Source organism: Vibrio sp. TRT 29B02 (assembly GCF_050113655.1).
In the GTDB taxonomy this organism is placed as follows: Bacteria; Pseudomonadota; Gammaproteobacteria; order Enterobacterales; family Vibrionaceae; genus Vibrio.
The window spans coordinates 173,015-230,563 of record NZ_JBNJOJ010000002.1 but is presented as its reverse complement, the minus strand read 5'-3'; the positions used below and the strand labels follow the sequence as shown (position 1 = coordinate 230,563).

Below are 57,549 nucleotides of genomic sequence, written 5' to 3'. Positions count from 1 at the left end.
GAACAATAACGTTGCTTTCCTGGTGGATTAGGAAAGGTGCCGCGTTTGCATCTGAAGCTTGCTTAATTGCGCCCCAGTGGTTCAAAAGCACGTTTAAATCCCACTCAAGTTCTTCTGCACTCTTACCAACACCCGCAGTACGAACAATTAGGCCCATACCTTGCGGTAGTTCTAATGTGCTAAGTGCTGATTTGAGTTGAGTACGCTCATCACCTTCGATACGGCGAGAAATACCACCGGCACGAGGGTTATTTGGCATAAGAACTAGGTAGCTACCCGCAAGCGAGATGAACGTAGTAAGAGCTGCGCCCTTGCTACCGCGTTCTTCTTTTTCAACTTGTACGATTACTTCTTGTCCTTCAGTAAGCACTTCTTTAATGCTTGGACGACCTTGGTAGGTGTAACCTTCAGGGAAATATTCGCGGGCAATTTCTTTAAGAGGGAGGAAGCCGTGTCTTTCTGCACCATAGTCAACGAAAGCCGCTTCAAGGCTAGGTTCGATGCGAGTGATACGTCCTTTGTAGATATTTGCTTTTTTTGATTCATGTCCAGGGCTTTCGATATCCAAATCGTACAGGCGCTGACCATCAACCAAAGCAACACGCAACTCTTCTTTTTGAGTTGCGTTAATTAACATTCTTTTCATTGATAAATCTCGTTGTCATTCTTTGTTTTATTACTTGTCATTGCTATCGCTTTCATGGTGCCAGATCCCATGGCTTAATCTTTGCAGCCTCCCGGCTGGAGGGATGCGCTCGGGCACTTCAGTCTCACAAGCTTTCTCGTTTAGCTTGTGAGCCGCATTATTGGCGGTAAACACTCAACATGATCGGCGACGAGTAGGGTGACAAGATTGTTAATTTCAAAAATGTCTTACGCCGTGTGCTGCATTTTGGTAAATTAACGGGCTACTCAAATTATTGCTCAAAAATGAGTTGGTTTGTTTAAAAGGCAACCAAATCACTTATTGCAGGGGTGAACTATAGCAGTACCCATTAAAGTCAGCAATCTGCTTTATAATAATTCGCTAAAAAAGCCGATTTTATTTTCCTTAAGTATCTGTTTTATAGGTTTTATTGAGCCTAATTTATGAAATTGTAATAAAGTCGATGAATTTTTATTCGTAGCGGATCTTGCATCCATTATTAGTTGAGCCATTTTCCAATATGTTGCGAAGAAAATGTGATTTTGCGCAACTTTGAATGATAGAATAATCAGATGAGTGAAATAAGAACAAAAGTCCAGTTTGTCGACATAGACGAAGATATGGCGGGTCAGCGTATTGATAACTTCTTGCGCAACCAGTTGAAAAGTATCCCTAAAAGCATGGTTTATCGAATCTTGCGTAAGGGAGAGGTACGAGTAAACAAAAAACGTGTCAAAGCGGAATATAAGCTGAAAGCTGGGGATCTGATCCGAATTCCACCAGTCACCGTTGAAGAAAAAGCCGATGAAGTCGCCCCTAGTACAAAGTTAAATAAGGTGGCTGAGCTTGAGCACATGATTATCTATGAAGATGATCATATGTTGGTTTTAAATAAACCTTCAGGTACAGCAGTGCATGGCGGAAGTGGTCTAAAGTTTGGAGCCATTGAAGCGTTAAGGGCGTTACGTCCAGAAGCACGTTTTCTTGAACTGGTGCATCGCATTGACCGAGATACGTCGGGAATCTTGTTGGTGGCGAAAAAACGTTCAGCGCTACGTCACTTACAAGCGCAATTTCGTGAAAAGACCGTTCAGAAGTATTACTTCGCTTTAGTCATGGGTGAGTGGAAAAGCAGTTGTAAGGTTGTCAGCGCCCCTTTGCTTAAAAATGAAGTTAACAGCATTGTGCGAGTGAACCCTAACGGTAAACCATCAGAAACTCGATTTAAGATTATCGAGAAGTTTGCCGATGCAACACTGATACAAGCAAGCCCTATTACGGGTCGTACCCATCAAATTCGCGTGCATACTCAGTACACGGGTCATCCGATAGCGTGGGACGACAGATACGGTGACCGACGTTTTGATGCATACACGGCGAAAGTAGGGCTAGATCGTCTTTTCCTTCATGCGGCGAATATTAAATTTCAGCACCCTTCTAATGATGAATGGATGGAAATTAATGCGCCGATGGAACCGAAGTTAGAAAAGACACTGGCAGGTCTAAGAGCAAGTACTGCTCGTTAGAGCACCTCAAACCCTTGGTTGCGTAACATATCGATCAAGTCGATCAATGGTAATCCGACCAAGGTGTTTGGATCTTTGCCTTCGAGTCGCTCGAATAGCGCGATACCCAAACCTTCACTCTTGAAGCTGCCAGCACAGTATAGTGGTTGCTCTTTAGCCACGTAACTTTCTATTTGCTGTTGGCTTAGTGAGCGAAAATGGACCGTAAAGGTGTCGACCTTAACCTCTGTCTGCTTGGTGAGGTTGTTGTGCACAGCCAGACCCGTGAAAAACTGAATCGATTGACCACTTTGTTGTGTCAGTTGCTCAATCGCTTTTTGCTCGGTAAGTGGTTTACCAATGATTTGACCGTCAATCACACACACTTGGTCGCTACCAATGATCAAAGCCGTTTCTTCAACCTGACATGACTCTGCTTTTCCTTTGGCTAAGCGTGAAACTAGCTCAATAGGTGTTTCGTGCTCTAAGGGTGTTTCATCAAATTGTGGAGAGGCAGTAATAAATGAAACTGCCAATTTATTGAGCAGTTGTTGGCGGTATGGTGATGTTGAGGCTAAAACTAGTTGGTAATTCTGCATTTTAATTTACAATCTAACAGCGGGTTAGTGTGAGCTTAATCTATATTATGGTTGTGATACTAGCTCTCTTGAGGAGAAGGAAAAAAAGTACAACTTTTTGCCCTTTTTCTTTGACTCTAAACGATTTGGAAGATAAAATTCGCGCCCTATGCAAAAGGTAAAAATACCGCGTACGATTGATCCGTCACGCGCTGCTCAAAAGCGACTAGATGTTGAAGGTATTATTCAAGTTAGTCTCTTTAAGCGCTTAGAGGAATCAGTTGAAGGCGTTAAACGCGACGCCCAAGTGTCAATGTCATTTGACTTAGATGAGCAGCGACTCGTTGTTATCTCTGGTAAAGCTAACATCGTGGTCGACTTAGAGTGTCAACGCTGTAATGAGGTTTTCGCACATGAGTGCGACGTCCAATTCACTTATACACCGTATTACGGTGAAAAGACTGAAGAGGAAGCACCGGAAGAGTACGATTTGGTAGATCTGAACGAGTACGGTGAAATAGACCTAATACAGTTAGTTGAAGACGAGTTCATTCTAAACTTGCCTCAAATAGCAATGCACGATGAAGCGGACTGTAGCGTTGATTCAGATAATATGGTGTTTGGTAAACTTCCAGAAGAAATTGTGGAAGAAAAGAAACCGAATCCATTTGACGTTTTAAAAAGCTTAAAGAAGTAATTCTTTAAGAACTTACATAGGAGTAGGGTCAATGGCCGTACAAAAGAGCAAGAAATCACGTTCAATGCGTGGCATGCGTCGTTCACACGATGCACTAACTACAGCAGCACTTTCTGTAGACGCAACTTCAGGTGAAACTCACCTACGCCACAACGTAACTGCTGAAGGTTACTACCGTGGCAAAAAGGTTATCAACAAGTAAGGTTGACCTTTGCAAAATATAACCGTTGCACTTGATGCAATGGGCGGGGATTTCGGTCCTCGCGTCACAGTGCCTGCCGCCGTGCAGGCACTGTCGCATTTCCCAGAGCTAAAAGTGATCCTTATTGGTGATCAAACCGCGATCACGTCTCAATTATCTTCTCTTGGTTATAAACAGGATACGCGTTTGAGTATCCAGCATACTGACCGAGTGATCTCCAACTCAGAAAAACCTTCTCTTGCACTTAGAAATAGCCACGGCACGTCGATGGCCACTGCAATTGAATTGGTCGCTGAAAATCAAGCAGACGCTTGCGTAAGTTGTGGTAACACGGGCGCTTTGATGGCACTGTCTCGTTTCAAGTTGAAATTGTTACCTGGAATCGAAAGGCCTGCTCTTATCTCTGCGTTACCTACCGCCTCCGGGGGACGAACCTGGATGCTCGATTTAGGGGCGAATGTATCAAGTGATGCCGATTCACTGTTTCAATTCGCTGTCATGGGTAGCGCTCTGGCCGAGCAATATTTGCAGCGAGCGCCTCGTGTCGCGATTCTCAATATCGGCGCCGAGGAAATTAAAGGTAATGACCTTGTAAAGCGTTGCGCGGAGATGCTCGCTCAGACTCATTCGGTTAATTTTGTTGGTTACATTGAAGGTAACCAGCTACTACACGATGCCGCAGATGTTGTTGTTTGTGATGGTTTCGTGGGCAATGTTTGTCTTAAAGCCTGTGAAGGCACAGCTCAGCTATTTATTGATAAGTTAAAATCGAGCATGATGACCTCATCTCTAAAGGGTTGGATTGCAAGAAAATTATTTTCTGGCTTATTTAATGAGCTAAAAACATTGAACCCCGACCAGTATAACGGCGCAAGTTTGCTAGGATTGCGCGGCATTGTCATAAAAAGCCACGGAAGTGCTGACGTAGACGCAGTCATCAACGCGATTGGTGAAGCACTGCATGAGGTCAAACGACAAGTACCCAGCCGTATTAGCGATCGTTTGGAAGCGGTTTTACTCGAGAGGCATTATTAGTCTTCATGTATAGCAAAATTTTAGGTACTGGCAGCTACCTGCCATCTCAGGTGCGTACTAACGCAGACCTAGAGAAAATGGTAGATACTAGTGATGAGTGGATTGTTACTCGCACGGGTATTAAAGAACGTCGCATTGCTGCTGAGAACGAGACAGTTGCCGACATGGGTTATATCGCTGCGAAAAATGCGATTGAAATGGCAGGTATCGATAAAAACGATATTGACCTTATTATTGTCGCGACAACGAGTGGCAGCCATACCTTCCCATCGTCTGCATGTCAGGTTCAAGCCAAGCTTGAGATAAAAGGTTGTCCAGCATTTGACTTAGCAGCGGCATGTTCAGGTTTTGTATATGCTCTGTCTGTTGCGGATCAACATATCAAATCGGGCATGTGCAAAAATGTGCTGGTGATTGGTTCTGACGCACTTTCTAAAACTTGTGACCCGACAGACCGCTCGACCATTATTTTGTTTGGTGACGGTGCGGGTGCAGTCGTAGTAGGGCAGAGCGAAGAACCAGGCATTCTTTCGACTCACATTTATTCAGATGGTCGCTTTGGTGAGCTACTCAGCCTTGCAGTACCTGAACGTGGTAAAGACGCTGACAAGTGGTTACACATGGCAGGTAATGAAGTGTTCAAGGTTGCGGTGACTCAGCTTTCTAAGCTGGTTAAAGATACGCTTGCCGCGAATGACATGCACAAGTCTGAATTAGACTGGTTAGTTCCACATCAGGCGAACTATCGCATTATTTCTGCTACGGCCAAAAAGTTATCAATGTCACTGGATCAAGTGGTCATTACCCTAGATAGACACGGCAACACGTCGGCGGCGACGGTACCAACTGCGCTAGATGAAGCCGTACGTGATGGGCGTATCAAGCGTGGCCAGACACTGTTGCTTGAAGCATTCGGTGGCGGCTTCACATGGGGCTCGGCTTTAGTCAAATTCTAAGCCAGACGAAATTTATGATTAAGGTGCTTAGTCGCATCTTTCTTACTTTGTTTTAAGGAAAAGAAAATGAGCAAGTTTGCTATCGTATTTCCAGGTCAGGGTTCTCAAGCTGTAGGTATGCTCGCTGAACTTGGCGAACAGTATGACGTAGTTAAACAAACATTTGCTGAAGCGTCTGACGCTCTTGGCTACGACCTATGGGCATTGGTCCAAAATGGTCCTGCTGAAGATCTCAATCAAACGCACCGTACTCAGCCAGCATTGCTAGCTTCTTCTGTTGCTATCTGGCGTGTGTGGCAAGAGCTTGGCCTTGAGCAACCAGCTAACCTAGCGGGTCACAGCCTAGGTGAATACTCTGCGCTAGTTTGTGCGGGTGTTATTGACTTTAAACAAGCGATTAAGCTTGTTCAGCTTCGTGGTCAGCTAATGCAAGAAGCGGTGCCAGCTGGCACAGGTGCAATGTACGCAATCATTGGTTTAGACGATGATGCAATTGCGAAAGCGTGTGAAGAAGCAGCACAAGGTGACGTTGTATCACCAGTTAACTTTAACTCTCCAGGTCAGGTAGTCATCGCTGGTAGTAAAGATGCGGTAGAACGTGCAGGCGCACTTTGTAAAGAAGCGGGCGCTAAGCGTGCACTTCCTCTACCTGTATCAGTGCCTTCACACTGTGCATTAATGAAGCCTGCGGCTGACAAGCTAGCGGTTGCTCTTGAAGAGATCGAATTTAACGCACCTCAGTTCCCAGTGATTAACAACGTTGATGTCGCAGCAGAAACGGACCCAGCGAAAATCAAAGACGCACTGGTACGCCAGCTATACAGCCCAGTTCGTTGGACCGAAAGCGTGCAACTGATGAGTGAGCAAGGTGTTGAGACGCTATTGGAACTTGGCCCTGGTAAAGTTCTCACTGGCCTGACAAAACGCATTGTTAAGACGCTAGGCGGCGCAGCTGTGAATGATGTTGCATCTCTAGAAGCTGCTAAGTAATAAAGAATTTAAGGAATAACGAACATGATGAACCTAGAAGGCAAGATTGCTCTAGTAACTGGTGCTAGTCGTGGTATTGGTCGCGCTATCGCTGAACTGCTTGTTGAGCGCGGTGCAACCGTTATTGGTACAGCAACGTCTGAAAGTGGTGCTGCGGCGATCAGCGAGTACCTTGGTGAAAATGGTAAAGGTCTCGCACTAAACGTAACTGACGTTGAGTCAATTGAAGCAACGCTTAAGACTATTAACGACGAGTTCGGTGCAATCGACATTCTAGTGAACAACGCTGGTATCACTCGTGATAACCTACTAATGCGTATGAAAGACTCTGAGTGGGATGACATCATCGACACTAACCTAACGCCAATCTTCCGTATGTCTAAAGCGGTACTGCGCGGTATGATGAAGAAGCGTTCAGGTCGCATTATCAACGTAGGTTCTGTTGTTGGCACTATGGGTAATGCAGGTCAAGCAAACTACGCAGCGGCAAAGGCGGGTGTTATCGGTTTCACTAAATCGATGGCTCGTGAAGTGGCTTCACGCGGTGTAACGGTGAATACGGTTGCTCCAGGTTTCATTGAAACTGATATGACGAAAGCGCTAAACGATGAACAACGCGCAACCACACTGGCGAACGTTCCAGCTGGTCGTCTAGGTGATCCACGTGAGATTGCTTCAGCAGTAGTATTCCTTGCTTCTCCAGAAGCAGCTTACATTACTGGCGAAACTTTGCATGTAAATGGCGGCATGTACATGGTGTAAAACGCTTTCCTGGCAGAAAAGATGAACTTTTTCATTAATTTTCACTCAAATTTCTGCCAGCTAAGTGAATTTGCACGATTTGTCGTCAACTAGGCTACTTATTGTCATAAAAATAGCCTATAGTTTGTGGTTGATGACGAGAACATGCGCAAGATTTGTGCATGATTTAAGTCAAAAATGTATTGAATTTCGGTTAAAATCGCTAAAATTGTGGTTTGACCAGCAAGGTCCCTCTTGCAACTTTCAGTAGTTCGAATAAACTACGGAATCATCGCATTAGGCGAAATCTGTAAAGGAAAAGAAAAAATGAGCAACATCGAAGAACGCGTAAAGAAAATCATTGTTGAGCAGCTAGGTGTAGACGAAGCTGAAGTTAAAAACGAAGCTTCATTCGTTGACGATCTAGGTGCTGATTCTCTAGACACTGTTGAACTAGTAATGGCTCTAGAAGAAGAATTCGACACTGAGATTCCAGACGAAGAAGCTGAGAAAATCACTACTGTTCAAGCTGCAATCGACTACGTAAACAGCGCTCAGTAATATCTCTCCCAGGCGGCCTTCTGGCCGCCTGTGTTCTTTTTAACACTTCTATCCTTCCATAGAATCATTTCAATTCCGGAGAATAAAATCGTGTCCAAGCGTCGTGTTGTTGTCACTGGCATGGGTATGTTGTCACCGGTAGGCAACACCGTAGAATCATCTTGGAAAGCCTTGCTAGCTGGTCAAAGTGGTATTGTAAATATTGAACACTTTGATACCGAAAATTTCTCAACTCGCTTTGCGGGCCTAGTGAAAGACTTTGACTGTACTGAATACATGTCTAAGAAAGATGCGCGTAAAATGGATTTATTCATCCAGTACGGCATTGCAGCTGGTATCCAAGCTTTAGATGACTCTGGTTTACAAATCAACGAAGAAAATGCACCTCGTGTAGGCGTAGCGATTGGTTCAGGCATCGGTGGTCTAGATCTCATCGAAGCAGGCCATACTGCTCTTGTTGAAAAAGGCCCACGTAAAGTTAGCCCATTCTTCGTTCCATCAACCATCGTTAACATGGTTGCAGGTAACTTATCTATTATGCGTGGTCTTCGCGGTCCTAACATCGCGATCTCGACGGCGTGTACTACTGGCCTTCACAACATTGGTCATGCAGCTCGTATGATTGCATACGGTGATGCTGATGCAATGGTTGCTGGCGGTGCTGAAAAGGCGTCTACGCCACTCGGCATGGCAGGCTTTGGTGCAGCGAAAGCACTGTCAACTCGTAACGATGAGCCACAAAAAGCTTCTCGTCCTTGGGATAAAGACCGTGATGGTTTCGTTCTCGGTGACGGTGCAGGCATGATGGTGCTTGAAGAGTACGAACACGCCAAAGCGCGTGGTGCGAAGATTTATGCTGAGCTTGTTGGCTTTGGTATGTCTGGTGACGCTTACCACATGACTTCACCTAGTGAAGACGGTTCAGGTGGTGCGCTAGCAATGGAAGCCGCGATGCGTGATGCTGGTATTACTGGTGTTCAGGTAGGCTACGTTAACGCTCACGGTACATCAACTCCAGCAGGTGATGTGGCAGAAATCAAAGGCGTTAAGCGCGCTCTAGGTGAAGAGGGTGCTAAACAAGTTAAGGTGTCTTCAACGAAATCGATGACTGGTCACCTACTTGGTGCTGCGGGTTCGGTTGAAGCTATCATTACTGTAATGTCGCTTGTTGACCAGATTGTTCCACCAACAATCAACCTAGACAATCCAGAGGAAGGCCTAGATATCGATCTTGTTCCTCATACAGCTAAAGAAGTATCGATGGAGTATGCAATTTGTAACTCGTTCGGCTTTGGCGGTACTAACGGTTCGTTAGTCTTTAAGAAGATCTAATTAGACTTTTTCTGGTTTAAAACGGCTTAATGCTTTGGCATTAAGCCGTTTTGTTATTTAATAAGCCAAGATTTTCACGCGCTTCGATGCCAGACAAATATAAGGAAGTGACATGTTCTTGGTTAACGGCAGTCCCTCTGATTTTATCTCTTTAACCGATCGATCATTCCAATACGGCGATGGCTGTTTTACCACTATGCTGACAAGACATGGCACCATTCAATACTGGTCATATCATAGAGATCGCATGAACGCTTGCTTGGACTTGTTACAAATCCCTCATCCTGATTGGCAGCAGGTAGAGCAGTGGTTGGACAGAGTGGTGAGATCAGATCATAGGGCTGGTATCAAACTCCATATTAGTCGTGGCGAAGGGGGCAGGGGATATAGCCCTACTCAAGTGGACTCACCAAATGTTACTATTAGCGACTTTATTTATCCGCCTCATTATGAACAATGGCTAGAGCAAGGATTGTCGCTCGGTATATGCACTACGCGGCTTGGACACAACCCACTATTGGCTGGGCATAAGCACAACAATCGTCTTGAACAGGTGCTACTGAAAGCCGAAATGGATGGCGCTCATTTACCTGATGGTATTGCACTCAATATCGATGATCATGTCATAGAAACTACCATGGCAAACGTGTTTTGGCTTCGCGGTAACCAGTTATGTACTCCTGATCTCTCTAAGTCGGGGGTTTCGGGTGTGATGAGACGGGTCATCTTGGAGTGGGCCAAGGCGAATGGCATCGCAATCGAAGTCGGCAACTTCGCTTTGACAGATCTGCTAGACGCCGACGAAGTATTTATCACCAACTCAATTCTTGGTGTTGCACCGGTAAACCAGATAGGTGAAAAGACGTTTGCAATAGGAACAATAACTAAACGAATTCAGGAGATGGTTAACTCGTGATTAAAAAAATCACTCTTTTTCTGCTATTGGTAGTCGCACTCGCTGCGGCTGGCTACTTCTATGTTGCCAAGCAGGTTCAACACTATGTGGATCAACCTATAAAGATCGAACAAGCCGAAATTTTCACGATTGAATCAGGAACGAGTTTTAATCGTGTTTTGGCTAATCTAACCAAAGCTGATTTGATAGAAACGAGCGATATGGTTCAGTTCGTACGCCGTTTTCATCCCGAACTCACCCAGCTTAGGGCAGGAACCTACCTTCTTGAGCCTGGCCTTGATCTTAAGCAAGCCTTGATGCAATTTAAACAAGGTAAAGAGCATCAGTTTGCGATCACTTTTGTCGAAGGTTCTACATTCAAAGAGTGGCGAGAAATTTTAGAAGTATCGCCATACTTAGAACACGAGTTAATGGGACTCAGTGAGGCCGAAATCGCCGAGTTAGTGGGTTTACCACATCAAAAGCTTGAGGGTTTGCTACTCGCAGAAACATACCACTACACATTTGGTGCGTCCGATCTTGATATTATAAAGCGAGCTGCGGCTAAGCTTCAGGCAGTGCTTGATGAGCACTGGGAAAAACGTCAGGCGAATTTACCCCTTAAATCATCGTACGAGGCTCTAATTCTTGCCTCTATTATAGAGAAAGAGACGGCTGTTGAATCGGAGCGTGAACGTGTTGCCGCAGTGTTTATAAATCGCCTCAATAAACGTATGCGACTACAAACGGATCCTACGGTTATCTATGGCATGGGAGACAAGTACGACGGCAATATTCGCAAAAAAGATCTGCGTACTCCGACACCTTATAACACCTATACCATTTTTGGATTGCCGCCAACACCGATCGCTATGCCTGGTGAGGCCTCCATCGCCGCAGCGTTGAATCCTGAAGATAGCAACTATCTTTATTTTGTCGCAAGCGGTAAGGGTGGTCACGTTTTCTCTAAAACATTGGCTGAACATAACCGCGCTGTTCAAGCGTATCTAAAACAATTAAGAAGTAACAAATGAAAAACGCAAAATTCATCGTTATCGAAGGCCTAGAAGGGGCTGGTAAAAGCACGGCGATTCAAGCTGTTCTAGAAACTCTCAAACAGGCGGGGATTGAGCGTATTCAGCAGACACGTGAGCCTGGTGGTACCGCATTGGCGGAAAAACTTCGTACCCTTGTGAAACAAGAGCACCAAGGTGAAGAGTTGCAGGACATGACGGAACTGCTATTGATGTATGCTGCCAGAGTTCAATTGGTTGAGAATGTGATAAAGCCAGCCCTTGCTGATGGTGTCTGGGTGGTTGGTGACCGTCATGATATGTCTTCTCAAGCTTATCAAGGTGGTGGCCGTCAGATTCCTCATGAAACCATGCAGGCCCTCAAAAAAACTACCTTGGGAGATTTCAAACCCGACTTAACGCTTTATCTTGACCTCGATCCTCGTGTCGGCTTAGAGCGTGCTCGAGGGCGTGGTGAGCTTGACCGCATTGAAAAAATGGACATGAGCTTTTTTGACAGAACACGCGCACGCTATTTGGAAATTGCTGATCAAGATGATTCTGTTGTGATTATCAATGCAGAGCAAGCTATTGCAAAGGTTGCTGCGGATATCTCTGCCGTGTTAAGTGATTGGGTGAACGCGTAGCCTATGAACCAACTTTATCCTTGGCTGGCTGACTTATGGCAGGAGTGGCAGGCAAATCTACAAACTGACCGTTTTTCTAACGCGTCTCTTGTCGTCGCGCAACAAGGGATGGGTATCGAGCAACTAATCGAGCAGTTCAGTCGGGCTGTGATGTGTCAAAACTATCCCGCTGAGGCTTGTGGGTTTTGCCACTCATGTCAGTTGATGGAGTCTAAAAGCCACCCTGACTATCACATCATCCAGCCTGAAAAAGAGGGCAAGACGATCACTGTCGAGCAGATTCGCCAATGTAATCGACTCGCGCAGGAATCGTCACAGCTATCTGGGGCAAGGTTGTTTGTTATTTATCCTGTCGAAGCGATGAATGAGTCGGCGGCGAATGCCCTGCTTAAAACGTTAGAAGAGCCTTCTTCGAGCTGTATGTTCTTACTGGTAACACATCGTTCACATTCACTATTACCAACAATTACTAGCCGTTGTCAGCAGTGGCACTTGGCCGCTCCTGAATCTCAATCGGTTGCCAAATGGTTAAGCGAACAGTCGATTGGTGAAGTGCCTGCTTACGCTGCCCATATTAATGGTAATGCGCCTCTCGCGACATTGACGTTTGTTCAACGGGGTAAAGTGAGTCACTATCTTGAGCTCGAATCGCAGTTTCTTGCCCTATGCCGACAGCAAGGGGATGTTGTCAAATTGGCTAAAGATCTTGCTCAAGAGCCTAGCGAATCACTGAATTGGGTATGGTATCTGCTTGCAGATGCACAAAAGGTTCACTACGGTTTGCATACCTCGTCTTTTACACCTGGGGCTGCTCAAGTAGCACAGCTAGTGGACTATCAGAAGTTGTATATACAGACTGAGGAATTAATCAAACTCATAGAGCAGCTTAGACTACACTCTGGGTTAAATGCTGAGTTGCTTATTCTTGATTGGCTGTTCAAATTTAATGGGGACATATGTTCGTAGATTCTCACTGTCACTTAGACAAATTAGATTATCAAGAGCTACACAATGGCATAGAGGATGTGGTTGCTAAGGCGAAAGCGGCCAATGTGACTGATCTACTGTCTGTTGGTGTTACGCTTGACTCTTTTCCTAATATGATTGAGTTGATTGAACCATACGATAATGTCTATGCATCTTGTGGTGTTCATCCTCTCGATGTTGAAAGCGATTTCGCACTCGATCAACTTCATGAATATGCCTCTCACCCCAAAGTTGTGGCTATTGGTGAAACGGGTCTTGATTACCACTACCAGCCTGAGACCGCAGAACTTCAAAAGCTGCGCTTTGAGCAGCAAGTTGAGTTGGCGGTAAAGCTGAACAAGCCGCTCATTATCCACACTCGCAATGCACGTCAGGATACATTGAATATTTTGGCGAATGGCCATGCGGAAAAATGTGGTGGGGTTATTCATTGTTTCACTGAGGATCTTCCTTTCGCTCAAGCCGCAATGGAAATGGGTTTTTATATATCAATTTCTGGGATCGTGACCTTTCGCCAAGCCACCGAGCTGAAAGAAGTTGTGAAAGCTTTACCACTTGAAAGGCTGCTTATTGAGACCGACTCACCTTATTTAGCTCCCGTTCCTCATCGAGGTAAACAGAACCAACCAGCGTATGTAGTGGAGGTGGCTTCCTACATTGCACAGCTTAAAGGGTGTTCACTCGGTGAGGTTGGGCAAAAAACCAGCGAAAACTTCAGGAATCTTTTTTTGAGATAGAAAATGAGATTTGTACGAAAAAGGAGCGCAAGCTCCTTTTTTTTGTGTCCAAGATCACGTGCTACCGTTTTTTTAGCCTTGTTTACTAAATATGTTGAAGATGAGAACTAAAAATGTACGGGTTGTAATTTTGTTACATGAAATAACAACCGTGTCTATTTTATTTACCCATCGAAATTAATAAGTGGTATTAATTTTATCAATAAAAACAAGGTGTTATTAAGATGAAATCCATTTCAAATCAGCTTTTGGATTGTGATCTATATATTAGTTTGAAACTAAATTTCGTAACTCGCTAGAAAGTTTGATTACCAACAATATATATTTAGAGGCAGAAAATATACTGTCATATGTGGTTACATTTTCTTTGGGTGCTAACATTTAAGGCTACGGGGGTGTGCCGTTAGAGCCCAATAATTCTTATAATTTTTCAGGAGCATAAACATGTTTAAGAACCTTTTTGCTAACCTGCAAAAAGTTGGTAAAGCTCTGATGCTACCAGTATCGGTGTTACCAGTTGCAGGTATTTTATTAGGTGTAGGCGCTGCCGACCTAGGCTTTATTCCAGATATCGTATCGAATTTGATGGAACAAGCGGGCGGTTCAGTATTTGGTCAAATGGCACTACTGTTTGCAGTAGGTGTGGCACTTGGCTTTACTAACAACGACGGTGTTGCAGGTCTTGCTGCAATCGTTGGTTACGGCATCATGACTGCAACACTAGGCGTAATGGCTGGTGTTATGGGTGTTGAGAAAATCGATACTGGTGTTCTTGGTGGTATCCTAGTAGGTGGTGTTGCTGCATGGGCATTCAACCGCTTCTTCAAGATCCAACTTCCAGAATACTTGGGTTTCTTCGCTGGTAAACGTGCTGTGCCAATCATCACTGGTTTTACTGCGATCGGTCTTGGTATCGTTCTTTCAGTTGTTTGGCCTCCAATCGGTGGTGCTATCGCATCATTCTCTGACTGGGCTGCTCACCAAAACCCACAAGTTGCATTCGGTATCTACGGTATCGTTGAGCGTTCACTAATCCCATTCGGTCTTCACCACGTATGGAACGTACCATTCTTCTTCGAAGCAGGTACTTGTGTTAACGCTGCTGGCGAAACTCAAAACGGCGTACTTACTTGTTACCTAGTGGCTGATGAGGCTTCTCGTGCTGCGGGCAATGGCTTCGGTCAGCTAGCGGGTGGTTACATGTTCAAGATGTTCGGTCTACCAGCTGCTGCTATCGCTATCGCTCACTCTGCTAAACCAGAGAACCGTGCGAAAGTAATGGGTATCATGGCTTCTGCTGCACTGACTTCATTCCTAACAGGTATCACTGAGCCAATCGAGTTCTCATTCCTATTCGTTGCTCCTGTGCTTTACGGAATTCACGCTCTACTAGCTGGTTCTGCGTACGTTGTTGCTAACACTCTAGGTTTTGTACACGGTACTTCATTCTCACACGGTCTAATCGACTTCCTAGTTCTTTCTGGTAACTCTCAGAAGATGGGTCTGATGGTTGCTGTAGGTCTAGTTTACGCTGCAATCTACTACGTGGTATTCCGCGCAGTTATCAAAGCGATGGATCTTAAGACTCCTGGTCGTGAAGATGAAACAGAAGAGACTTCAGTTGCTACTGGTTCTGACCTAGCTGGTGAACTTGTTGCTGCATTCGGCGGTAAAGCTAACATCACTGGTCTTGACGCATGTATCACTCGCCTACGTGTTGCCGTTGCAGACACAGCAGCTGTTGACCAAGACAAACTAAAACAGCTAGGCGCTGCAGGTGTTGTCGTTGTAGCAGGTGGTGTTCAGGCTATCTTCGGTACTAAGTCTGACAACCTGAAAACAGAAATGGATGAGTGGATTCGTAACCACGGTTAATCCATCCCCATACTGATTAAAAGGAGGCATTAGCCTCCTTTCTTATTTTCATGCTCTGAAGATGTATCGGTGTACGACTAAAAGCGCCAGCTAATCCCAAGATTTGCGGAGAATTGGTTCATCCAATCTGTTTGGAATTTAATCACGCAGGAGTCATTGCTACTGTTGTTGAATTGGCATATTCCAGTGGTTTCGTTATCCACGACCGTTCCTAGCCAACGAATATGAGTGTTAAGCGCAAGTGAGTCTGACACTCGGTATTCAATTCCCGTAAAGATACTCGCTGAAAACCCTACTTCGTCTTTAACCCAATCTGCATTGATATACGATGCTCCAAGCCCGATACCCAAGTAAGCTGAGATTTTGTCCTCGACCGGATAGTAGATGCTGCTTTGCAGATGCAAGTAGTGGATGGATGAGTTGAGGTTGATGTTTTCCACTTCACTATTTTGCTGGCTGTAAAATAGCCCAATGCGACCGTTGTCAATATCACTTTCAATGGACAGGGCAAAGCTTGGTGAGCTGGTTAAGTCGAGCTTGTTCTGAGCTTGGTCTTCAACACTCCCTCCCGCGGTGTAGCCAATCCAAGGTGAAATGTGTATCTCAGCAAAGGCCACCGGACTGGTCACAAGTAACAGTATTGGCATGGTATGTTTGAGTTTCATTTATAGCCTCTTTCCTGATCAGTAATGCGTTAATTGTGACGCTAACATCATAATGCCACACAAAAAATACGTATTAATTGAAGATGGCTCACATAGATGTTATTACTTTGTTACACAATAAAGGAGGTGTCTATGCAACACGATCTGAAGTTTGCCCTAATCATTACAGTGACAGTATTTGCTGTTCTTCTCGGATTTGCTGTTACTGCTGTTATGACGGCGTAGCCATTCGATGAAAAACTGCGGTGTTATCACCAACGCTGCTGTACAACTCGATACTGAAAGGCTCAAAAAGTACACTGGCGGTAACAATGCCTTGGTTGCTCAGGGAGGCGGCCAAAGGGGGATTTTTACCTCTGGTGTTCTTGATGCATTTCTCCTTTCCAATTTTGATCCCTTCCACTCCTTTTATGGCACATCGGCTGGTGCATTAAACTTGTGCGCTTTCCTATGCCGCCAAAGAGGTATTGGCCGCTCGTTTATTCTCGACCTGACGACTGACTCTGAGTTTTTTCACCTGTTTCGTTATATTCGTCGTAAGCAGTATCTTGGTTTAGATTGGGCTTTGGATAAGATTAGCGACTATCCATACCGGCTAGATATAGATTTAGGCCGAAGGGTACTCGCAAATCGGCATGCCTACGCCGCTGTAACCGATACTGAGCGTTTGTTTGACCACTACCTACCAATGTTGCAAGAAGATTGGAAAAAGGTGCTCATAGCCACGTGTGCGATTCCTCGCTTGTATCATCAACCAGTACAGTTTCCTCACGGCGAGTATGTCGATGGGGGTGTTTCTGCTTCGATACCCGTCCAGGAGGCGTGGCGCAGAGAGGCGCGTTGCATCGTTGTCATTCGGACTGAAGGTGATGATCTATTAGATAAGCCTCCTGTTGAGACTCAGCAATTGGAAAATATGTGGTTACGTGATTCGTTTAATCTCATTCATGGTCATTTTCAGGAAAGGCTTGGACGCTGGAAACACGATTGGCACCTGTTTTTCGCCGCGCAGGTTGAGCGTGCTAAGCGGGAAAAAATAGAGCATAAACATCTTGAATCACTAAATGGTGGACGTTGGCTATTTGGGGCGGATGATGTTTATCGACTGAGCCATTTGTTAGGGGACAAGTTTGATTCAGGCTTAGCGGATATGCTGATGGTACACTATCAAACCTATTCGTTGACCCAAGAGTTTTTGCATTCGCCACCTGATGACTGTTTTGTTATCCAAATTAGGCCCGAACAAGCGCTGAAATCGAGTTCACTAATGAGTGAGAGAGAAGATCTGCTGCATGACTACCAGACGGGTTTAGACGCTGGATTTCGTTTTGTAGAAGCGTTTTCTCAGTGTACTGACAAACTTGCCGTCGTATGTAAATAAGGGAGCTGATACGCTCCCTTAACGGTTGCAGAGTGCTGACTTGTTATGCAGCTAAGATACGCATACAGTTGGTTGAACCAACTACGTCCATCACATCCCCCTGAGTAATAATCACTAGGTCACCATCGTCTAATAATCCACGTTGCTTCAAGGTGGCGACAGCGGCTTCGGCCGTGGCGAGCCCCGTCGCTGACTTATCATCAAAGAAGACAGGGAATACGCCGCGATAAAGCGCCGATAAATTAAGCGTACTTTCATTGCGTGAGAGAGCGAAGATTGGTAGCCCCGAGCTCAAGCGAGACATCATAAGCGCGGTACGACCGGATTCAGTCAGTGTCACAATGCCTTTGATTCCACGCATGTGGTTTGCTGCAAACATTGTTGACATTGCAATCGTCTCTTCACCTGTCTCAAATACGGACTCCATTCGGTAGCTAGAACGGTTTACAGCGGACATTTTCTCTGCCCCTAAACAGACTTCTGCCATCGAGCGAACGGTTTCTAGTGGGTATTTGCCCGCAGCGGTTTCACCTGACAACATGACGGCATCGGTGCCGTCTAAGACCGCATTGGCTACGTCCATTACTTCGGCACGAGTCGGCATTGGGTTTTCCATCATCGACTCCATCATCTGCGTCGCCGTGATAACGGTTCGGTTGAGTGCTCGAGCTCTGCGGATAAGTTGTTTTTGAACACCCACAAGCTCTGGGTCACCAATTTCGACCCCTAAATCACCACGCGCAACCATCACCGCATCCGAAGCAATGATGATGTCGTCAATGTTAGCTTCACTCTCTACTGTTTCGGCACGTTCCACTTTGGCGACGAGACGGGTCTGTAGCCCTGCATCGGTCGCGAGTCTGCGGGCATACTTCATATCTTCCCCGTTGCGAGGAAATGAAACCGCAAGGTAGTCAACGTTAATTTCGGCTGCGAGCTTGATATCTTTCTTGTCCTTCTCTGTGAGCGCTTCAGCAGAGAGACCACCGCCTTTTTTGTTTATCCCTTTGTTGTTTGATAGCGGGCCACCAATAATAACTTTGGTACGGACTTCTGTACCGTTAACAGCAATGACCTGTAGCTGAACACGGCCATCGTCAAGCAGCAGAATATCGCCAGTCGAGACATCGTTTGGTAGTTCTTTATAGTCAAGACCGACTGCATCCTTATTGCCTTCACCCGGAGGTAAGGCGCTGTCGAGAGTGAAAATATCGCCGATAGAGAGGGTGATTTTGCCTTCTTTAAATGTGGATACACGAATTTTTGGGCCTTGAAGGTCTCCCAGAATTGCGACATGAGTGCCCAGTTTTGCAGCGATGTTACGAACTCGTGTTGCTCGCTCACGATGATCGTCTGCGGTTCCGTGCGAGAAGTTCATCCGTACTACATTGACCCCAGCTTCGATAATTGCTTCCAGCATGCCGGGTTGATCGGTAGAAGGTCCTAGAGTAGAGACAATTTTTGTTCTTCTTTGGATTGCAGTCATTCGGATCTCCTTGGTTTGACTTTGCCGCGTACTCGTTAACGTGCGGCACCTGTGCTTTTTTCCGTACTTACGTCAGGTTAGCTATAAGTATATACCTGAGTAAAATCTGTGCTAATAAATCACATTACAATTCGATGTCGGTCTGTGAAAAGGTGATTGAAGAGATATTTATTAACGCAAAAAAATGCGAATCGATTTGTGATAAATCCTTCGCTATTTGATTAGGAACACAAAGAATCATGTTTATACGTGACACTTGTCACGGCAATCTATCAAAGCTCTTCACAATTACTTCGCAAAGTAAAAAAATTGTCGAGTTGTTGATATTTGGAGCACTCTATGTACATGGCTCAACCCGGCCATATTGATCATATCAAGCAGGTCAATGCTGGCCGCGTATATAAACTTATTGATCAAAAAGGACCTATTTCGCGGATTGACCTCTCCAAACAGAGTGAGCTGGCGCCAGCTAGCATTACCAAAATCACCCGAGAGCTCATCGAAGCGCATCTTATTCATGAAACCACGGTTCAAGAAGCGACCAGTCGTGGACGTCCTGCTGTTGGTTTGCAAGTCAACAATGAAGGTTGGCAGTTCCTATCTATGCGTCTTGGACGTGGCTACTTAACGATCGCTTTGCATGAGCTGGGTGGGGACGTTCTAATCGACACCAAAATCGATATCCATGAAGTGGACCAAGATGATGTTCTCGCTCGCTTACTTCATGAAATTGATGAGTTTTTTCAAACCTACTCAGAGCAGTTAGATCGCGTAACCAGTATCGCGATTACTTTGCCAGGTCTCGTTAACTCTGAGCAGGGGATAGTGTTGCAGATGCCGCACTACAATGTTGAGAATCTGCCGTTAGGGCCAGAAATATACAAGGCGACGGGGTTGCCAGTATTTATTGCCAACGATACGCGCGCATGGGCTTTAGCTGAAAAGCTGTTCGGTCATTCGCAAGATAATGAGAATTCGGTTCTGATCTCTATTCACCACGGCTTAGGTGCGGGGATTGTGCTGGATGGACGCGTACTGCAAGGGCGTCATGGCAATATTGGTGAACTCGGTCATATCCAAATCGATCCCAATGGCAAGTTATGTCATTGTGGAAACCGTGGGTGTCTAGAAACGGTTGCCAGTTCTCAGGCAATTAGGGGGGAGGTGACCCAGCGTATCGCTCAGGGCGAAGCTTCTTCCCTGTCGGAAATAGAAGAGATCACCGTAGAAGATATCTGTGAAGCGGCTGAAAATGGCGACCCGCTCGCTGTTGATGTGATTGAAAAACTTGGCCGTTACCTTGGCTCTGCGATTGCAATTGTGATTAACCTCTTCAACCCAGAAAAGGTGTTGATTGGTGGGGTGATTAACCAAGCGAAAGAAGTACTTTACCCTGCGATTCAAACTTGTATTGAAGAGCAAAGCTTACCCGTGTATCACCAAGACTTAGAGCTGGTAGAGTCACGTTTCTATAAGCAGGCGACGATGCCTGGAGCGGCATTAATCAAGCAAGCTCTTTATGATGGTCTATTGTTGATGAAGGTTATCGAAGGATAGTAGTTTCTGAGCTGTAGTTCCTTTATCTTTCTAGTAAACCCATATAATCTTGAATGATATATGGGTTTATTTTTATGTTAGTCTTGCTATAGACTACTTTTGTTATATACACATCGGTCGAGAAGTAGTATGTCTGGAGTTTTAAATACCGTTGATCAGCGAACTAATCTAGTGGGTGAAAACCGCCTAGAGCTTCTGTTGTTTAGCTTGAATAGCAGGCAGGTTTTCGCCATCAACGTATTCAAAGTACGTGAAGTGATCAAGGTTCCACCGTTGACCAAAATGCCCGGTTCGCATCATCATATCACCGGCGTTGCTTCTCTTCGTGGTGTATCCGTTCCTGTTATTGATTTGCGTGCCGCAATTGGTTTTCCTCCATCTCGTCTAGAGAATCAAGAAGAGAATCTGATCATCACGGAATATAACCGAACCATACAAGGGTTTCTGGTTGGTCAGGTGCGCAATATCGTTAATACCGCATGGACGGAAATTCAGCCTCCGCCAAAAACCGCAGGACGAGCAAACTACTTAACGGCGATCACGCATGTTAAAGGTGGTGACAATCTAGATATCGTTGAAATCATCGATGTCGAGAAGGTGCTGGCTGAGATTATTGACTATGACATTTCTATCTCGGAAGGGGTTCTTGATCACGATTTGGTGACTGAGATGGTTGGTCGTAACGTTCTGATTGTTGATGATTCTTCGACAGCACGTACTCAAGTGCGTGGTACTTTGTCACAGCTTGGCCTGAATATTATTGAATGTCGCGATGGCTTAGAAGCGCTCAATTTACTTAAGTCGTGGTGCGACGAAGGTAAGAACGTCGTTGAAGACCTGTTGTTGATGATCACAGATGCCGAAATGCCAGAAATGGATGGCTACAAACTGACTCATGAAGTTCGTAGTGATCCCCGAATGAAAGATCTTTTTGTCACACTCAATACTTCTCTCAGTGGCAGTTTTAATGATGCCATGGTGAAAAAGGTAGGCTGTGACCGTTTTATTTCTAAGTTCCAGCCAGACTTATTGGTTCAAGTGGCGCAAGATCGTCTGCGCGATGTATTGAATAAATAGAGATTATCGATATCTGTATTGATTAAAGGGAGCATTGCTCCCTTTTTGCTTAATTTATAATGGGCTTACATCGTTGAATTTAGTGAAAGTCCCGCGATTTACTGCGTAAATCTTGCAGCTTATCGGTCATATCGATCAAACGGCCGGCAATAACATGATGAACATCCCCTTCTTTCTCTAGAATCCCTTTCACCTGCAAGATCTTTGCGGTCAAATAGGCGGCTTTTTGGGCCCGTGAGGTTGCTTTCCAAACCACGACATTGATGTTGCCTGTATCATCTTCGAGCGTGAAAAACGTCACTCCTGCGGCGGTGCCAGGTGACTGTTTCCCCGTTACGACACCTGTCACCGTGACTAAAGACTGATGCGCTTTCTGTGCCAAATCACGCATACGAGTAAAGCGACCGAGAACACCGCTTTCATCCAATAGAGTGATAGGATGCTTGGCAAGAGATAGCCCAGTCGCGGCATAATCTTCAAGGATAGTTTGACTTTCGGAAGGTACATTCACAGTGGGGAGTTCAGCTTCTTGCATATGCTGAAATAGAGGGAGATCAGAGAGAGTGTCCATCATTGCCCAGCGGGTCTGATAGCGATTATTACTTAGACTATGCATGGCGTTGGCGGATGCTAGCAGCTCAAGATCACGTTGGTTGAGACCAATATGTTTAAGTTGATTGATATGAGTAAATCTCGTTTCGGCTCTGGCATGGAGCAATTGTTTAGCACTCTGAGTGCTGAAGCCTTTGATTTGTCTGAGTCCAAGCCGAATCGCCCACTTCCCCTGTTCACAAACGACGTGGTGATCGTATTGTGAGGCATTCACACAGACTGGCAAAATATGAACACCATGGCGACGAGCGTCTTGTACGAGTTGTGAGGCACTATAAAAACCCATCGGCAGGCTATTGAGAAGCGATGTATAAAAAGCCTCAGGGTAGTAATGCTTGAGCCATGCCGAGCAATAAGCAAGTACTGCAAAAGAGGCTGAGTGACTTTCTGGAAAGCCGTATTCACCAAATCCAAGTATCTGGGCGAAGATGCGTTCAGCAAACTCAATCTCATAGCCTCTGGCGAGCATGCCTTCTATCAGCTTGGTTTTGAATTTGACTAAGTCACCACTCTTTTTCCACGCGGCCATAGCACGGCGAAGTTGATCCGCTTCACCCCCACTGAAGCCCGCAGCCACCATGGCAATTTTAATCACTTGTTCCTGAAAAATAGGCACACCGAGAGTCCTCTCGAGTACGCTGCGCACCTCTTGTGATGGGTACTCGACACTTTCTTCGCCATTTCTGCGTTTTAGGTAGGGATGAACCATGTCACCTTGAATCGGGCCAGGACGAACAATGGCAATTTGGATGACGAGATCGTAATAGCAGGTGGGTTTTAAGCGTGGTAGCATGCTCATTTGTGCCCGAGATTCGATTTGAAACACACCGACAGTATCGGCTTTCTGAATCATGCGGTAGACCTGGCTATCATCCTGACGCCGGGTGATTTCCGCGATGGTGAGTGTACGGTGGTGGAGACGTTCAATGAGGTCAAAGCATTTACGAATCGCAGTCAGCATTCCTAGGGCTAATACGTCTACTTTCAACAGTTTCAGTGACTCTAGATCATCCTTATCCCATTGAATAACGGTTCTGTCTACCATCGATGCGTTTTCTACTGGGACGAGCTCATATAGCGGCCCTGCGGCAATAATAAAACCGCCCACATGTTGCGAGAGATGACGTGGAAAACCAAGAATATCATTCACCAACGAGATGAACTGTTCCCCCTTTAGCGAGTCTGGTTGAAGACCAAGCTCCACTATCTGAGCTTGCCATCCCTGAGCTCGGTCGCGGCGATTGATATTTTTGATAAAGTAATCCAACTGACTCTCTTCGATTCCCAACGCTTTACCTACATCACGCACGGCGCTTTTGAAACGGTACGAAATGACCGTGGCGGCGAGTGCGGCACGTTCGCGACCATATTTTTGATAAATATACTGGATGACTTCTTCGCGTCGTTCATGCTCAAAATCGACATCAATATCCGGCGGCTCATCGCGTTCACGGCTGATGAACCGTTCGAACAGGACGGAGATTTTTCTGGGATCCACAGAGGTAATCTCTAAGCAGTAACAGACGACTGAGTTGGCGGCTGAACCCCGACCCTGATAGAGGATATGGTTGTTTTTGGCGAACATGACGATGTCATGAATGGTCAAAAAATAGAATGGATAATTAAGCTCGTCGATCAGTGCGAGCTCTTTATTAATCGTCGTTTCGATATCACTTGGAACGCCATCTGGAAAGCGCAGCTTTTTACCATGTTCAACTAACTTGGTTAGGTAACTCATCGGCGTGTGTCCATCGGGGACCAGCTCGCTTGGATATTCGTATTGAAGTTCTCCTAAACTGAAGGTACAGCGGTTGGCAACCGCTATACTTTCTTGCAACCATTCAGCTTTAAACAACTTAGTGAGCTTTTCCTGACTGCGTAGTGTTCGTTCGGTGTTTGTTAATCGCTGCTCACCTAATTCACTCACGCTACAACCGTGCTTTATTGCAGTCAGAGTGTGTTGCAGTGGTAAACGAGTCGCGGTATGCATTAATACGCCACCACAAGCGGTAATGGGTAATTGATGGTGAGTGGCGAGTTGCTGACAGTGTTCTAGGTATTGTTTGTCATCGGATTTAAGATGACGCTGTACGCCAACCCAAAGTCGATGTCGGTGATGCTGAGTGAGCCAATGTCCCCACTTATTGTCAGTGGTTCTATGACAAGGAAGCCAGATGAGCAAGCAACGCTTAGCCGACATCAAATCCCATTCTGACAGCTGATAGCTGCCTTTTTCAGAACGTCTCCTAGCATTGGTGATAATTCGACAAAGCTCTGCATAGGCCTCTCTGTTGGGGCATAACAGAACGACCTGACAGTCGTCATTGAGCCAGAACATGCTGCCTATAATCAGCTTAATATTAAGATTATGCTGTTGGCTGGCGCTATAAGCTCGGACGACTCCCGCAACAGAGCACTCGTCAGTGATAGCCAGCGAGTGGTAGCGAAGAAAGTCCGCTTGTAAGATCAACTCTTCAGCATGCGAAGCGCCGCTAAGAAAAGAGAAGTTACTTTGACAAAACAGTTCAGCGTAAGCCATATCAACACTCGTCAGCTAAACATCCCGTGGACGAACCACTGGTGATCCTGATTACGAAATACCCATAGCCAACGTCCTGCGTGACTGCGAGCAACGAAGTAATCACGGGTCATATCATCGCCATCCCACCAGCCAGTAACGAGACGTTCAGGACCTTGAATAATGGCAATCTTTTCCATTAACGGCTCGGGTTTATATAACAATAAACTCGGACGTAAGCGATAACTGATATGACGTATAGGGATTGGTAGAGTTGGGTCACAGAGAAAGGTCGACTTTTCAGGACGAGGATCATGGCTGTGAGCGACTTTACGCACGTGTTCATTACCTAGCTTCGCTTGCAGAAGACCAATCAGTTCCAGTTCGGTCTGTTCGCCTTGCATGCCGTTAAAGAGATCGGTGCTGGTGGATTCAAGCTCTCCGGCGCGAATGAGACGCAAGGTTAATCCTTGAACCGGAGCCTCCAGTTTGATTGACTCCATTGTTAGGCGACAAAGAGTCAGCCATCGTGTGGTGAGATAATCCCCACTAGCGGAATAAAAGCTGACTGTGCACTCTTCTTTATCGCGTTGATGTAACCGCAGTGCCAGCTCGTAGCCCACTTGATTGCGTAGCGTCAGGAAGCATTCGAGTTTATCGAGTAGTTTGGTTAAAGGTTTTTCTAGCCATTGGACATTTTCGATGTCGAACAGAAGTTCTTGATAGCATTCAAAATGTTCAGGGGGGTGATAAAACGTGACAGGATGTTTGAATTGCCCCATCAGACGTCCTACGTAGTTGACGAGATCAATATCAAAACGACGAGCGACCTCTTGCATCGGTAAGGCGAGAAGCTGCTCAAGGGTCGTCACTCCAACTCGTTGCAGTTTTTCAACTTGCTTGTGCTCTAATTCAGTAGCGAAGAGCGGAAAAGGGGCCATCGCCGAGATAATTTTCTCTTTATCGAGCGTCAGTAGTGCGACACCTGATTTGGCTAACAGCATGGCCGAGAATGGCGAGAATCCGATCGAGTACAGATAGTTAAGCTGTAACTTTTCAAGATGGTGAGAGACCCGTTGCCAATAGGCGTTCAACCCTCCGTAGAGTGACAGCATATCCGTAACTTTCAATAACACGCCTTGCGGAGGAAATAAGCAAATATCAGATGTGACCATATAAAGCCATTGGGCAATATTGAGCAACGTTTGCTGTTCGATTTTCGGATCGTAAGGGTGAACTTGTAGCTTCTGGCACAAAGCACTGGCACTGCCCAACCCCATACCTAGCTGAATACCTTCGTCGAGAGCCGCTTGGTTACATTGCACCACTTTAAAATGGCTTGATTCAACAATCGCCAGTGGTGATGCGCTGTTTTCTGCAAATAATGCATCCAGCTGCAAGGTTGGGAAATGAAGGTAGATCCAACTTTGCATAGTTAGCCTTGTTGACGGATCGGGAATGGGATAACGACGGGTGCTTTAGGTTGCAGGGTTAAACTTGGCCAACTTGCACTCATATCGATGACGAAACTGCCCTGTGGCCAGCCTCCTTTGCGTTTAGTGATGGTCACTTCAATACCAAGCGGGTGGGGCAGCAATGTCATACTTAAGCTGACAGGTAGAGAAAAGAGGCTTTTTGCTACGCTTTTAAAGACGAAGTGCAGGCAGTTGCCACGTTCACTTGCGACTTGCAGTCGTCTGGCTTGGTGAACTTCAAGCTCAGGATGCCAAAGCAACACATTGCTACACGCGCCACTGCGCAGGCACTGTTCAGCCGCCCACAATGCTTGGTGCGGGTTGCGAGGGGAGATCATCAGGACTTTATTCGTGTCTAAGCCCAAATGATGAAGCTGCTCAGCACATAAGTAACCCGGTGCTTGAATGAAGACAGATAATCGATCTTGGCTGGTGTTTTTCAGGTGTGGCAGCACTAGGCGTAATTCACCAATGCTGGTCTCACTTTGTAACTCGACGACGCCATATTTTGGAAAGCCACCTTCGAGCTTTTGATCCAAGAGTTCATAGCCTGTTGAGTAGTAATCGTGGTGTTCAGGTGTTTGGATTCCTGACCAAAGCCACTGTTTTTTCTTCAGATGCTCGATTAATTCATACATAATAATTTACCTGTATATATGTACAGTATAATTTATTGGATATGAACGGCAAGAGGAGAGAGAGTTAAATGGATAAAAAAACGCCTTGTGCGATTAGAAACAGACCACAAGGCGTTGATTGCAATGTAAAATAGTTTTTTACGTTTATCGTTTTGGTTGTGCGTCGATACACTCACCGTTTACGGACTTGCTCTCTGCTGACATCAGGTACAGATAGAGCGGCATAATATCGAGAGGTGTTTTTAGCAAATCTGCATCTTCAGCAGGATAAGCTTTAGCACGCATGCCTGTTCGAGTCGCACCTGGATTGATGGCGTTGACACGAATGTTGCTTTCGCTCAATTCGTCAGCAAGGATCTGCATCATCCCCTCAGTCGCAAACTTGGACATCGCATAAGTTCCCCAGAATGCACGGCCACTATGACCAACCGTTGATGAGGTAAAAATGATGCGAGCATCTGGCGATTTATGCAGTAGAGGCAACACAGCTTGAGTCATCAGAAATTGCGCTTTAACGTTAACCTGCATGATATCGTCGTAAGTGTCTTCACCGATCTGATCAAATGGGCTAATGACACCGAGTAAGCTGGCATTGTGCAAAACACCGTCTAAACGACCAAACTGACCCTCAATGGTATCAACCATATCGAGGTAGTTTTGTTTAGTCGCGCCTTTCATATCAAGCGGGATAATCGCTGGTTGAGGATAACCAGCCGCTTCGATTTCGTCGTAAGTCTGCTCCAGCTTTTTCACTGTACGACCAAGTAAAATCACGGTAGCGCCGTGCTCTGCATAAGAGAGCGCCGCTTGCTTACCGATGCCGGCACCTGCGCCAGTCACCAGAATGACTTTACCTTTCAGGGCATCTGAAGAAACAGCATATTCCACGATGTGTATCCTTTTGTAATGTTCTGCTTTATGAATCCATAACTTGGTGGTTACAATACACTAATTCGCACATTTGGGGATCTCACATTGGAATTTTTGTTGGACTATGGCCTGTTTTTGGCCAAGATTGTGACTGTTGTAGTCGCGGTGATTGCGATATTGGTTATTGCTAAAGCAGTGAGCGGAAAAAGTGGTGCTGCCAAGGGTGAACTCGAAATCACCAACTTAACAGAGCAGCATAAAAATACCGTTGAACAGCTAGAACATTACTTACATGACGACGCTTTCATCAAGGCTCGCGATAAGGCTGAGAAGAAGCAAGAGAAAGAACAGAATAAAGCACGCGAAAAAGAGATTAAGAAGGCATCAAAAGAGGGTGAACTGGATAGCAAACGTGAACCTCATCTGTTTGTCCTTGATTTTAAAGGTAGTATTGATGCTAAAGAAGTGGCTTCGCTGCGTGAGGAAGTGACGGCGATTTTAGCTGTAGCCCGTGAAGGGGATGAAGTGTTACTACGATTAGAGTCTGGTGGTGGCATGGTACATGGCTACGGCCTTGCTTCGTCTCAACTGGATCGTATCAAGGCAGCAAAACTTCCTTTGACGATTGCTGTTGATAAAGTCGCGGCAAGCGGGGGCTATATGATGGCCTGCATCGCCGATAAGATTGTTTCAGCACCATTTGCCATCGTCGGTTCTATTGGCGTGATTGCCCAGTTACCAAACTTCAATAAAGTGCTGAAAAAGTACGATATTGAATATGAGCAACTGACGGCCGGCGAATACAAGCGCACGCTGACTATGTTTGGAGAAAACACAGATAAAGCACGCGAGAAATTCAAGCAAGAGCTAGAAGAGACGCATGATCTTTTTAAAGATTTTATCCGTGAACGTCGTCCTGCATTAGAGTTAGATAAAGTCGCGACGGGCGAGCATTGGTTTGGTACCCAAGCCTATAAACTTGGTTTGGTTGATGAGATTAAAACGTCAGATGACATTGTTGTTGAAGCGTGCAAGGACAAAACCGTACTAGCCATTCATTATGTAGAGAAGAAGAAGCTGACCTCAAAGCTTGCAGGTCTTGCCGGAGAGGCGGCTGACAACGTTCTGATGAAGTTGATTGACCGTGGCCAGCGCCCCATCATCTAAATGACTAATCATGCAGAATCAAAGCGCCTATCTCAAATGGCGCTTTTTTATTTGTATTATATGAGGTGTTATAAGCGGCAAGAAAGGCGAAGTCATTTAAAAGTTAACCTGAATTATGCGAAATGGTAGCCATTTATAATGTTGTCTATAGAGTATATACTTACTCTATGTCGGATTTTACACGAAGTCCTAGGTACACTGGATGTTAATAAAAAAACAAGAAGCACCACATGATATGCAGATAGGTGCTCGATTTGAAACAAAAAAACATGGCTATGTAACTGTGATTGAATACTACAATACACATACAGTTATTGTTGCGTTTGAAAATACTGGGAATATTCGATCAATTACCGCTGCTAAACTCCGTAGTGGACAAGTCTCAGATCGCTCCGTTCCACCGCAATCTTCTATGGTTGGAGAAAAAGTAGAATCGGTTAAACACGGTATCTTAACCATTATTCAAGTGGAATCTGAAAATATAGTGGTTCTTGAAAATGAATATGGTGAAGAAATCCGTATGCTACTTCCTGCTGTTCAAAAACTTCGAGATCGTTTAGACGATGAATCAGAAATTTCTAAGCCAGAAATGCCGACTTCTTTAAGTGCACTGACTAAGAGAAATAAAAAGACCAAAGATGTTAATAGTCTTCTAAAGAAAATGCTTACCGATTACGGGAAATAATTCACGCTGTTATTTAACCGCATTCATATTGCCAGATCACACTTCCATTCACTCTGGAAATAACGAACTAGAAATAGACTCAATTGCCACAGCTCCTTTTGCTTGCTTAGTGTTAATTTCGCTGGTTTTAACTTTAATTTACGAGATCTGCATCACAAGGTCATTTTGATTTTGTGATGGTGATCTATTCTGTTTTCGGGCCATTTGGATATGATTCATTTCAACAAAGAAACGAAAGCGAAATAGCTTTCGATTAAAACCCCTACGAGATGAATATTATGAAAAAGATTATGGTTGTGTGCGGTAATGGTCTTGGTACATCACTAATGATGGAAATGGCTGTAAAAGAAGTCGTTAATAAACTTGGCTTTTCCGCTGAAGTTGATCATGAAGATTTATCATCAGCTGCATCAAGTAATGCTGATATTTGGGTTGCGGCAACAGACGTGGCAAATCAGCTAGCAGAGGCAGGAAAAAACAATATTGTCAGCCTTGCTAATATTTTTGATAAAGCTTCTATTGAAGAGCAATTAAAGAACTTCATGTAAGGAAATTCTATTATGGCAAGCTTTTTTGAGTTTATGCTTGGCTTATTAAAAGAGCCAGCAATCATGGTCGGATTAATCGCCTTTATCGGTCTTGTTGCGCAAAAATCTGATATTTCTACTATTTTGAAAGGCACAATTAAAACCGTAATGGGTTTCCTAATTTTGGGTTTTGGTGCTGGTGCTCTTGTTGGAGCATTAAATCATTTTTCAACAGTATTCACAGAAGCTTTTGGTGTAAGCGGAGTGATTCCAAATAATGAAGCTATCGTAGCATTAGCACAAGAAGCATTTGGCTATGAAATGGCACTCATTATGTTCTTTGCCTTCGTGGTTAATATTTTGTTGGCTCGTTTTACTCCATTGAAATATATTTTCCTAACGGGTCACCACACGATGTTTATGTCGATGCTCGTTGCGGTAATTCTATCGACAGCAGGCATTAAAGGTGCAATGTTAGTTGCAATGGGCTCGGTGATTGTCGGCTCTTTAATGGTGATCATGCCAGCGCTTGCGCAGAAATATACAGAGAAAGTCATGGGCACAGATCAACTCGCGATGGGCCACTTCTCTACCTTTTCTTACCTAGTTTCGGGCTACATCGGCAGTAAGTTCGGTGATATTTCGAAAACAACAGAAGATATCAATGTACCAAAAAGCCTAATGTTCTTGCGTGATACTCCGGTAGCCGTTGCTACGACAATGGCGGTGTTCTTTATGTTCGCATCTATTATCGCTGGTGGTGATTTTGTTGAGACAGTGTCTGGTGGACAGAATTGGGTCGTCTTTACCTTTATGCAATCACTAACATTTGCCGGTGGGGTTTACATTGTCCTGCAAGGTGTGAAGATGCTTATCGCTGAGATTGTCCCGGCATTTAAAGGCATCTCTGACAAATTGGTACCGGGTGCAAAACCAGCACTAGACTGTCCTATGGTATTCCCTGTGGCACCAAATGCTGTGCTTATCGGCTTCCTGTCATCGTTTTCAGCTGGTCTTGTGGCGATGGGTATTCAGGGCATGTTTGACTGGACTATTATCGTTGCGGGTGTCGTGCCTCACTTCTTCGTAGGAGGTGCAGCTGGCGTCTATGGTAACGCAACGGGTGGTCTTCGTGGTGCAGTACTGGGTTCATTTACGCAAGGTCTATGTATTTCCTTCCTGCCTATGTTGCTACTTCCAGTACTGGGTGGTCTAGGGCTTGAAGCGACGACGTTTGCTGACTTTGATTTTGGTGTAGTTGGTCTGATTCTAGGTTGGTTAGTATCATGAGTCTTTTAAATCTTATTGGCGACAATATTGTTATCTCAAATGAGCAGAACTTAACGGTTGATGCAGCACTAAACATTACTTGCTCAAAGTTGTTAGATCAGGGCAAGGTAGAAGCAAGTTATCTAGAAGCGATTAAAACTAAGCATAAAGAAATCGGTGCGTACTATGTTTTGGCGCCCAAAATCGCCATGCCTCATGCGCGACCAGAAGATGGTGTGAATGAAGCTGCATTACAAATCACAGTGTTTAGACATGGTGTTGATTTAGAGTCAGAAGATAATGGTGATGTGTTCTTCTCAGTCACTTTGGCAGCGTTGGATTCAAACAGCCATATACAAACTATTGTTGCTTTGTCTGAACTGTTTCAAAACGATGAGGATGTTGAAGCGATTATTGCAGCTGAAAATGAGTCTGCGATTGCTGAGATTCTCAAAAAATACTGATTAAGTGATCCCCCTTCCTGAAAGTTTAAGCCCTCGCTAGTCACGAGGGCTTTTTTAACTCACTTCAGTGGTCTAAACGAAGTCGTTTAGCCTTAAACGATGAGCCTGCTATTGGCTTGATGCAGAACTGCGAGGTGCTTTTGCGCGGTTAGGGCGTCGGTTAGACGGTTTACCGTTTGATGGCTTACTGCTGCCAGAACGGCCTTTCGCTTTTCCTTCGCCATGCTTAACGTTAGTAGGTTTGCTTTCTCCACTTGGCTTACTATGACCGAAATGGCGTTTATTTTTGCTTGCTGGCTTATTGCCACGGGCATTATCTCCCGAGCGTTGACCATCTTGGTGGCCAGTCTTAGGCTTCTTAGGTTTTTTCGCCTTGATAGGGCGTGTATCTAGTTTTGATTCTGGCAACTCGTTAACCGGTTTAAAGCCTTCCAGCTCAAAACGCGGCAGTACTTGTTGAATCAAACGTTCAATACCAAATAAATCACCCGCCTCATCCGCTTCTACTAAAGAGATCGCTTTGCCTACTTCACCTGCACGACCTGTACGACCGATACGATGAACGTAGTCTTCGGAGACATTGGGCAGCTCAAAGTTAACAACTTGTGGCAGCTGTGGAATATCGATACCACGTGCGGCGATATCTGTCGCAACTAAAACTCGGATATCACCGGATTTAAAGTCAGCCAGTGCTCGAGTACGTGCGCCTTGGCTTTTGTTGCCGTGAATAGCGGCTGCTGTAATGTTCTCATTATTGAGGAACAGCGCTAAACGGTTCGCACCATGCTTGGTACGGCAGAACACCAGCACCTGTTTCCAGTCGCCATCTTTAATCAGTTTGACTAGCATCGGTGCTTTTTTGCGCTTGTCTGCTGGGTAGATGCTTTGCTCAATGGTCACTGCTGTCGAGTTTTCAGGGTTAACCGAAATCTCGACTGGATTGTTTACCAATCCCTTTGCCAGTTCGCGGATCTCTGGTGAAAAGGTGGCCGAAAACAGTAAGTTCTGACGTTTTGCTGGTAGTAAATTTAGGATCTTACGAATATCGCGGATAAAACCCATGTCAAGCATGCGGTCGGCTTCATCAAGAACCAAAACTTCAAGCTGCTCAAACTTAATCGCGTTTTGCTGGTAAAGGTCGAGTAGACGTCCTGGCGTAGCCACAACAATGTCGCTACCTTTACGAAGCTTCATCATTTGAGGGTTAATTTTCACACCACCAAACACAACGGTGGAAGTCAGTTTCTGATAACGACTGTACTTGAATACATTCTCTTGAACTTGTGCAGCCAGCTCACGAGTCGGCGTCAAGATTAACGCACGGACATGATTGCCCCTTACTCGTGTACCATTGTCTAGGCGTTCAAGGATAGGAAGAGTGAAACCGGCTGTTTTACCTGTACCTGTCTGCGCTGCTGCCATGACATCCTGACCGTTAAGTACGGCAGGGATAGCTTGCTCCTGAATTGGAGATGGTTTGTCGTAACCCTGTTCCTCAATTGCTTTGAGAATCGGGGCAGAAAGGCCTAAGGAGGTAAAACCCATAGTGTGTACTCTGTATAATAAATGCGTAATATTCACGCACATTGGTTATGCGTGAAAAAGGGCGCCATTCTGAGCCCTTTGACGATGAACATCAACCAAATTATTACGCAGTGGTCAGAGGTTGGGATTTTCTCTTGATGAAATAGACCATCAGAGCGAATACCAAGCCAGACAGCGCACCGAATAAGTGAGCTTCAACGGCAACCGGTGCGTTGATAAGATCGCTGGTTGACTGGGCGGCTCCCATGGTGAGTTCCCACGTCACTTTAAGCATCACACCAGCCACCAATAGCCAACTGCTTTTACGTTCTTGTAGGGCTTCTAAGGTGGCGAAATAGGCGAAGATGCCATGTAATGCGCCTGATAGTCCGACATAGCCATTCATAGTGGTAAACAAATTGAGAATACCAATACAAAGGCTAGTCGCAATCAATATGAGTGCTAAACTCTTGGCCGTTGGCTTAAAAACGAAACAAATCACCCATAGACCCGCCAGATTCATCGTGAGGTGAGCAAAGTTGGTATGAGTGAAATTTCCTGTTAGGATTCGCCACCATTGGCCTTGGTTAATCCAGTAGCGATGCCAATTTACTTGCGACGCTAAGGGATCGAATTGCAGACCCAAGCACACTAAACTTATAGCGATTAACAGAAGAAATAAGCGCACACTATGTCCCGATATTGTTCTCAATGTGGAAAGTCACTCAAAGCTTGTATATGTAAGTGGATACAAAGCTTAACATCAAATGTTGAGCTGGTTATTCTACAGCATCACAGCGAGACGACCAGACCTATGGGCACTGCACGTATATTAAAATTGTCGCTGGCCAACAGTTACTGCTTTGAAGGCGAAGATTTCTCGCAGCACGATGAACTCAATGCTTTGCTGAATGAAGCTCAGTGTCATCACTTTGTACTCTATCCAGGAGAAGGGGCGTTAGCGCATACTGAAGTCGCCGAGAAGCTGACTGAAGGCACCAAGATACGCATTATCTTACTCGATGGTACATGGAAAAAAGCCTATAAAATTTGGCAGTTATCGACCAATCTTCACTCTCTTCCTTTGATACGTTTACCTGATGACCTACAAGGCAACTACCGTATCCGCAAAGCGCCAAGTGACAACAGTTTGTCGACTGTTGAGGCTGGCTATCATATTTTGTCGCTCCTTGAGCCAGAAAACGAGTTTAGGCCACTGATTGAGGCTTTTAACCACATGATAGAGTTTCAGATAAAGCAGATGCCACCGGGGGTGTTTGAGAAAAACTATCTGAGTTAATTAAAATGCCTAGAAAATCACAATGAACTAGCTAAACTATATTTTTAAGCGGCTTAGAAGATCGGTTACCAGATTGATAAGTCGTACCGTGGTCTTCACGGTGCTTCGTATAATCCCGCTGATAGGGTGCGGGAGTCTCTACCTGGAGCCGTAAATTCCAGATTACGAAGAGTTAAGTGCATAGCGCTTTTCTCTTTGTATGTCTGACACTTTTCTAGAGAAAGGCGCTTGTTATACCAATCAAATTGAGTGAGGAGACAAGCGTGCATCAATCCAATTTTATCCAACAACTACCAAAAGTAGAGCTGCACTTACATATCGAAGGGACACTCGAGCCAGAAATGATGTTCGAGTTAGCGCAGCGGAATCATATTACCTTGCCTTATAGCACGCCTGAAGAAGTTCAGGCTGCGTATGAGTTTACTAATCTGCAGTCCTTTCTTGATATCTATTATCAGGGGGCCAACGTATTAATTACGGAGCAGGATTTTTACGACTTAACCTACGCTTATGTGACACGTTGTCACCAAGATAATGTCATTCATACCGAGATTTTCTTCGACCCGCAAACTCATACCGAGCGTGGTGTGGCGTTTGAAACCGTGCTCAATGGTATCCATCGTGCATTGCAGGATGGGCGAGAAGAATTTGGTATCAGCAGCCGAATTATCATGTGTTTCTTGCGTCATCTTGATGAAGCGAGCGCGTTTGCTACATTGGAACAGGCGTTACCCCACAAAGACAAAATCATCGCAATAGGATTGGATTCGTCAGAACTGGGTCATCCACCAGAAAAATTTTCTCGTGTGTTTGCCAAAGCGAGGCAAGCTGGCTTTCTGACGGTCGCACACGCTGGAGAAGAAGGCCCTTCCAGTAATATTAATGACAGTTTAGAACTACTGAAAGTGAGCCGAGTCGACCACGGTGTACGCTGTGTCGATGACGAGGCGTTGGTTGAACATTTGGCTAAAACGCGCATGCCTTTGACGGTTTGCCCATTATCGAATACCAAATTAAAAGTGTTTGAGCAGATGCAAGATCACAACATTGTTGAACTATTAAGAAAAGGTTTGTGCGTCACCATCAATTCAGACGATCCTGCCTATTTTGGTGGCTACATGACGGATAACTTTCTTGCTGTCGATAAAAGTCATGGTTTAACTTGGGAGGAGCTGGCGCAGTTTACCTTAAATGCGATTGAAGCCAGCTTCATTAGTGCGGAAGAAAAACAGGAACTGACGGCAAAGTTGGATGCCTTTATGGCTGACTAAATAGAATCAGGAGCCATTTGGCTCCTGATTTGTTAAAGCGCAACGATTGCTAGTGTGATGAAAATAGCTGCTGATGCAGGCGCTGGGCATGTCCATCTGTCATTGATGAAATGTAATCGGCGATGACCCTATATCCTTCACTCGGGTCGTGTTTTGCTGCCCACTGCAAACGAACTTGAGTAGGTAACAATCGCTCAGGATCTGCACTGAGCGCTTCGAAAATATCCATGATGATCTGTTGGCCTTTGTACTCGACTACCTGTACATGCGGTACTTGAATAACGTAGTCACTAACGAAGTGTTTAAGAATGTCTAAAGCCTTAGCCATCTTAGGTTCAAGATAGGCATTGAATGAAAGCAGTTCACACGCAAAACAGGCATCAACTGGTTTAATAGATATACTGGTCAATAGCGCGTTGACCATCCCACCAATCGCATCTTTGCGCTGGTAGTGAGTGCCTGAAAACAACATGTCGGTGATGGAATCGATATGTTGTTCAAACCATGGGTCACCACATTCCGATAACTGACTGGCCGCCCCTTCAATCCATTGGTGGCGATTGACCATTCCAAGTACCAAGGCGTCTTCAAGATCATGCACACCGTAGGCGATATCATCGGCCAGCTCCATAATCGAACAATCGATAGACTTATAGCGAGTCTTTTTGTGTTCGGTATCAGGCAGTTTTTCATCGCGCATCGTACTGAAAAGCTGTTTGTCTTTTTCGCTCAGAGGTTCGAGCAACCAGTCAAACAGTGAGCGATCACAATCATAAAGTCCTTTAGCAGGCATCCAGTCGCGTGCACGGAGTTTGCGTTGATGGGAGACACTGTCTGGGAGGGTCACTGCTCGTGTTTGACTGATCATTGCCGGATACTTGATGAGCCCAAGTAGCGTTCGACGAGTGAGGTTCATACCGAAATGTTCAGTGTAAGGTTCGAGTTTAGTGACGATACGAAATGTCTGTGCATTGCCTTCGAATCCACCGTGTTTGCGCATCATGTAGTTAAGTGCCACTTCTCCCCCATGCCCGTAGGGTGGGTGGCCAATGTCATGTGCAAGACAAAGTGAATCAATCAAACTGTCACTGGGCAGCAGATCACGAAACTCTGGTTGTTTCTTTTTCAATTGCGCGACAATTCCGGTGCCTAGTTGGGCGGCTTCTAATGAATGCGTTAAACGAGTGCGGTGGAAGTCATCGAAACTTTTGCCGTGAACCTGAGTTTTCGCTTGTAGGCGGCGAAAGGCAGCAGAATGAAGAATACGGGCACGATCGCGTTGATATGGGCTGCGGTGGTCATCACGACGAATCTTATGTTCATCATCGTGACGTTGATGCCATAAATCGCTGATTTGAAACGTCATAGGCAATACCCCTCTGTTTTTCCTAACCGTACACCGATGCAGAGAGGACTTCAAGTGGCAGAAAACTATGAAAATTTTGCCACTTGATCCATAGGCTAGTCCTTCATACTTAAAATCAAAACAGCAGCCACGGCGAGAAAAGCCGTCATCATCAGAAATACATCGTTGTAGGCCATAATAGCGGCGTCGCGTTGCATGGTCGCAATCAGACTTGCTTGTGCCTGTTGCAGTGCCGTTGCTGCGTCGCTGCCTGATTGGACAAAAAACGCTTGCTGTTGTTGCAGTGTTTGCCAGCCCAGTTGACTGACCGTTGGCAATGACTCTTTAATATGCGCTAAGTGCTCGCGGGTTTTATTGTCGAGTAAAGTTGCGATAATCGCGATACTGAAAGCACCGCCGAGGTTACGCATCACGTTCGTCAAAGTCGAAGCATCAGGTGTATCCGGTTTACTGATGTTCTTCATTGCGACCAAAGATAGCGGCACCATGATAAATGGGCTACCAATGGCTCGAAGCAACATAGACATAATCAGCTGCTGCCCTCCGAAGTCGACCGTCATATGAGTATTAACGTAGCAGCTCAGACCAAACATTGCGAAACCGAAGGTCACTAAATGTTTAGGCTTAATAATTTGGGTTAATTTGGGAACCAGCGGGAAAATCAACAACTGTGGGAAACCCATCCACATGAGTACTTCACCAATTTCCATTGCGTTGTATTGCTGAATTTGAGTTAGGTACATAGGCAGCACGTAAATAGAACCAAGCAGAGCCATACCCAAAATCAGATAGGCGATGCACGACATCGCAAACTGACCATCTCGCAATAACCTCAGATTCACCAACGGCTTTTTATGTTGTAGTTCGTTAATGATGAAATACACCAAACTGACGGCCGAAATAATGCTAAGGGTAATGATGAAACTTGAACTGAACCACTCTTCACGGTTACCTTCTTCTAGCACGACTTCAAGACAGCCCAGTCCTAACGCCATGGTGGCGATGCCAAACCAATCCGCTTTTTTTAGCAGACCTAGTTCGAGCTTTTCATCATCCAACCCATAGCGGATCATTGAAATGACCAATAGCGCAGGTGGAATATTGATATAGAAAATGTAGTGCCATGAGAGATTTTCAGTCAGCCATCCGCCAAAAGTCGGCCCAATTGAGGGAGCAAAAGTGGCGGTGACACCAAACAGCGCCATACCGACAGCGCGCTTATTGAGAGGAAGTAGCTGAACCACAAGCGAAAAGGCGAGGGGAATCAAAGCCCCGCCACTGAATCCCTGCATAGCGCGAAAGACGATCATCGAAGTCATATTCCAAGAAAAAGAACATAACAGCGACGACAGCGTAAAAATTGCCGTTGTCCATGTTAGGTAACGGCGTTTACCCAAGGCTTTTGATAACCATCCACTCAGCGGAATCGCGATCATCTCTGCAACCAAATAGGAGGTAGAGATCCAAGAACTTTCATCTAAGGTAGCGGAAAGCGCACCTTGAATATCTTTCAACGACGAGTTGGTGATTTGAATATCAAGGATTGCCATAAAGGCGCCTATTAAACCTCCGAATAAGGCTATCCAGTGGCGGGTCGGCACATGATTGGTTTCTGCTTGCACAGAGACAGTCGCATGGCTCATGGTCTAGCCTCGTGTATCGATGGTTGCTACCACAGATAGGCCGGGTAGTAGGCGTCCTTTGAGTGCTTTTTGATCGGCAATGATGATCTTGACGGGTACACGCTGAACGATCTTGGTGAAGTTACCTGTCGCATTCTCCGGAGGCAGCAGCGCAAACTTAGCACCAGTGGCAGGAGAGAAGCTATCAACGACGCCTTCTAGTGACTCGCCAGGGAAAGCATCGAGCTCAACGGCTACTTTTTGCCCCTGATGGATACCACTTAACTGAGTTTCCTTAAAGTTGGCTTCAATCCAAACACCTTGCTCTGGAACCAAGCTCATTAGCGGTGAGCCAGCTTGAACCAGTAACCCTTCACGTACACTGCGCTTGCCAACAACGCCATCAGTCGGTGCGTAAACCTTGGTGTAGTCGAGATTGAGTTGCGCTTGCTTTAGTTGTGCCTGAGCTTCAGTTACCGATGCTTGTGCTTGTTCAATTTCACTGGCGATGACGATCAACTGATCATTGCTTGCCGCGAGGTTCGCTTTTGCTTCTTCTAGCTCAGCAAGCGTGACCTTTTGCTGCGCTATCATGCTGTCTAGTTCATCTTGAGAGGCGTAATTACGTTTGATTAGGCTACGGGAACGAGTGACTTGTTGAGTCGCACGATCATATTCAGCCTGAGCAGAATCGACCCGACTGGCTGCTTGATTAATTTGACTACGCTGCAAGGTTTGTTGAGCGATAAGATTTTTGACGCTGGATTTCGCAACCACAAGGTGCGCCTGAGATTGAGCCAACGCTGCCTGATAGTCACGGTCGTCAATCTGTACTAACAGTTGGCCTTGCTTGACTTGTTGGTTATCAGAAACATAAGACTGCACAATATAACCAGACACCTTTGGACTGATAGTGGTGATATCACCTTGCAGGTAGGCATTATCTGTCGATTCAAAATACTGACCGTAACTAAACCAGTATCCACTCCCCAATAGACCAAGAGACAACATCAATGCGGTCGCAATCAAAGGCGCTTTTTTACGTTTAGGTGTCGTTGTGGTGCGTGCTTGCGGTGTCTCTGCCATAGTGTTCTCTTTATCGATATGAAGTATAGATGTAACGAATTGTAAATGAATGGCATTGGTTGATAAGATAGGAAAAAAGGGAAACACTGTTGCAATAATTAGTCTAATTGACCGTTTTAGGAGGCCACATGGACTTAAATGCAGTGACTGTATTTGCCCAAGTTGTTGATTGTGGGAGCTTTACGCACGCGGCGGAAATGCTCAACATGACTAAATCAACGGTGAGCAGAAAACTGGTCGAGCTAGAACAACACCTTGGCGTGAGATTGATCACGCGTTCTACACGCAGCTTAGTATTGACCCCAGAAGGTGAAAAATTCTATCAATCCAGCTTACAAATGCTTGAAATCATTAATCAGGCGGAACTTGAGGTGTCAGCCAACCAAGATTTAATTCGTGGGCCTCTCAACGTCGTCTTGCCCGTTGAGCTAGGTCATCAAGTATTGGGTAGCTATATTCATCGTTTCTTGCTCGATTTTCCGCACGTCACCATGAACTTAGAGTTGAGCAATCGAGAAGTTGATATTATCGGCGAGGGCGTTGATCTGTATGCTCAAATCGGGGAACTAGAAGATTCAAATCTGGTTTCTCGCTATCTAATATCGTCAAAGCGAGCGCTTGTTGCCAGCCCTGACTACTTAGCTAAGTACGGCGAAGTGACCACTCATAGTGATTTAATTGCACCACACCATATGGTTGAGGTGCAGAACAAAGCCGCTCGATTGCCAAAATGGCATCTCCAGCTTGAAGGTGTCGAGTCGTATCGTATTGATCTGCCCTATCGTCTAAAGGTCAACACAATTACGGCTTGTCTTAAAGCTTCTATTGATGGCTTAGGCTTGGCGGTACTGCCTGAGTTTATCTGTCGAGAGCATTTTGAAAGTGGGGCGTTGGTGCGCTTATTACCTGAGTACAAGATGCCTGAAGTACAGGTGAGTCTTGTCTATGCAGATAGGCAACTGATGCCGAAACGTAAGAAAGTGTTGATTGAATATTTGCTTAACGCGTTCCAGCATCGTAATTAAGTGGCAACAAGCTGTATTAGCTGATCTCGTCTAAAGAGAGTTCGAAGCTTGGTGCGAAGGTATTTAGGAAATATTCCATCTCTGGGGTAAAGCGTTGCTTTAAGGTGACATCTAAGCGTTTTTTCGCCAGCGCATACTCATGATTGCCTGCACTCAGTTCTTCGAGACATTTCAGATAGGCGCAAATGGTATCGGCTTGCTTAACTATCATGGCATCATCGGAATGCGCTTGTTGGGAGATTAAATATGGGGTGAAATCATCGTGAAATTCTTCGGGCAGCATAGATAACAGTTTCTTTTCTGCGGCAGCCTCAATCTTTTTGTATTCTTTGGCTATCTCTGGATTGTAGTACTTAACGGGTGTTGGTAAATCACCGGTTAACACTTCACTGGTGTCATGGTACATACCTAAGATAGCGATTCTTTCTGGGTTAAGGTTGCCGCCAAACTTCTTGTTTTTGATCAGTGCCAAAGCGTGGGCAACGAAAGCAACCTGTAAGCTGTGTTCTGAGATGTTTTCACTTGATACTGAACGCATCAACGGCCAACGCTGAATCAGTTTCATGCGCGCCAAGTGGGCAAAAAAGTGGCTTTCCTGAACAACTTTGTTTGGACTATCTGACATTTCTCTACTCCATGAAATGAAAAAGGGCACTCAGTGAGTGCCCTTTAAGAATATGAGAGATTGAAGCTAATTACTACTGACTATAGGTCGACAGGAAGCGTTCAAAGCGACCGATCGCAACTTCAAGATCTTCGACGTGAGGTAACGTCACGATGCGGAAGTGATCAGGTTTAGGCCAGTTAAACCCTGTCCCCTGAACAAGCAGCACTTTTTCTTGAACCAAGAAATCGAGCACCATCTTCTGGTCATCTTTGATGTTGTAAACCTTAGTATCAATTTTTGGGAACAAGTACATCGCCCCTTTCGGTTTGACACACGATACCCCTGGGATCTGGTTAATCAATTCCCATGCTCGATCACGCTGTTCGAGCAGACGACCACCAGGCAGAATCAATTCATTAATACTTTGATAACCACCTAATGCAGTTTGAATCGCATGTTGCATCGGCACGTTAGCACAGAGTCGCATTGACGCTAGCATATCGAGACCGTTTATATAGCCTTTGGCCATATGTTTAGGGCCCGTCATAAACATCCAACCGCCACGGAAACCACACACGCGATAAGCTTTCGACAATCCATTGAACGTCATCACGATGACATCGTCGGTTAAGGTGGCAACGGAAGTATGCGTTGCGCCGTCGTAAAGAACTTTGTCGTAGATTTCATCAGCGAAGATGATGAGTTTATGCTGACGTGCAATCTCGATCACTTCAAGTAGGAAGTCACGGCTGTATACCGCACCGGTTGGGTTATTCGGGTTGATTAATACGATGCCGCGTGTTTTTGGCGTGATTTTACGCTTGATGTCGTCAAGGTCTGGATACCAGTCCGCTTCTTCATCACACATGTAGTGCACCGCATTACCACCGGAAAGAGCAACGGAAGCGGTCCATAGCGGGTAGTCAGGTGCAGGGACGAGCATTTCGTCACCATTGTTTAGCAACGCTTGCATTGCCATAACGATAAGCTCAGAGACGCCGTTACCAATGTAGACGTCTTCGACGTCTAGTGAATGAATTCCCTTGCGCTGATAATGCTGAACGACGGCTTTACGAGCTGAATAAATTCCCTTTGAATCACAGTAGCCTTGCGAAGTAGGCAAGTTACGGATTACATCGACTAGGATTTCGTCAGGTGCGTCAAAGCCAAATGGGGCGGGGTTTCCGATGTTTAGCTTTAGTATTTTATGCCCCTCTTCTTCCATGCGTTTAGCATGTTTTAGTACCGGACCCCTAATGTCATAGCAGACATTATCGAGTTTCGACGACATCCCGATATTTTGCATTGATTAAAACCTAAAAATAATTGAATTTCTTTATTAAAGTACATCAAAAAGAATTTTTTTAGAATAAAAATCTGGTTGAATGGCAAGAAATAACAACTTGTAGCACGCCCGTTATCACAGGATTTTGCAAAACATTCACCACAACCTTGATTTGAGAGGGGTCTATAAATAGAGTAACCACCTACAATGAATAACAATCCCCATGCATACGAGGCTGATTTGTCTAATTTTCATCAAGCCGTTACTGAACTGATCGAACGCGTAAAGGATGCAGGAGACGGTATCACTCGTCTGGTTCAAGTTCTTGAGGAAAAACCGGACTTTGCGTTTATCGACTGGCTTGAGGCTCAGCCGATTTTCCCTCAGTTCTATTGGCAATCGCGCGATACTCGTGAAGAAGTGGTCGCGCTAGGCCAGTTACATACATTTGTCGACCCTGCGCCCGCTTATGCCATATTGGCTGAAGAGCAGCGTATATGGGGAGGGCGTTCATTTGACGGACAGACGAGCAAGAATCGTCGCTGCATGTCTTCGTTCTTTTTTCTACCGCAGATAGAGCTGATTCGCTTTGATAACAGTTGGTCTATTGCGGTGAACTTAACGGCAGAAAAACACCGCACTCTCGCTAGCCTATGCAAGTTGCAGCTTGACGTTAAACCTCTTATGCCCGTTACGGCACATGTCGAAAATATCCAGCATACGCCTGATAAGTGTCAGTGGGGGGAGTTGGTAGATAAAGTTCTGACAGGCATTAGCAATAACGAGTTTAAAAAGGTGGTTTTGGCTCGCAAAACAGAGGTCACGCTTGATGCGCCCTTATGTGCGGCTCAGTTTTTAAAATCAAGCTATCTACACAATCACCATAGTTTTCACTTTTTACTGTCGTTAGATAGGAAGCATAGTTTTATCGGATCAACGCCGGAGCGTCTTTACCTGCGTCAAGATCAGGAACTTTATACGGAAGCGCTCGCCGGTACGATCGGACGAGGTAGCAATGCCACTCAGGATATGGAACTGGCTAACTGGTTGGCCAACGACAGCAAGAACCTCAATGAAAATCAATATGTTGTAGACGATATTATCGAGCGTCTAGCTCCGCACTCTGAACATGTAGAGGTGGAACAAGAGGCTCGCTTAGTTCGTTTACGTAAGGTTCAGCACCTAAAACGCAGCATTCACGCCCACTTGAATAAAGGTGTTAATGGCGTGCAGTTGTTGAGTGCGTTACAGCCAACCGCAGCAGTTGCGGGCTTGCCGCGCAAAGAATCGATGGCATTTATTCAGCAACATGAACCCTTTGCTCGTGGTTGGTACGCAGGCTCGATGGGCTTTATCAGTCACCAGAGAGCTGAGTTTTGTGTCGCAATTCGCAGCGCCCTGATCCTCGATGACCATGTCCAGTTATTTGCCGGTGCAGGTATTGTTCCTGGCTCGGTGGCGGAATATGAATGGCAAGAGCTGGATAAAAAAATGTCGACACTGCTGTCTCTGATATCAGATAACGCACCGTTAGGAGTCGCTTCTTAGATGAACGCGGAAGTTTTAAGTGCTAATCAAGCAGTGATAAACCGCATTTGGAGTCAGGTAATACTTGAAGAACTGACCCGATTTGGTGTGCGTGAAATTTGTATCGCTCCTGGCTCTCGCTCAACGCCTTTGACATTGGAAGCGGATGAAAATCCACAACTAAACCTCCACACGCATTTTGATGAGCGTGGGCTGGGATTTTTGGCGTTAGGCCTTGCGAAAGCAAGTGGTAAACCTGTCGCTGTCGTTGTGACATCAGGAACGGCAGTCGCGAATCTTCTTCCCGCTATTGCGGAAGCAAAACTTACTGGCGAAAAGCTGGTGGTGCTTACCGCGGACAGACCCGTCGAACTGGTTGGCTGTGGTGCTAACCAAGCCATCAACCAACTTGGGATCTTTTCTAGCCATGTGACCTGTGCGGTTGACCTACCCAGTCCATCGTTGAATATTCCACTCAATTGGGTGCTAACGACAATCGACCAAGCGCTGGCTGAGCAACAGCAAAAGGGCTGTGCGATTCATGTTAACTGCCCATTTCCTGAACCACTTTATAGCGCTGAACCTAAGTGTTTATACCAAAGCTATAGTGACCAATTGGGCTTGTGGTGGCAAAGCGACAAACCGTTTACGAGTAAGAGTTACCCATTGCAGAGTCCACAACTGAATGTCAGTGATTTTTCGCGAAGAAACGGCCTGATAGTGCTTGGTAGTGTGACGCGCAGTGAAGCATCTGCTGCCAAACAGTTGGCTGAGCGGCTAGGTTGGCCAATCATGTGTGACCCACAGTCCGGACAAAGCTCGGCTTGGTCACACTACGATCTATGGTTGCAGAACAGCAATCAATCGGAAGCCTTACAGCAGTGTGAGTTAGTTTTGCAACTGGGTTCGCGCATCGTATCGAAGCGTCTGAATCAGTGGTTAGCTAAGCATATCAAAACCACTGGTGCTTATTATCACTATGTTGCGCCGAGTTTCGACCGTAATAACGCGAGCCATATGATGCAAGTGCATCATCTTGCCTCTATAGAGAGTTGGATCTCGCACTTGTTAGCGATATTGCCGCCAATTGCTCAAACGAATTCAGGTTGGGCTGATGAGTTGTGTGCTGTCTCTGAACAGGTCAATAGTTTGGCTTCGTTGCATCTCTCGTGCGATGCGCCTCTATCTGAAATCGCTTTGGCTCTAACCGCGCCTCAACTGCCTAAGCAAGCACAATTGTTTATCGGCAATAGTCTGTTTGTACGCCTTTTGGATATGTTTGCCCGTTTTGATGACGTTGAAGTTTATAGCAATCGAGGGGCGTCAGGGATTGATGGCATAGTCGCTAGTGCTGCGGGAGTGGTACGGGCAAATAAACAGCCAACGGTTCTCTTCATTGGCGATACATCGCTTTTATACGATATCAACTCATTAGCGCTGTTTACCCATGAGCAAACACCGGTTGTCATCGTAGTGACCAACAATGATGGTGGTGCCATCTTTGATTTACTGCCTGTTCCAGAGCAACAAAAACAAGCTTTGTATCAAATGCCCCATGGCTTTGAGTTTGAACATGCCGCTCGACAGTTTCATCTTGCTTACGCTAAGCCAGAAACGTTGGCGGAATATCAGCAACTGATCGACAACCATGTTGAGAATGGTGTGGGTGGATTGGTTATCGAAGTGCAAACGCCCGCGGAGCAAGCTTCCCGTCAGTTAAGAGAATTTACGCAACAGATTCATGCTTTATAGTCAGGCTTCTCAGCATTTAGCCCATAACCCAGCACAGCCAGTGCTGGTCTTTTTGCATGGCTTACTGGGTTGTGGAAAAGATTGGCAACAGACAATTGATTACCTAAGTGATTACCCTTCAGTTTGTCTTGATTTACCCGGTCATGGCTTGAGTGGGTTGAACAGCTGTAACAATTTTAAAGAGTGTTGTGATCAAATATCTGACACTCTTCTCACCCAGTTCGAGCCTCATCGACCTATAGTACTGATTGGTTACTCAATGGGTGGTCGCATCGCAATGAATGGTGTGGTGAACAATCACTTTGCGGGGCTTAATATTCAGCAATTGATTGTTGAAGGGGGAAACTTTGGTTTGCCATCCCCAATGGATAGAGCAGCAAGGTGGGAGCACGATGTTCAGTGGGCTGAACGTTTTACGAATCAGCCAATTGAACAGGTGCTAAGCGATTGGTATCAGCAGGCGGTGTTTAGTTCACTAAATCATGCGCAAAGACAAAAACTGATCGCTAAACGCAGTGCTAACCTAGGGCCACAAGTGGCAAACATGATGCTAGCGACCTCGCTGGCCAAGCAAGATTATTTGTTGGATGCGCTCAGCTCATCCGCGGTAGCAGTACATTATATTTGTGGCGAGAAAGACGATAAGTTTAGTCAGTTGGCCAAACGAAGCGGTTTGTCTTTCAGCCAAGTTGCAGAGGCTGGGCATAATGTTCATGTTGAACAGCCCCAAGCTTTTGCCGAAATCGTTAAAACTCAAATAAAACAAACCTTTGTATAGTTTGTTTTGAGTCAATTGGTAAACAAACAGGAATCACCATGGCAAAAACAGTCGGTATCTCAGAAGAAGAACTATACGCACCAGTACACTGGAATGACTGCAGCGGTGAATATGAAGATATTCAGTACCACAAATCTGAAGATGGTATCGCAAAGATTACTATCGCCCGCCCACAGGTTCGTAATGCGTTCCGCCCTCAAACGGTAAAAGAGATGATCAACGCGCTTGCCGATGCACGTTATGACGAAGGTGTCGGCGTTATTATCCTTACCGGTTTAGGTGAGAAAGCGTTTTGTTCTGGCGGTGACCAGAAAATTCGTGGCGATTACGGTGGTTACAGAGATGACTCAGGTACGCACCACTTAAACGTTTTGGACTTCCAACGTCAGATTCGTACTTGTCCGAAGCCTGTTATCGCTTCGGTTGCAGGTTGGGCTGTAGGCGGTGGTCACGTACTGCATATGATGTGTGATCTGACGATTGCCGCTGAGAATGCACAGTTTGGTCAAACTGGCCCTAAAGTAGGTTCCTTTGATGGGGGGTGGGGCGCGTCATACATGGCACGTATTGTTGGTCAGAAAAAAGCTCGTGAAATCTGGTTCTTATGTCGTTTCTATGATGCGAAGGAAGCGCTAGACATGGGGCTAGTCAATACCGTGGTGCCTCTAGAAGATCTTGAGAAAGAAACCGTACGTTGGTGTCGTGAGACATTACAGCACAGCCCAATGGCGCTTCGTTGTCTTAAGGCCGCGTTGAACGCAGATTGTGATGGTCAAGCGGGTCTTCAAGAGCTAGCTGGCAACGCAACCATGATGTTCTACATGACTGAAGAGGGTCAGGAAGGTCGCAATGCTTTCAATGAAAAGCGCCGTCCGGACTTTAACAAGTTTCCACGCAACCCATAATTTGTCGTTAATATCTTAGTTCTAATCGTGATAGCGATTCGAGGATGCGTCATCTTTCACGTCCTCGACTTGCTGTAGAAGCGATAACCTAGATGTTTGCAGACGAACGGGTGAAATATCCAATGCATGCTACATTTATATCAATAATGAAAAGGATATTGCTATGAGATCAGCCAAACTCTATCGCTATGAACTGCCGATGGACAGCGGTGTGATACTGCGTGATCAGAGGTTGAAACAGCGCGAAGGTTTTGTCGTAGAGTTAGCGCTTGACGGTGACACTGGTCTTGGTGAAGTTGCTCCTCTTGCGGGTTTTAGTATTGAGACCATGGATGAAGCCTATTCACAGCTCGTCGAGCAACTGGCTTTGTGGCAACAAGGCGTGGAGTTTAATTTTGATGGTCTGTATCCATCGGTTGCGTTTGGTCTTTCAATGGCGCAAATGGAATTGATGCAACAGCTTCCACAGCACGGTGTGTATCAAGCTGCTCCACTCTGCTCAGGGGATCCTGATGAGCTCATTCCTAAGCTCAACGCAATGAGCGGTCAGAAAGTAGCAAAAATCAAAGTCGGGCTGTATGAGCCTATTCGTGACGGGATGTTAGTGAGTCTATTTTTGGAGTCTATTCCTGACCTCACACTAAGATTAGATGCCAACCGAGCTTGGAGTGCTGAAAAAGCGCAACAGTTTGCTAAGAAGATCGCGCCTTCGTTAAGAGGACGTATTGCCTTTATCGAAGAGCCCTGCCAAGTGCCGGGTGACAGTTTTTCTTTTGCGATTGATACTGGAATTGCTATCGCTTGGGATGAGACGCTTCAGCATGCGATTCGTCGCGATGATTTTAAGCTTGAAGATCTCAATGGTGCTAAAGCGATCGTCATCAAGCCGACTTTACTTGGCTCTGTTGAACGCTGTATCGCGTTGATTCAAAGAGCTAAGGAACTGGGGATCAAAGCGGTTGTGAGTTCGAGTATTGAATCAAGTCTTGGTTTAACTCAGTTGGCTAGACTGGCACATTGGCAGTTACCTGACGAAATACCAGGTCTTGATACTGTGGGTTTGTTCGCTCAGCAGCTAGAAGTTGCTTGGCCAGGTTGCGAATTGCCACTGACTTCATTGTCGGACCAAGCATTGATTTGGCAGTCAGAATGAAAGCAGAGTTATCACCTGTCAATAAATGGGCTCAACTGAGCCCATCTTTGTATGCTTTAGAGACCCCTGAGCAAGGTTACACTTGGCTAGAACTCGCCGAAAAAGTACAACGCCTAGCCGCATCTTTAGGTAAACAAGGCGTATCCGTTGGCGACCTAGTTACTTGCGTGGGTAAGAACAGTCCTCAATTGTTGCTGCTCTATCTCGCCTGCCTCGAACAGGGAGCCATTTGTGCGCTTACTATGCCGCAGAGTGAAAGTGAGCTTAAAAGCAAACTGGCAACCCTGTACCCCAATCCCGACAATGCTTACCTATGGTCGGATAAAGGTACACCTGTGCCTACGACGGGGTATCATGTTCAAGTGTCAGAGCTTGAAATCGAAGATTGGCACAGCCATTACCAAAACAAATCTATCGCTTCGATTGTATTTACATCTGGTTCAACGGGCATACCGAAAGCGGTTGCTCATACATCGCAGCACCATCTTGCCTCAGCGCAGGGTCTACTTGAAAAATTTCACTTCCAGCCAGGTGATACTTGGTTATTGAGTTTGCCTATGTACCACGTCTCTGGTTTAGCGATTGTCTATCGTTGGCTTGCGACTGGCGCCACTCTCAAAATAGGTACAGGTAATTTAAGCGAAGATATTTCGGATGTCAGCCATGCATCACTGGTCGCAACCCAGCTAAAACGCTTGCTCGATAGTAGTGAAACTCTGGCTCTCAGCCATGTTTTACTGGGGGGGAGTCATGTCCCTTTGGAACTAAGCCAGCAAGCCGCTGAGCGCGGGATTGAAACCTGGCTCGGATATGGAATGACAGAAGCGGCTTCAACAGTGACCGCTAAACAGATAGACGCAGTTTATAGTGCGGGGAGCGTATTACCCAAACGCTTGGTAAAACTGGATGGTCAGCGCATTTACATTGGTGGTGATACTCTGGCTTCAGGTTACTACAAGCAAGGAGTACTGACGCCAATAGATGAAAATGGCTGGTTTGATAGTAAAGACCTTGGTCAGTGGTTAGGTGACGAGTTGGTGATCATCGGTCGAGCGGACAACCAATTTATTTCTGGTGGGGAGAACATCCATTGTGAGGAAATAGAAGCAGTGCTCAACCAATTAGATGCTATCCAGCTAGCGATTATCGTGCCTATCGAAGATGACGAATATGGACATCGACCTGTCGCGGTATTGCAGTGTGAAAAGTTACCTGAACAAGCGGAGATTGAATTACTGTTACAACTTAAGCTAACTAAATTCAAATGGCCGAAGGCCTATTATCAGATGCCACTGGAACTGTTAGCGGGTGGGATAAAAGTATCGCGCCAAAAGGTTAAACAGTGGCTGGAAAGTCAACTTAGTTAATTTCGACATTTCATAGTCCAAATGTGAATTTAGCAATCTTATAACCTTAATTCATAATACCTCTATTGAGATATGGAATTGGATATAAGAAGCAATGAAAGCACTCTTGGTTATCGCCGTGTTACTTCAGATAACGGTTGCCCTGCAAAGTGAGGGTTTAGTCAGGGCATTAGCTGAGCTCTCGGCGTTTTTGCTGGTTGTTACTATCGCCTCAAGCACTAAACAGCAAAAACGTCAATCGCTAGAACTTGATACAGAAAAGCGTTAAACCAATGTAAGCCATGCTAATGACGTGGTTGAAATCAGTATCCACAAAGTCACACCAAACATCAGTGGTTTGGCGCCCGCCGACTTGAGTTTCTCGACAGAAATACCGCAGCCAATCAAGAATAAACAGACCACTAACGCACGTTTCGCTACGTCAAATATGCCCTGATAGAGCGCATCAAATTGGGGGAGGGCATCACTTACCGCGATCGCGACACAGTAAAACAAGATGAAGTATGGAATGGTGACTTTCTTTGAGTCGCTACGGAACAAAAACGCGCTGAACAGTGCAACAGGGATGATCCATAGTGCTCGAGCCAGTTTAAGCGTTGTCGCCGTTGTCAGTGCTTCTTCACCATAAGCAGACGCGGCACCAACCACGGATGAGGTATCATGAATCGCGATGGCTGCCCAGGTGCCAAACGTGTGCTGGTCAAGGTTCAACGCATGACCAATCACCGGGAAGATAAACAGGGCGATAGAGTTAAGAACAAATACCGTCGCGAGAGATAAACCTATCTGTTCATCGCTCGCTTTAATCGCTGGTGATACAGCAGCGATCGCACTGCCACCACAAATGGCTGTGCCAGCAGAGATCAGATACCCCGTCTCTCTGTTGAGACCGATCCATTTTGTAACCCACCAACCAATTACCAAGGTACCAAAAATGGTGGTGACAATCAGGCCGATACCATTCGATGTTACCGCTAGGGCCTGTTCAAACTGAATACCGAAACCTAAGCCAACGATCGAGTAGGCAAGCAGCTTTTTAGTGACCTTGGCGAGATTGAATTCCGCAGGAACAAAGCCAAGCGAAGCGAGCAAGAAGCCAATCACAAGTGCAGTAGGAGAGGTGATAAAAGGGGTCAGGCAAACTGCAAGAGCAAGCCAAAATGGCAACTGTTTGGTAAGCTTATTCATTATTGATTTGGTGAGTTGAGATCAACCGCAAGTGTAGCGTACCCAAAGCGATAAATAGAGCTGAATGTTTTGAACGGCTGTTCAGAAAAACTGAACAGCCGTGTTTTGTTATGATAGACCTAGCGCCAGTCGCCCCTTAGTGTCGAGACCTTTTCAAACATCGTCTCCGTAGACGCTGATTTAGGGTCAACCGGCTCACCCACTTCAATTTCAATCTTTGACCAAAATCGCGTTGGTAACCCTTTACAGGCTGCCCCTTTATGACGGCTGAAGTAACTTCCCCACATGCCCTTTAGCGCAATAGGAATGACAGGAACAGGGCTACGTTTGAGGATCAGATCCATACCGCGCATAAATGGATTCATCTCACCATCGGAGGTCAAGCGACCTTCGGGGAAGATACAGACAATGTGTCCTTCGGCCAGTGCCTGATCCACTTCTGAAAATGCTCTTACTATTGAGCGGCGATTAGTTGCCGAAATGGGAATAACTCCCGCGCGCTTGAGAAAACGGCGCAAAGGAGGTGCATTGGCATAATCTTCTTCCATTACAAATCGAATGAGCCTTGGACAAACGGCGCTGAGCAACAAAGCGTCCATATAGCTGACATGGTTGCAAACCAGTAGAGCGCCCTGTTTATCTGGCAAATTATGCAGATTCTTATGGGTCACTCGGTACATGGTGTGAGTAAGTATCCAGACTAGAAAGCGGACGACAAAGATAGGGACTTGAGAAAACAGGTAAGTCGCCACCAACATGTTGAGTACCGCCAGCAGCAAGAATAACTGAGGAATAGAAAGGCCAATAACAGATAGGCAAATAATTCCTAGAATGGCACTACCGACCATAAATAGAGAGTTGTAAATGTTGAGTGCGGCAATAACCTGTGCCCGTTGATCGACTTTTGCTCGTTGTTGCATCAGCGCATATAGCGGGACGATAAAGACACCGCCAGAAGCACCAAGTAGAAATAGGTATGCAAATACTGGCCACAAAGGTTGGTATGCCACAAAGTCTGAAAAATGAGCAAATTCTGGTAACTGTTGTGGAACCGCTAACGCCATTAATGCGCCAAACACGGTGATCCCAAAACTGCCGAGCGGCACGATACCAACTTCAATACGATGGTTTGAGAGTTTGTCGCACGCTAGCGAACCTAGCGCAATACCTATGGAAAAGAGCGCAAGTAAAAATGAGACGGCACTTTCACTGCCATTAAGGTAGATCTTAGTGAAGTTAGGAAATTGGGTCAGGTATGCCGCGCCCAGAAACCAAAACCAACTGATGGCCATTAATGAGCGGAAGATTGTCTGATCTGATTTGGCGATGGCGATGGTTTGTTTGGTTTGTTTGATTGGTTGCCAACGGAACTCGAGCGTTGGCGCACTGGCAGGTGCTACAGGAATAGAACGGCTCGCGAGGTAGCCAAGCAGCGCGAAGATCACGACGGACGCTGCCGCGACGTATTTGGCGCTTTCAGAAGAGGCGATAACCCCCGCTCCAAGAGTGCCGATTAAAATCGCGAGAAATGTGCCGGTTTCGACTAAAGCGTTGCCTGGGACTAACTCATTGGGTTTGAGTTGCTGAGGCAGAAGCGCATATTTTACCGGACCGAAAAACGCAGATTGCGTACCCATCAAGAACAGCAGTATCAGCAGTATAGTGTAACTTTCGGTGATAAAGCCGATTGCCCCTAAACACATGATGCCGATCTCAGCGAGTTTAACCTTGCGAATAAACCAAGATTTCTCATATTTGTCAGCCAATACACCCGCGGAGGCTGAAAAAAGGAAAAAGGGCAGAATAAACAGACCTGCCGCGAGATTGATGAATAAATCACTGGAAATGGGTAAGGTACCTGCGCCAGCAAAAGCGACGAACAGCAGCAGAACATTTTTAAAAATGTTGTCGTTGAAAGCGCCGAAAAACTGTGTGACGAAATAAGGCAGAAATCGTTTCTGCCTTAGTAAAGAGCTTTGGCTATCAGACATTAGTGATCCTTAACATTTAGGATGTTACCAATTGGTCAGGTAGTTTGAGAGCAAATTCTCGATCAACTCCTTGCCATCGATAGGCTGATCGCTGAAGAACTTGTCATCGACGCTTAGTAGCGTAATACCGTGCACACCTGACCAAAGCACGCGACTTGCTTTTAGCACATCGGCTTCACTGCGATGAGGGGCAAGTGCTTGTAACAGGTGTTCTAGCATACCAGTCATGGCATTAATTCGTTGTGCTTGCCACTCCGGCAGCGTCTCGCCATTCATATTGTGCTCGAAGATAAGTTGCCAACGATTTGGATGGCGAAGTGCAAAGTCATGATAGCAATAGGCCAGTTCATACAGTGCTGACCGGTTATCTTTACTGCCGTTAACGACATGGTTGGCTTCAGATGATAGCTCGTCTAAGGTCTGCGCTACGACATGCAATAACAGTAAATTGTAGTTTCCGAACACATTGACCAGAGTACTCGGTACATAACCAATCATGGTTGCGATCTTACGCAAGCTAAGCTCATGATACGAATTGGTCGTGAGAAACGCCTTTACCGTTGATAGTGTAAGGGCGATGAGTTCTTCGCGAGTGTGATCGTTTCTTCTTGCCATGGTGAATAATCTAAAATGAACATTGTTCAATATTCTAATGAGCCAATGCCTATAGCGCAACTTTGCTAAGGACAATTTGCAATATTCTGATACATGTCGCGCCGACGTTTTTGTATGAATCTAGTTCCGCTGAGGGTAAGATGACATAATAAATAAAAATTCAATACCTCGATACGAACTTGAAAGGAAGAATATGAAACGGCTCTTTTCTCTCGTTGCTCTACTTATGGTCTCAGTGGCTATCACGCCGATTGCCGAGGCAAAGAAGTTAGGTGGCGGAAAATCATTCGGCAAAAGTCTTAAAACTGCGCCTGCGCCGAAACAGCAACAACAAAACACCAATACTATTGGTAAAGATCAAACAACTAAGACTCAAAGCTCAACCAAGAAAGGTTTGATGGGCGGCCTACTTGGTGGCTTGTTAGCTGGTGGACTGCTTGCTGCCTTCTTTGGTGGTGCATTTGAAGGTATCCAATTCATGGATATCTTGATCATCGGTTTGATTGCTTTTGTTATCTTCAAACTTATGCGTGGCATGCTTGGGGCAAAGCAGGGCAGTATGAATCAGCATCGTCAGCAGCCTGCATTCGGAGGTTCTGCGCCTAAATTTGAACAACCAAATGTACATAATTTCGAGCAGCCTCAGTCAGGTGCACAAAGCGGTGGTTTTGGTACTCAGAGTGATGTTCCTCATAACTACCCACCGGGTTTCGACCAAGCGGCCTTTATCAATGGATCTCGTGAACACTACCGTATCCTTCAAGGTGCTTGGAACCACAACCAGTTAGATACGATTGAAGAGTATGTTTCTCCAAGCTTATTTGAAGATCTGAAATCAGAACGTGAGAAACTCGGTGGAGAGCAACATACCGATGTGATGTATGTTGATGCTGAAATCGTGCGTGCGGATTATGATGCAAGCAAAGCGCAACTAAGCTTACAGTTTAGTGGTCGTTACCGTGACTCCGTAGAAGGTATTGAAGAGAACATCGAAGATATCTGGCACTTAGAGCGTGATTTAACCACACCAAATGCGCCATGGCTAATCGTTGGTATTCAAGGCTAATACCGATACCTAACCGTTAAAGTTTAACGCCCAAGCTCATAGCTTGGGCGTTTTTGTATTGTCTAAAGCTGTCAATGCTTGGTAGTATTTTTAGCCTAGCTAAAAATCATACTAAGGTAAGTAAAGTGGCTGAATTTAAATACAAAAACCTCACTCAAGAGCAGCAAGACAAACTGGATGCTGCGGCTTTTCGTCGTTTACTCGCGCATCTAGATGACAACAAAGACGTACAAAACATCGATTTAATGATTCTGGCTGGTTTCTGCCGTAACTGTTTCAGCAAATGGTACAAGGCTGAAGCAGATACCCAAGGGATCGATCTCGATATCGATGATGCACGTGAACGCGTTTATGGCATGACTTACGATGAGTGGAAACAAAACCACCAGCCCAAAGCAACGCCTGAGCAGCTAGCTGCGTTTGAAGCGCGCCAAAACAAGGGTTAATCAACCTGAGTGAATACAAAAAAGCCCCGTTACGCGTAGAGTGAACGGGGCTTTGACTTTTATCGTATTAGGCTAGCTTAATTGGCCAGTGACCTCGAATTCTTCAAGTTTGGCTATGTATGGCTGAAGGTCACCGATGTTCTCTTCAACCCACTCGGCGTTGTAGTATGTATCTAAATAACGTTCACCGCTGTCACACAGTAGCGTCACAATCGAACCTTTTTCACCACGGGCTTTCATTTCGCAGGCTAGCTGGAGTACACCGTATAAGTTTGTACCAGTTGATGCCCCGACCTTACGACCTAGGATTTTTTCTAGCCAGTGCGCCGTTGCGACGGATGCTGCGTCAGGAATAGTGCGCATCTCATCAACAACACCAGGAATAAAGCTCGGCTCAACTCGCGGACGACCAATGCCTTCAATTTTGCTTCCGCAATCGCCAGTCAGATTTTTGTTACCTGTCTTGAAATACTCATGGAACACTGAGTTTTCAGGGTCAACAACACAGAGCTTAGTGTCGTGTTGTTGGTAGCGAATAAAGCGCCCAATTGTAGCTGAAGTTCCCCCCGTACCCGGACTCATTACGACCCAAGTTGGTACTGGGTGATCTTCCATTTCCATCTGACTAAAGATCGAGTTGGCTATATTGTTATTACCACGCCAGTCTGTTGCTCGTTCTGCGTAGGTAAACTGGTCTATATAATGCCCATTCAACTCTTGAGCTAGGCGGTGAGATTCTGCATAGATCTGATCAGAACGATCAACCAAATGGGCTTGACCGCCGTAGAATTCAATCTGCTCAATTTTTTTGCGTGCGGTACATTTAGGCATCACAGCGATAAATGGCAGGCCAAGTAGGCGAGCAAAATAAGCTTCAGAAACCGCGGTACTACCTGAAGAAGATTCGATAATCGTGGTTTCAGGACCCACCCAACCATTACAAATCGCGTAAAGGAATAGAGAGCGAGCGAGACGATGTTTTAGAGAACCTGTCGGATGTGTACTTTCATCTTTTAGATAAATATCAACGCCTTCGATACTTGGCAAATCGAGTTTAATCAGATGTGTATCAGCACTGCGCTGATAGTCTGCTTCGATTTTTCGTACAGCATTGTTAATCCAGTTATGGTCGGTACACATAGGGTTTCTCCTTAGAATCGTTATAGCGTTAATGTAGCGATTATTAGGGAGAAAAACTTTGCTTTTTTTACTCCGTTTTGCTTTATTTGGAGAAAATAATTCTATAAATGTGATTCTATGGATATCGAATTAGACAAAATTGACCGAAAAATACTCGATCTATTACAAAGTGATGGAACATTGTCTCTCAATGAACTGGCAGACGCAGTCAATCTAACAACGACACCATGTTGGAAGCGCATGAAGAAGCTAGAAGAGATGGGGGTTATTCAAAAGCGAGTTGCACTACTCAATCCCGAGAAATTGGATTTGTCGTTCACGGCCTTCGTACTGATAAAAACCAGTGACCATTCCCATGAATGGTACAGCCATTTTGTTTCAACCGCTTCTGAGTTCCCTGAAGTGATGGAGTTTTATCGAATGGCGGGTGAATACGACTATATGATGAAAGTCTTAGTGAAGGACATGAAGTGTTTTGATCGCTTCTACAAAAAACTGGTCAACTCAGTGGAAGGTATTTCTAACGTGACATCTACTTTTGCCATGGAACCTTTAAAATACACCACGGCTCTGCCGATCTGCAGCGATTAAAAGCCTCCCGCAGGAGGCTTAATGGCTTTAGCTGGTAAAACGCATCACACCCTCTTGTACTGCGGTAGCAACAAGATCGCCATTACGATTGTATATTTCGCCACGGACCAGTCCCCGTGTATTGCTTGCAGTTGGACTTTCTATCGCATAGAGAAG

57 protein-coding genes and 1 riboswitch (2 of these 58 only partly in view) are annotated in these 57,549 nt (G+C 45.6%); of the genes, 37 read left to right on the top strand and 20 right to left on the bottom strand.

Annotated features, from left to right (window positions below):
* Positions 1-646, bottom strand: the 5' portion of a protein-coding gene (gene rne / locus ACQEXT_RS02295; RefSeq protein WP_426950455.1) for a ribonuclease E. Its footprint begins 2,345 nt before the window's first position; 646 of the gene's 2,991 nt are visible here — the first part of the coding sequence; it begins with the start codon at positions 644-646; the stop codon falls past the left edge of the window.
* 572 nt (positions 647-1,218) lie between these two features.
* On the opposite strand from rne, the gene rluC reads away from it, so the two are divergent.
* Complete coding sequence (rluC, locus tag ACQEXT_RS02290; protein ID WP_426950453.1) at positions 1,219-2,172, top strand: 23S rRNA pseudouridine(955/2504/2580) synthase RluC; 954 nt, start codon at positions 1,219-1,221, stop codon at positions 2,170-2,172.
* Here the strand turns inward: rluC and ACQEXT_RS02285 are convergent.
* Positions 2,169-2,750 (bottom strand): Maf family protein, encoded by a 582-nt coding sequence (locus ACQEXT_RS02285; protein WP_426950452.1) that lies wholly within the window; start codon positions 2,748-2,750, stop codon positions 2,169-2,171. The genes rluC and ACQEXT_RS02285 overlap by 4 nt on opposite strands.
* 148 nt (positions 2,751-2,898) lie before the next feature.
* Here ACQEXT_RS02285 and yceD point away from each other — a divergent pair, with 148 nt between their 5' ends.
* From yceD to ptsG, 14 genes are all read left to right on the top strand, one after another.
* Positions 2,899-3,426 (top strand): 23S rRNA accumulation protein YceD, encoded by a 528-nt coding sequence (gene yceD / locus ACQEXT_RS02280; RefSeq protein WP_138970790.1) that lies wholly within the window; start codon positions 2,899-2,901, stop codon positions 3,424-3,426.
* 31 nt (positions 3,427-3,457) lie between these two features.
* A complete protein-coding gene (rpmF, locus tag ACQEXT_RS02275; RefSeq protein ID WP_004414666.1) occupies positions 3,458-3,628 on the top strand; it encodes a 50S ribosomal protein L32 in 171 nt (56 codons plus the stop codon).
* A gap of 9 nt (positions 3,629-3,637) precedes the next feature.
* Positions 3,638-4,663, top strand: coding sequence for a phosphate acyltransferase PlsX (plsX, locus tag ACQEXT_RS02270; RefSeq protein ID WP_138970791.1), 1,026 nt, complete (start codon positions 3,638-3,640; stop codon positions 4,661-4,663).
* A 5-nt stretch (positions 4,664-4,668) separates the two neighbouring features.
* Positions 4,669-5,619, top strand: a complete 951-nt coding sequence (locus ACQEXT_RS02265) for a beta-ketoacyl-ACP synthase III (RefSeq protein ID WP_331427105.1) — start codon at positions 4,669-4,671, stop codon at positions 5,617-5,619.
* 66 nt (positions 5,620-5,685) lie between these two features.
* Positions 5,686-6,609: an ACP S-malonyltransferase gene (gene fabD, locus ACQEXT_RS02260; RefSeq protein ID WP_269376033.1), complete on the top strand. Its 924-nt coding sequence runs from the start codon at positions 5,686-5,688 to the stop codon at positions 6,607-6,609.
* Positions 6,610-6,636: 27 nt separating this feature from the next.
* The gene (gene fabG / locus ACQEXT_RS02255) at positions 6,637-7,371 is read left to right on the top strand and encodes a 3-oxoacyl-ACP reductase FabG (RefSeq protein WP_331418293.1); all 735 of its coding nucleotides are present in this window, start codon (positions 6,637-6,639) and stop codon (positions 7,369-7,371) included.
* Between the two features lie 306 nt (positions 7,372-7,677).
* Positions 7,678-7,911, top strand: coding sequence for an acyl carrier protein (acpP, locus tag ACQEXT_RS02250; RefSeq protein WP_004406112.1), 234 nt, complete (start codon positions 7,678-7,680; stop codon positions 7,909-7,911).
* A gap of 90 nt (positions 7,912-8,001) precedes the next feature.
* Positions 8,002-9,243 (top strand): beta-ketoacyl-ACP synthase II, encoded by a 1,242-nt coding sequence (gene fabF, locus ACQEXT_RS02245; protein ID WP_138970795.1) that lies wholly within the window; start codon positions 8,002-8,004, stop codon positions 9,241-9,243.
* Positions 9,244-9,355: 112 nt separating this feature from the next.
* Positions 9,356-10,159 (top strand): aminodeoxychorismate lyase, encoded by an 804-nt coding sequence (gene pabC / locus ACQEXT_RS02240; RefSeq protein ID WP_426950448.1) that lies wholly within the window; start codon positions 9,356-9,358, stop codon positions 10,157-10,159.
* On the top strand, positions 10,156-11,172 hold the full coding sequence (gene mltG, locus ACQEXT_RS02235) for an endolytic transglycosylase MltG (RefSeq protein WP_426950447.1): 1,017 nt from the start codon (positions 10,156-10,158) through the stop codon (positions 11,170-11,172). The genes pabC and mltG overlap by 4 nt, the downstream gene beginning before the upstream one ends.
* Positions 11,169-11,798: a dTMP kinase gene (gene tmk, locus ACQEXT_RS02230; RefSeq protein WP_426950445.1), complete on the top strand. Its 630-nt coding sequence runs from the start codon at positions 11,169-11,171 to the stop codon at positions 11,796-11,798. The genes mltG and tmk overlap by 4 nt, the downstream gene beginning before the upstream one ends.
* Before the next feature lie 3 nt (positions 11,799-11,801).
* Positions 11,802-12,764 (top strand): DNA polymerase III subunit delta', encoded by a 963-nt coding sequence (gene holB, locus ACQEXT_RS02225; protein ID WP_426950444.1) that lies wholly within the window; start codon positions 11,802-11,804, stop codon positions 12,762-12,764.
* Entirely contained in the window at positions 12,755-13,522 is a 768-nt protein-coding gene (locus ACQEXT_RS02220; RefSeq protein ID WP_138970800.1) for a TatD family hydrolase, read from the top strand. The genes holB and ACQEXT_RS02220 overlap by 10 nt, the downstream gene beginning before the upstream one ends.
* Positions 13,523-13,966: 444 nt before the next feature.
* The gene (gene ptsG / locus ACQEXT_RS02215) at positions 13,967-15,397 is read left to right on the top strand and encodes a PTS glucose transporter subunit IIBC (protein ID WP_269376026.1); all 1,431 of its coding nucleotides are present in this window, start codon (positions 13,967-13,969) and stop codon (positions 15,395-15,397) included.
* A gap of 77 nt (positions 15,398-15,474) precedes the next feature.
* Here the strand turns inward: ptsG and ACQEXT_RS02210 are convergent, their stop codons facing one another.
* Complete coding sequence (locus ACQEXT_RS02210) at positions 15,475-16,062, bottom strand: outer membrane protein (protein WP_138970802.1); 588 nt, start codon at positions 16,060-16,062, stop codon at positions 15,475-15,477.
* Positions 16,063-16,194: 132 nt separating this feature from the next.
* Here ACQEXT_RS02210 and ACQEXT_RS02205 point away from each other — a divergent pair, with 132 nt between their 5' ends.
* Both ACQEXT_RS02205 and ACQEXT_RS02200 read left to right on the top strand, forming a co-directional pair.
* Positions 16,195-16,287: a YnhF family membrane protein gene (locus tag ACQEXT_RS02205; RefSeq protein ID WP_138970803.1), complete on the top strand. Its 93-nt coding sequence runs from the start codon at positions 16,195-16,197 to the stop codon at positions 16,285-16,287.
* Positions 16,288-16,294: 7 nt separating this feature from the next.
* Positions 16,295-17,443 (top strand): patatin-like phospholipase family protein, encoded by a 1,149-nt coding sequence (locus ACQEXT_RS02200; protein WP_426950441.1) that lies wholly within the window; start codon positions 16,295-16,297, stop codon positions 17,441-17,443.
* 43 nt (positions 17,444-17,486) lie between these two features.
* Here the strand turns inward: ACQEXT_RS02200 and pyk are convergent, their stop codons facing one another.
* On the bottom strand, positions 17,487-18,929 hold the full coding sequence (pyk, locus tag ACQEXT_RS02195; RefSeq protein ID WP_138970805.1) for a pyruvate kinase: 1,443 nt from the start codon (positions 18,927-18,929) through the stop codon (positions 17,487-17,489).
* 339 nt (positions 18,930-19,268) lie between these two features.
* Between pyk and mlc the strand changes: the two genes are divergently transcribed.
* Entirely contained in the window at positions 19,269-20,486 is a 1,218-nt protein-coding gene (mlc, locus tag ACQEXT_RS02190) for a sugar metabolism global transcriptional regulator Mlc (RefSeq protein WP_269376020.1), read from the top strand.
* A 129-nt stretch (positions 20,487-20,615) separates the two neighbouring features.
* Positions 20,616-21,563, top strand: coding sequence for a chemotaxis protein CheV (locus tag ACQEXT_RS02185; protein ID WP_138970807.1), 948 nt, complete (start codon positions 20,616-20,618; stop codon positions 21,561-21,563).
* Between the two features lie 79 nt (positions 21,564-21,642).
* Here the strand turns inward: ACQEXT_RS02185 and ACQEXT_RS02180 are convergent, their stop codons facing one another.
* The 4 genes from ACQEXT_RS02180 to ACQEXT_RS02165 all read right to left on the bottom strand — a co-directional run bounded on the left by ACQEXT_RS02180 (position 21,643) and on the right by ACQEXT_RS02165 (position 27,694).
* Positions 21,643-24,714: an error-prone DNA polymerase gene (locus ACQEXT_RS02180; RefSeq protein WP_426950439.1), complete on the bottom strand. Its 3,072-nt coding sequence runs from the start codon at positions 24,712-24,714 to the stop codon at positions 21,643-21,645.
* Between the two features lie 11 nt (positions 24,715-24,725).
* The gene (locus tag ACQEXT_RS02175) at positions 24,726-26,126 is read right to left on the bottom strand and encodes a Y-family DNA polymerase (RefSeq protein WP_426950437.1); all 1,401 of its coding nucleotides are present in this window, start codon (positions 26,124-26,126) and stop codon (positions 24,726-24,728) included.
* Positions 26,127-26,128: 2 nt separating this feature from the next.
* Complete coding sequence (gene imuA, locus ACQEXT_RS02170) at positions 26,129-26,806, bottom strand: translesion DNA synthesis-associated protein ImuA (protein WP_331417258.1); 678 nt, start codon at positions 26,804-26,806, stop codon at positions 26,129-26,131.
* A 144-nt stretch (positions 26,807-26,950) separates the two neighbouring features.
* Entirely contained in the window at positions 26,951-27,694 is a 744-nt protein-coding gene (locus tag ACQEXT_RS02165; protein WP_269376015.1) for a YciK family oxidoreductase, read from the bottom strand.
* Positions 27,695-27,781: 87 nt separating this feature from the next.
* On the opposite strand from ACQEXT_RS02165, the gene sohB reads away from it, so the two are divergent.
* From sohB to ACQEXT_RS02140, 5 genes are all read left to right on the top strand, one after another.
* Positions 27,782-28,843 carry a protease SohB gene (gene sohB / locus ACQEXT_RS02160; protein ID WP_138970812.1) on the top strand — a complete coding sequence of 354 codons (1,062 nt, stop codon included), beginning with the start codon at positions 27,782-27,784 and terminating at the stop codon, positions 28,841-28,843.
* A gap of 202 nt (positions 28,844-29,045) precedes the next feature.
* Positions 29,046-29,528, top strand: a complete 483-nt coding sequence (locus ACQEXT_RS02155) for a hypothetical protein (RefSeq protein WP_426950435.1) — start codon at positions 29,046-29,048, stop codon at positions 29,526-29,528.
* 278 nt (positions 29,529-29,806) lie between these two features.
* Positions 29,807-30,076 (top strand): PTS sugar transporter subunit IIB, encoded by a 270-nt coding sequence (locus tag ACQEXT_RS02150; protein WP_138970814.1) that lies wholly within the window; start codon positions 29,807-29,809, stop codon positions 30,074-30,076.
* Between the two features lie 12 nt (positions 30,077-30,088).
* Positions 30,089-31,345, top strand: coding sequence for a PTS ascorbate transporter subunit IIC (locus ACQEXT_RS02145; RefSeq protein ID WP_426950433.1), 1,257 nt, complete (start codon positions 30,089-30,091; stop codon positions 31,343-31,345).
* Positions 31,342-31,788 carry a PTS sugar transporter subunit IIA gene (locus ACQEXT_RS02140; protein ID WP_426950432.1) on the top strand — a complete coding sequence of 149 codons (447 nt, stop codon included), beginning with the start codon at positions 31,342-31,344 and terminating at the stop codon, positions 31,786-31,788. The genes ACQEXT_RS02145 and ACQEXT_RS02140 overlap by 4 nt, the downstream gene beginning before the upstream one ends.
* A gap of 108 nt (positions 31,789-31,896) precedes the next feature.
* Here the strand turns inward: ACQEXT_RS02140 and ACQEXT_RS02135 are convergent, their stop codons facing one another.
* Positions 31,897-33,333, bottom strand: coding sequence for a DEAD/DEAH box helicase (locus ACQEXT_RS02135; RefSeq protein WP_138970817.1), 1,437 nt, complete (start codon positions 33,331-33,333; stop codon positions 31,897-31,899).
* Between the two features lie 103 nt (positions 33,334-33,436).
* Positions 33,437-34,000, bottom strand: coding sequence for a rhombosortase (gene rrtA, locus ACQEXT_RS02130; RefSeq protein ID WP_426950430.1), 564 nt, complete (start codon positions 33,998-34,000; stop codon positions 33,437-33,439).
* 3 nt (positions 34,001-34,003) lie between these two features.
* Here rrtA and ACQEXT_RS02125 point away from each other — a divergent pair, with 3 nt between their 5' ends.
* Positions 34,004-34,612 (top strand): tRNA-uridine aminocarboxypropyltransferase, encoded by a 609-nt coding sequence (locus ACQEXT_RS02125; RefSeq protein WP_426950428.1) that lies wholly within the window; start codon positions 34,004-34,006, stop codon positions 34,610-34,612.
* Between the two features lie 85 nt (positions 34,613-34,697).
* Positions 34,698-34,797, top strand: a riboswitch (purine riboswitch).
* Positions 34,798-34,875: 78 nt separating this feature from the next.
* Positions 34,876-35,883 carry an adenosine deaminase gene (locus tag ACQEXT_RS02120; protein WP_426950427.1) on the top strand — a complete coding sequence of 336 codons (1,008 nt, stop codon included), beginning with the start codon at positions 34,876-34,878 and terminating at the stop codon, positions 35,881-35,883.
* A 49-nt stretch (positions 35,884-35,932) separates the two neighbouring features.
* On the opposite strand, the gene ACQEXT_RS02115 is transcribed toward ACQEXT_RS02120, so the two are convergent.
* The 3 genes from ACQEXT_RS02115 to ACQEXT_RS02105 form a co-directional block, all read right to left on the bottom strand.
* Positions 35,933-37,249, bottom strand: a complete 1,317-nt coding sequence (locus tag ACQEXT_RS02115) for an anti-phage deoxyguanosine triphosphatase (RefSeq protein ID WP_426950425.1) — start codon at positions 37,247-37,249, stop codon at positions 35,933-35,935.
* Positions 37,250-37,344: 95 nt separating this feature from the next.
* The gene (locus tag ACQEXT_RS02110) at positions 37,345-38,892 is read right to left on the bottom strand and encodes a DHA2 family efflux MFS transporter permease subunit (protein ID WP_426950424.1); all 1,548 of its coding nucleotides are present in this window, start codon (positions 38,890-38,892) and stop codon (positions 37,345-37,347) included.
* Positions 38,893-38,895: 3 nt separating this feature from the next.
* A complete protein-coding gene (locus tag ACQEXT_RS02105; protein WP_426950423.1) occupies positions 38,896-39,957 on the bottom strand; it encodes an HlyD family secretion protein in 1,062 nt (353 codons plus the stop codon).
* Between the two features lie 128 nt (positions 39,958-40,085).
* On the opposite strand from ACQEXT_RS02105, the gene ACQEXT_RS02100 reads away from it, so the two are divergent.
* Positions 40,086-40,982 (top strand): LysR family transcriptional regulator, encoded by an 897-nt coding sequence (locus tag ACQEXT_RS02100; protein ID WP_426950422.1) that lies wholly within the window; start codon positions 40,086-40,088, stop codon positions 40,980-40,982.
* Positions 40,983-40,998: 16 nt separating this feature from the next.
* Here ACQEXT_RS02100 and yfbR read toward each other — a convergent pair whose 3' ends face one another.
* Together yfbR and ACQEXT_RS02090 are read right to left on the bottom strand one after the other, a co-directional pair.
* Entirely contained in the window at positions 40,999-41,607 is a 609-nt protein-coding gene (gene yfbR / locus ACQEXT_RS02095) for a 5'-deoxynucleotidase (RefSeq protein ID WP_138970821.1), read from the bottom strand.
* Positions 41,608-41,680: 73 nt separating this feature from the next.
* A complete protein-coding gene (locus ACQEXT_RS02090; protein ID WP_426950420.1) occupies positions 41,681-42,895 on the bottom strand; it encodes a pyridoxal phosphate-dependent aminotransferase in 1,215 nt (404 codons plus the stop codon).
* Positions 42,896-43,114: 219 nt separating this feature from the next.
* Here ACQEXT_RS02090 and ACQEXT_RS02085 point away from each other — a divergent pair, with 219 nt between their 5' ends.
* The 7 genes from ACQEXT_RS02085 to ACQEXT_RS02055 all read left to right on the top strand — a co-directional run bounded on the left by ACQEXT_RS02085 (position 43,115) and on the right by ACQEXT_RS02055 (position 50,624).
* A complete protein-coding gene (locus ACQEXT_RS02085; RefSeq protein WP_426950418.1) occupies positions 43,115-44,422 on the top strand; it encodes an isochorismate synthase in 1,308 nt (435 codons plus the stop codon).
* On the top strand, positions 44,423-46,153 hold the full coding sequence (gene menD, locus ACQEXT_RS02080; protein WP_426950417.1) for a 2-succinyl-5-enolpyruvyl-6-hydroxy-3-cyclohexene-1-carboxylic-acid synthase: 1,731 nt from the start codon (positions 44,423-44,425) through the stop codon (positions 46,151-46,153). It begins immediately after the preceding gene.
* Positions 46,143-46,931 (top strand): 2-succinyl-6-hydroxy-2,4-cyclohexadiene-1-carboxylate synthase, encoded by a 789-nt coding sequence (gene menH, locus ACQEXT_RS02075; protein ID WP_426950416.1) that lies wholly within the window; start codon positions 46,143-46,145, stop codon positions 46,929-46,931. The genes menD and menH overlap by 11 nt, the downstream gene beginning before the upstream one ends.
* A 38-nt stretch (positions 46,932-46,969) precedes the next feature.
* Entirely contained in the window at positions 46,970-47,836 is an 867-nt protein-coding gene (gene menB, locus ACQEXT_RS02070) for a 1,4-dihydroxy-2-naphthoyl-CoA synthase (protein ID WP_269375994.1), read from the top strand.
* A 163-nt stretch (positions 47,837-47,999) separates the two neighbouring features.
* Positions 48,000-48,989, top strand: coding sequence for an o-succinylbenzoate synthase (menC, locus tag ACQEXT_RS02065; protein ID WP_426950414.1), 990 nt, complete (start codon positions 48,000-48,002; stop codon positions 48,987-48,989).
* Positions 48,986-50,356, top strand: coding sequence for an o-succinylbenzoate--CoA ligase (menE, locus tag ACQEXT_RS02060; RefSeq protein WP_426950412.1), 1,371 nt, complete (start codon positions 48,986-48,988; stop codon positions 50,354-50,356). The genes menC and menE overlap by 4 nt, the downstream gene beginning before the upstream one ends.
* Before the next feature lie 94 nt (positions 50,357-50,450).
* Entirely contained in the window at positions 50,451-50,624 is a 174-nt protein-coding gene (locus ACQEXT_RS02055) for a hypothetical protein (protein ID WP_426950411.1), read from the top strand.
* On the opposite strand, the gene ACQEXT_RS02050 is transcribed toward ACQEXT_RS02055, so the two are convergent.
* The 3 genes from ACQEXT_RS02050 to ACQEXT_RS02040 form a co-directional block, all read right to left on the bottom strand.
* Complete coding sequence (locus tag ACQEXT_RS02050) at positions 50,621-51,544, bottom strand: YeiH family protein (protein WP_426950409.1); 924 nt, start codon at positions 51,542-51,544, stop codon at positions 50,621-50,623. The genes ACQEXT_RS02055 and ACQEXT_RS02050 overlap by 4 nt on opposite strands.
* A 119-nt stretch (positions 51,545-51,663) precedes the next feature.
* Complete coding sequence (locus ACQEXT_RS02045) at positions 51,664-53,535, bottom strand: MFS transporter (protein WP_426950408.1); 1,872 nt, start codon at positions 53,533-53,535, stop codon at positions 51,664-51,666.
* A gap of 24 nt (positions 53,536-53,559) precedes the next feature.
* The gene (locus tag ACQEXT_RS02040) at positions 53,560-54,150 is read right to left on the bottom strand and encodes a TetR/AcrR family transcriptional regulator (RefSeq protein WP_269375988.1); all 591 of its coding nucleotides are present in this window, start codon (positions 54,148-54,150) and stop codon (positions 53,560-53,562) included.
* Between the two features lie 193 nt (positions 54,151-54,343).
* Between ACQEXT_RS02040 and ACQEXT_RS02035 the strand changes: the two genes are divergently transcribed.
* On the top strand, positions 54,344-55,216 hold the full coding sequence (locus ACQEXT_RS02035) for a Tim44 domain-containing protein (protein ID WP_426950407.1): 873 nt from the start codon (positions 54,344-54,346) through the stop codon (positions 55,214-55,216).
* Between the two features lie 125 nt (positions 55,217-55,341).
* Positions 55,342-55,662 carry a DUF1244 domain-containing protein gene (locus tag ACQEXT_RS02030; RefSeq protein WP_171052124.1) on the top strand — a complete coding sequence of 107 codons (321 nt, stop codon included), beginning with the start codon at positions 55,342-55,344 and terminating at the stop codon, positions 55,660-55,662.
* A 72-nt stretch (positions 55,663-55,734) separates the two neighbouring features.
* Here ACQEXT_RS02030 and ACQEXT_RS02025 read toward each other — a convergent pair whose 3' ends face one another.
* On the bottom strand, positions 55,735-56,802 hold the full coding sequence (locus ACQEXT_RS02025) for a PLP-dependent cysteine synthase family protein (protein WP_138970834.1): 1,068 nt from the start codon (positions 56,800-56,802) through the stop codon (positions 55,735-55,737).
* Positions 56,803-56,919: 117 nt separating this feature from the next.
* Here ACQEXT_RS02025 and ACQEXT_RS02020 point away from each other — a divergent pair, with 117 nt between their 5' ends.
* Positions 56,920-57,393 carry an Lrp/AsnC family transcriptional regulator gene (locus ACQEXT_RS02020; RefSeq protein WP_171052125.1) on the top strand — a complete coding sequence of 158 codons (474 nt, stop codon included), beginning with the start codon at positions 56,920-56,922 and terminating at the stop codon, positions 57,391-57,393.
* Positions 57,394-57,420: 27 nt separating this feature from the next.
* Here ACQEXT_RS02020 and tesB read toward each other — a convergent pair whose 3' ends face one another.
* On the bottom strand, positions 57,421-57,549 hold the 3' portion of the coding sequence (gene tesB / locus ACQEXT_RS02015) for an acyl-CoA thioesterase II (RefSeq protein ID WP_331417276.1). 732 nt of this gene lie beyond the right edge of the window; the window shows 129 of its 861 coding nt (coding positions 733-861); its start codon lies off the right edge, out of view; the stop codon is at positions 57,421-57,423.

Excerpts from the sequence above, each read along its gene's own strand:
- rluC (WP_426950453.1), top strand. The coding sequence starts at position 1,219 with ATGAGTGAAATAAGAACAAAAGTCCAGTTTGTCGACATAGACGAAGAT.
- ACQEXT_RS02285 (WP_426950452.1), bottom strand. The coding sequence starts at position 2,750 with ATGCAGAATTACCAACTAGTTTTAGCCTCAACATCACCATACCGCCAA.
- yceD (WP_138970790.1), top strand. The coding sequence starts at position 2,899 with ATGCAAAAGGTAAAAATACCGCGTACGATTGATCCGTCACGCGCTGCT.
- rpmF (WP_004414666.1), top strand. The coding sequence starts at position 3,458 with ATGGCCGTACAAAAGAGCAAGAAATCACGTTCAATGCGTGGCATGCGT.
- ACQEXT_RS02265 (WP_331427105.1), top strand. The coding sequence starts at position 4,669 with ATGTATAGCAAAATTTTAGGTACTGGCAGCTACCTGCCATCTCAGGTG.
- fabD (WP_269376033.1), top strand. The coding sequence starts at position 5,686 with ATGAGCAAGTTTGCTATCGTATTTCCAGGTCAGGGTTCTCAAGCTGTA.
- fabG (WP_331418293.1), top strand. The coding sequence starts at position 6,637 with ATGAACCTAGAAGGCAAGATTGCTCTAGTAACTGGTGCTAGTCGTGGT.
- acpP (WP_004406112.1), top strand. The coding sequence starts at position 7,678 with ATGAGCAACATCGAAGAACGCGTAAAGAAAATCATTGTTGAGCAGCTA.
- pabC (WP_426950448.1), top strand. The coding sequence starts at position 9,356 with ATGTTCTTGGTTAACGGCAGTCCCTCTGATTTTATCTCTTTAACCGAT.
- tmk (WP_426950445.1), top strand. The coding sequence starts at position 11,169 with ATGAAAAACGCAAAATTCATCGTTATCGAAGGCCTAGAAGGGGCTGGT.
- holB (WP_426950444.1), top strand. The coding sequence starts at position 11,802 with ATGAACCAACTTTATCCTTGGCTGGCTGACTTATGGCAGGAGTGGCAG.
- ACQEXT_RS02220 (WP_138970800.1), top strand. The coding sequence starts at position 12,755 with ATGTTCGTAGATTCTCACTGTCACTTAGACAAATTAGATTATCAAGAG.
- ptsG (WP_269376026.1), top strand. The coding sequence starts at position 13,967 with ATGTTTAAGAACCTTTTTGCTAACCTGCAAAAAGTTGGTAAAGCTCTG.
- ACQEXT_RS02210 (WP_138970802.1), bottom strand. The coding sequence starts at position 16,062 with ATGAAACTCAAACATACCATGCCAATACTGTTACTTGTGACCAGTCCG.
- ACQEXT_RS02205 (WP_138970803.1), top strand. The coding sequence starts at position 16,195 with ATGCAACACGATCTGAAGTTTGCCCTAATCATTACAGTGACAGTATTT.
- ACQEXT_RS02200 (WP_426950441.1), top strand. The coding sequence starts at position 16,295 with ATGAAAAACTGCGGTGTTATCACCAACGCTGCTGTACAACTCGATACT.
- pyk (WP_138970805.1), bottom strand. The coding sequence starts at position 18,929 with ATGACTGCAATCCAAAGAAGAACAAAAATTGTCTCTACTCTAGGACCT.
- mlc (WP_269376020.1), top strand. The coding sequence starts at position 19,269 with ATGTACATGGCTCAACCCGGCCATATTGATCATATCAAGCAGGTCAAT.
- ACQEXT_RS02185 (WP_138970807.1), top strand. The coding sequence starts at position 20,616 with ATGTCTGGAGTTTTAAATACCGTTGATCAGCGAACTAATCTAGTGGGT.
- ACQEXT_RS02180 (WP_426950439.1), bottom strand. The coding sequence starts at position 24,714 with ATGGCTTACGCTGAACTGTTTTGTCAAAGTAACTTCTCTTTTCTTAGC.
- ACQEXT_RS02175 (WP_426950437.1), bottom strand. The coding sequence starts at position 26,126 with ATGCAAAGTTGGATCTACCTTCATTTCCCAACCTTGCAGCTGGATGCA.
- imuA (WP_331417258.1), bottom strand. The coding sequence starts at position 26,806 with ATGTATGAATTAATCGAGCATCTGAAGAAAAAACAGTGGCTTTGGTCA.
- ACQEXT_RS02155 (WP_426950435.1), top strand. The coding sequence starts at position 29,046 with ATGTTAATAAAAAAACAAGAAGCACCACATGATATGCAGATAGGTGCT.
- ACQEXT_RS02150 (WP_138970814.1), top strand. The coding sequence starts at position 29,807 with ATGAAAAAGATTATGGTTGTGTGCGGTAATGGTCTTGGTACATCACTA.
- ACQEXT_RS02145 (WP_426950433.1), top strand. The coding sequence starts at position 30,089 with ATGGCAAGCTTTTTTGAGTTTATGCTTGGCTTATTAAAAGAGCCAGCA.
- ACQEXT_RS02140 (WP_426950432.1), top strand. The coding sequence starts at position 31,342 with ATGAGTCTTTTAAATCTTATTGGCGACAATATTGTTATCTCAAATGAG.
- ACQEXT_RS02135 (WP_138970817.1), bottom strand. The coding sequence starts at position 33,333 with ATGGGTTTTACCTCCTTAGGCCTTTCTGCCCCGATTCTCAAAGCAATT.
- ACQEXT_RS02125 (WP_426950428.1), top strand. The coding sequence starts at position 34,004 with ATGTCCCGATATTGTTCTCAATGTGGAAAGTCACTCAAAGCTTGTATA.
- ACQEXT_RS02115 (WP_426950425.1), bottom strand. The coding sequence starts at position 37,249 with ATGACGTTTCAAATCAGCGATTTATGGCATCAACGTCACGATGATGAA.
- ACQEXT_RS02110 (WP_426950424.1), bottom strand. The coding sequence starts at position 38,892 with ATGAGCCATGCGACTGTCTCTGTGCAAGCAGAAACCAATCATGTGCCG.
- ACQEXT_RS02105 (WP_426950423.1), bottom strand. The coding sequence starts at position 39,957 with ATGGCAGAGACACCGCAAGCACGCACCACAACGACACCTAAACGTAAA.
- ACQEXT_RS02100 (WP_426950422.1), top strand. The coding sequence starts at position 40,086 with ATGGACTTAAATGCAGTGACTGTATTTGCCCAAGTTGTTGATTGTGGG.
- yfbR (WP_138970821.1), bottom strand. The coding sequence starts at position 41,607 with ATGTCAGATAGTCCAAACAAAGTTGTTCAGGAAAGCCACTTTTTTGCC.
- ACQEXT_RS02090 (WP_426950420.1), bottom strand. The coding sequence starts at position 42,895 with ATGCAAAATATCGGGATGTCGTCGAAACTCGATAATGTCTGCTATGAC.
- menD (WP_426950417.1), top strand. The coding sequence starts at position 44,423 with ATGAACGCGGAAGTTTTAAGTGCTAATCAAGCAGTGATAAACCGCATT.
- menH (WP_426950416.1), top strand. The coding sequence starts at position 46,143 with ATGCTTTATAGTCAGGCTTCTCAGCATTTAGCCCATAACCCAGCACAG.
- menB (WP_269375994.1), top strand. The coding sequence starts at position 46,970 with ATGGCAAAAACAGTCGGTATCTCAGAAGAAGAACTATACGCACCAGTA.
- menC (WP_426950414.1), top strand. The coding sequence starts at position 48,000 with ATGAGATCAGCCAAACTCTATCGCTATGAACTGCCGATGGACAGCGGT.
- menE (WP_426950412.1), top strand. The coding sequence starts at position 48,986 with ATGAAAGCAGAGTTATCACCTGTCAATAAATGGGCTCAACTGAGCCCA.
- ACQEXT_RS02055 (WP_426950411.1), top strand. The coding sequence starts at position 50,451 with ATGAAAGCACTCTTGGTTATCGCCGTGTTACTTCAGATAACGGTTGCC.
- ACQEXT_RS02050 (WP_426950409.1), bottom strand. The coding sequence starts at position 51,544 with ATGAATAAGCTTACCAAACAGTTGCCATTTTGGCTTGCTCTTGCAGTT.
- ACQEXT_RS02045 (WP_426950408.1), bottom strand. The coding sequence starts at position 53,535 with ATGTCTGATAGCCAAAGCTCTTTACTAAGGCAGAAACGATTTCTGCCT.
- ACQEXT_RS02040 (WP_269375988.1), bottom strand. The coding sequence starts at position 54,150 with ATGGCAAGAAGAAACGATCACACTCGCGAAGAACTCATCGCCCTTACA.
- ACQEXT_RS02035 (WP_426950407.1), top strand. The coding sequence starts at position 54,344 with ATGAAACGGCTCTTTTCTCTCGTTGCTCTACTTATGGTCTCAGTGGCT.
- ACQEXT_RS02025 (WP_138970834.1), bottom strand. The coding sequence starts at position 56,802 with ATGTGTACCGACCATAACTGGATTAACAATGCTGTACGAAAAATCGAA.
- ACQEXT_RS02020 (WP_171052125.1), top strand. The coding sequence starts at position 56,920 with ATGGATATCGAATTAGACAAAATTGACCGAAAAATACTCGATCTATTA.